Origin of the sequence: Paraburkholderia unamae (assembly GCF_003268775.1) — a bacterium.
Classification (GTDB): domain Bacteria; phylum Pseudomonadota; class Gammaproteobacteria; order Burkholderiales; family Burkholderiaceae; genus Paraburkholderia; species Paraburkholderia unamae.
The window spans coordinates 1-56,215 of sequence record NZ_QLSU01000047.1 but is presented as its reverse complement, the minus strand read 5'-3'; the positions used below and the strand labels follow the sequence as shown (position 1 = coordinate 56,215).

Below are 56,215 nucleotides of genomic sequence, written 5' to 3'. Positions count from 1 at the left end.
CGACGCACGTCGGCGGAAAAATCGGCGCCGCGCTCGGCGATCACGACTTCATGCGCGCCGTTCTCGCGGATGATGGCCGCCTTGGCGGGCGACGACGTGGTGGCCACGACGAAGGCGCCCGCCGCGCGCAGCAGTTGCAGCGCGTGCAGGCCGAGGCCGCCCGCCGCGCCGGTCACGAGCACGCGCTCGCCGGGCGCGACGCGCGCGACGTCGCGTACGGCGTTCAGCGAGGTGCCGACGCAGCACGCGGCAATCGCCGCCTCGGCGAGCGGCACGTGCTCCGGCACGGGCGCCACGTTGCGCTGATCGACCGAGACGAACTCCGCATAGCCGCCGTTGAGCCCCCAGTCGCCGAGGAAAACGCGCTCGCCGCACAGCGTTTCCCAGCCGCCCCGGCAAAACCGGCAGGCGCCGCAGATGTAGCGCCGCTGCGTGGTGGCCACGCGATCGCCTGGCTTGAAGCCGCGCACGGCCGGCCCGGCGGCCTCCACGATGCCCGCGACTTCATGACCCGGAATCAGCGGCAACTGCACGCCTTTGTGCAGCACGCCGGCGCGCACCGCGATGTCGTGCGCACAGACGCCGCTGGCGGCCACGCGGATCAGCACATCGGAGGGGCCGACTTCGGGGCGCGGGAGAGTTTCGAGCTTGAGGGCGTCCACGCCGCCGGTTTCGCGTACGACGATGGCTCTCATGCGTTCACCCTTTCGAAGCGCACGAGCGCGGCGTGCTCGCCGAGCGGGTCGAGGACGGCGCGCACGCGCTCGCCCGGCGCGGGCAGCGCGTGCGGTTCGTCGACCAGATTGGCGTAGAGCAGCGGCCCTTCCTCCAGACGCACGACGATCACGGTATAGGGCAGCGCATCGGCGAACTCGGCGAAGTACGGCCGATGAAACCGGCACGCGCTGACGATCTCGCCGCGCCCGGACAGCGCGCGCAATTCGGCTTGCGCCGAGCGGCATGTGGGGCAGCGCAGCGCGGTGGGATAGCGCACGGCGCCGCACTGGCCGCAGGCCTCGCCGACGAATTCGCCGGCGCGCAGCGCCTGCCAGAAGCGGGCGTCGCGCTCTCGCACGGGCGGCATGGGCCGCGTTTCGATGGTCATGCTTCACCTCCATAGATGAGTACGGAACTTTGGGGCGCGGCGCACGCATAGACGATCGTTGCGGCGCCCGGAATCTGCCGGGCGAGCGCTTCGCCGCGAATCTGCCGCACGGCTTCGACGTTGAGCGCCCAGCCCTGCATGTAGCTTTCGGAGAGATGGCCGCCGCTCGGATTCGCGGGATGCGCGCCTTGCAGGCCGAGCGCGCCGTCGAGCACGAGGCGGTCGGCGCGGCCGGCTTCGGCGAGGCCGAGGCCTTCCAGTTCGAACAGGACGGCGGGCGTGAAGTTGTCGTAGAGCATCAGCGCGTCGGCGTCGGCGGCCCCGCGCCCGGCCATCGCGCGGGCCGACTCGTGCGCGCTCGCGAGCGCGCCGCGCCAGTGGTCGGCGGGGGGGAAGCTGGCGCCTGCAAAGTCCGCGCATTGCCCGTGTCCGGCGAGATAGACCGGGGGTTTCGCGAGACCTCGTGCCTCTTGCGCGGCGCTCATGATCATCGCGACGCCGCCGTCGTTGATGAGGCAGTAATCGAGCAGGCGCAGCGGTTCGGCGATATATCGGGATGCGAAGTAATCGTCGCGCGTGAGCGGCTTTTGCATGACCGCGAGCGGGTTGAGCGCCGCATGGCGGCGGAACGTGAGCGAGATCTCGGCGAGCGCGGCCGGATCGCTGCGATGCTCATGCGCGTAGCGGGCGTACATGAGCGCGTGAAACGCGCCCGGCGACGTCATGCCGTAGGGCGCCCAGAAGCTCATGCCGCCGCCGTAGGCGTCGCCCGCGCCGCCATACGTGGCCCCTGCGGAGCGCCCGTCGTTGCCGTAGACGAGCGCGACGCGGCGCGCCTGGCCGCTTTCGATCAGCATGGCCGCGTACGCGATGGCGATGCCGCAGATGCGCCCGGCGGCGGGCCACGTGGAGGAGACGTTGGGCGCGAGCCCGGCGAGTTCGGCGAAACGCTGGTTGTCGGGGATGCGGGCGACGACCAGGCCGTCGATGTCCGCGGCCTCCAGACCCGCGTCGTCAAGGGCCGCCTGGAGCGCTTCGACGCCCAGGTCGAAGCTGGTTCGATCCGGCAGCCGGCCGAATCCGGTCGTGCCTACGCCGACCACGGCAACAGAAGACTTCATTTGCACTCCTGAGATGATTGCGTGAATGACTGGGTGAACGATTGCGTGACAAAGGGCTGGGCGAGGCCCGGCGTCGTAACCCGCACGGCGAACACAGCGCCCGCGCCGGGCTCGTCGTGCAGGGTCGCTTCGCCAAGGCCCATGCGCGCCGTGGTGATGAAGAGGGTGCGCCGGTCGGCGTCGCCGAAAGCGCAGCTCGTCGGTTTGCTGACCGGCAGGCGGATCGACTCCGCGACGCGCCCCGACGGGTCGATGCGGTCGATCCGGCCGCCGCCCGCCATCGCCACCCAGAGGCAACCGGCTTCGTCGATGGCGCAACCGTCCGGATGGCCCGGGCCTTCAGTCCTCGCGTGCAGGGTGCGCGGTCCGACCAGCCCTTCCTCGCGCGCCCACGGATAGCGCCAGACCGTACTGCGGTAGGTGTCCACGAAGTACTGGGTGCGTGCGTCCGGGCTCCATGCCAGGCCGTTGCCCAGCACGAAGCCCGCGTCGAACGCGGCGGGCACGCCGCCCTCGAAGCGGAACAGGCTGCCGAGCGGCGCCTGCACGCGCCGGTCCATGCCGCCTACCCAGAGCGCGCCCGCGGGGTCGACACCCGCATCGTTGAAGCGCTGGTCGCCGAGAAAGACGTCGTCGCGCCACAGGTCGGCGAATGCGTTTTCCTCCGGGTCGTAGCTGCGAATCTGGTTGCGCTGGACGCAGACGAGCGCTTTGGGAGAGAGCGCCAACGCCCCGATGGGGCGCTCGATGGGAATCGAATGATGGCGGCCGTCGAGCGTCATGCGCCAGATGGCGGGCGCGGTGACATCGATTCCCCATAGACATGAGCGGCGCTCGTCCCAGATGGGCGACTCGCCCAGGTCGCAACGAAGCTCGCCGAGCGGCTCGGCGTATCCGGTTCCTGGCATTGAAAGTCCTTATTGAACAGAGTGTACAAAAGAGGAATTTTTTCTTTTCGAGTCTACATACAGCGTGTTCAAAATTCAAATGGTTTGTAGATCCGAGCTGGGTGGGACGCGGAAAATGCCCTTATTGTGGACGATACAGCCAATCAGTGCGTGGCTCCGGAGTGTGGGTGCAAAGAGGTGTCGGCCTGGAAATATCCGTTAAATCCCTTAGTTGATCGATTTTAAACACGATGTACAATCAAAAAACAGACACCAGGGAGGGGCAAATGAGCGAAGGCGGAGAATGGCGTAACAACCTGCATCACTACATTGACGGCCGGTGGATCGAAGCGGGCGCGGGCGGCACGCTGGAGATCGTCGATCCGGCTGAGGAATCCGGCTGCGGCACGCTTGCGCTGGGCGGCGAGGCGGATGTCGATGACGCGGTGCGCGCGGCGCGCGCCGCCTTCGAAACGTTCGGCTGCTCGACGCTGGCGGCGCGCAAGCAACTGCTGGAGCGGATCATCGAGTGTTACTCGGCGCGCCGCGCCGAACTCGCCGACGCCGTGCGCCGCGAGATGGGCGCGCCCGCGTGGCTGGCCGCCGGTCTCCAGGTCGATCTCGGGCTCGCCCATTTGCGCTCGGCGCGCGAGGTGCTCGATCGTTATGCGTTCGAGCACGACGCGGGGCGCTCGCGCATTGTTTCCGAGCCGATCGGCGTGTGCGCGCTGATCACGCCGTGGAACTGGCCGCTCAACCAGATCGCGTGCAAGGTTGCGCCCGCGCTCGCCACCGGCTGCACGATGGTGCTCAAGCCCTCCGAGCTGGCGCCCTTTTCGGCCACCTTGTTCGCTGAAATCCTCGACGAGGCGCAGACGCCCGCCGGCGTCTTCAATCTGGTGCATGGCGATGGCGCGACGGTTGGCTCGGTGTTGAGCCGCCATCCGGACGTCGACATGGTGTCGTTCACGGGCTCGACGCGCGCGGGCGTGCAGGTCGCGCTGAACGCGGCGCCTACCGTCAAGCGCGTGAGCCAGGAACTGGGTGGCAAGTCCGCCAACCTCATCTTGCGCAGCGCGGACCTCGAAGCGGCCGTGGTCGACGGCGTGCGCACGATCATGCTGAACTCGGGGCAGTCATGCAACGCGCCTTCGCGCATGCTGGTGCCGCGCGAGCGTCTCGCGCAGGCGAGCGACTATGCGCGGCGCGCGGCGCAAGCGATCGCGGCCGGGCCAGGCGCACCAGGCACGCAAATCACCATCGGACCGGTGGCCTCGCGCGCGCAGTTCGAAAAGATCCAGGGCCTGATTCGCCGCGGCATGGAGGAGGGCGCCACGCTCGTGGCGGGCGGCCCGGGGCGGCCCGATGGCGTCGAACGCGGCTTTTACGTGCGGCCCACGGTGTTCGCGGATGTGCACAACGACATGACGATCGCACGTGAGGAGATCTTCGGGCCGGTGCTCGTGATGATCGGCTACGACAGCGAGGAGGACGCGATCGCGATCGCCAACGACACGCCTTATGGACTCGCCGCCTACGTACAGGGCGAGCCCGGCGAGGCACGGCGCGTTGCGGCACGCTTGCGCGCGGGGCAGGTGGTGCTCAACGGCGCAAGCCTCGACACCGACGCGCCGTTCGGCGGCTACAAGCAATCGGGCAACGGCCGCGAGTGGGGCGAGCACGCGTTCGCCGAATATCTGGAAACCAAGGCGATCGTGGGCGCATGAGGCCACCGCGCAACGACATGACAGACCTTGAAAAAAACCCCGCCATGACCGGCTCGATGCAACATTGGCCGTTGCTGATCTGGAAGCTCATCGATCACGCGGCGCTCAATCACCCGGCCACGGAAATCGTGACGCGCACGGTGGAAGGCCCGCTGCACCGAAGCACGTGGGCGCAGGCGCACACGCGGGCCAAACGTGTGGCCGGCGCGCTGCGCGCGCTCGGCGTGCAGGCAGGCGACCGGGTGGGCACGCTCGCCTGGAACACCGTTCGCCATCTGGAGTGCTGGTACGGCATCTCGGGCATGGGTGCGGTCGCGCATACGATCAATCCGCGTCTTTTCGTCGATCAGATCGTCTATATCGTGAATCATGCGCGCGACCGCGTCCTGTTCTTCGATCTCAGCTTCGTCGATCTGGTCAGGCAGATTGCGCCACGCCTCGAAACTGTTGAACACTTCGTCATCCTGACCGATGGCGAGCACATGCCGCCGCAGGAGGCTGCGCGGCTGCTCTGCTACGAGGACCTGCTGGCCAGGCAGAACGGCGACGAGCCGTGGGCCGAACTCGACGAGAACAGTCCCGCCGGGCTTTGCTACACCTCGGGCACGACCGGCAATCCCAAGGGCGTGCTCTACACGCATCGATCCACGGTCCTGCACGCGTGGTCCGTTTGCCAGCCGGACCTGCTCGGCATGTCCGCGCGCACGAGTGCGCTGCCCGTCGTGCCGATGTTCCACGCCAACGCCTGGGGCATTCCGCATGCGGCGGCCGCTGTCGGCGCGAAGCTCGTCATGCCGGGCCCGGATCTCGCCGCGCCGGCGTTGCAGCGCCTCATCGTGGACGAGCGCGTGACGCTCACCGCCGCCGTACCGACCGTGTGGCTCGCCGTGCTGGCGCACCTGGAGCGCGAGGGCGGCGATCTTGGCGTGCTGGAGCGGCTCATCATCGGCGGCGCGGCGGCGCCGCCTTCGATGATCGAAGCATTCGAGCAGCGCTACGGCGTGAGCGTCGCGCACATGTGGGGCGCGACGGAACTGTCGCCCGTGGGGTCGTCCGGCATGCTCTGCGCGAGCGCGGCCGCGCTGTCGCCAGCGCGGCAGCTCGAACTCAAATGCACGCAGGGCCGCGCGCCGTTCGGCGTCGAAATGGTGCTGCGCGACGACGAGGGGCGCACGCTGCCGCGCGACGGCGTGCAGCGAGGCCGCCTTGCCGTGCGCGGACCGTGGGTGGTGGACCGCTATTTCGACAGCGAAGGCGGCCACGCGCGTGACCGGCGCGACGCCGATGACTGGTTCGACACCGGCGACATTGCGACCATCGACGAGCGCGGCTACATGCGCATCGTCGATCGCGCGAAGGACGTCATCAAGTCGGGCGGCGAGTGGATCAGCTCCATCGAACTGGAAAACGCCGCAATGGGCTGCCCGGGTGTTGCCGAAGTCGCCGTGATCGGCGTGGACGATCCGAAGTGGGGCGAGCGTCCCGCCATGCTCCTCACACGCGAGGCGGGCGCCGCAGTCGCGCAAGCCGACGTCAAGGCCTGGCTGCGCGAGCGGGTGGCGAAGTGGTGGATGCCGGAGCACGTGATCTTCATCGAATCGATGCCGCACACCGCGACCGGCAAGATCATGAAAACGGCGTTGCGCGAGCAGTTTGGCGCAGCGAGTTCCAAACCGGAGAAAGGAGGCGTCAAGCCGTGACCGAGACCGAAGTCAAAGCCGAAATCCAGGCGATCCAACCCGAACCGTTCGACAAGATCGGACGCCCGCTGCGCCGCGACGACTGGCGCACCCTGGGCGAATCGACCGAGCGCCTGCTTTGCGAAGCCATCGACGCAGGCGACGCGGAGCGCGCGAAAGCGCTGGTGCGCTACGCGCTGAACGAGCGCAAGCCCGTACACGACCTCAGCGCCGACTGGGTGTGGGACTCGCTCACGCGCATTGCGCAACGCTGGGGCGAGGACGCGGTGGGCGAGATGCTGCGTGACGTCCAGTCGACGTGGATGCTACGGCGCACGTGGAAGGCGTTCCTGAAAATGACGGTGGAGGAGCGCGCGCAGCTTTGCGCGGAAATGATGCGCTCGCATGCCTTCACGGCAGAGCCGGGCGCCAATGGCGTCACGGTCGAGGAGGACGACGAGAAGTACACGATCCGGCTCGACCCTTGCGGGTCCGGCGGCCGCATGCGGCGGGGCGATCCGGCCGACGGCTCGCCATCGCGCCTCGGGCCGCCCTACGAGTTCGGCGTGACCGCGCAGGCGCACGACTGGTCGTGGGGCCAGGAAAACGTGCCGTACTACTGCGCGCATTGCGCGGTCAACGAAATCCTGCCGATGGAATGGGGCGGCCATCCGCTCTGGGTCACCGCGTTCGACCCCGACGCCTCGCGGCCCTGCGCGTGGCTGCTCTACAAGAAGGCCGAAGCGATCCCGGTGCACTTCTATGAACGCGTGGGCCGCCAGAAGCCGCCCGCAGGCGAAGGCCAGTACTGAATCCGCCGGCGTCACCCGGCATCGACACGACACACTGGAGGAGAGACGACATGGCAGGACCACTGGAGGGGCTGCGCATCATCGAGATGGTCGGCATCGGGCCTTGCCCGTTCGCGGCGATGATGCTGGCCGACATGGGGGCGGAGGTGATCCGCATCGACCGGCCGCCCGTGCCGGGCGCGCCCAATCCGTATCCCATGCTCGGCACGCGCTTCGACGTGATGGCGCGCGGCCGCCGTTCGCTGACGCTCGATCTGAAGCACCCCGAAGCGCGGGACGTCATGCTGCATCTGTGCGAAAAGGCCGACGCCATCATCGAAGGATTTCGGCCCGGCGTGATGGAGCGGTTAGGCATTGGTCCCGACGATTGCCAGGGGCGCAATCCGAAGCTCGTGTACGGACGTGTGACCGGCTGGGGGCAGACCGGGCCGCTCGCCCAGGCCGCCGGGCACGACATCAACTACCTCGCCTTGACGGGCCTGCTCCACGAGATGGGCCCGGCCGACGTGCCGCCCACGCCGCCGCTGAACCTCGTCGGCGACTTTGGCGGCGGCGGCATGATGCTCGCGTTCGGCGTGCTGTCTGCGCTGTTCGAGGCGCGCCGGTCGGGTCGCGGCCAGATCGTCGACTCCGCGATGCTCGACGGCTCGAACCTGCTCGGCGCGATGATTCACGGTTTTCTCGCGCACGGTTCCTGGCGCGACGGACGCGAGACCAATATCGTCGCGGGTGGCTCGCACTTCTACGGCACCTACGCCTGCGCGGACGGCAAGTATATTTGCGTGGGCGCGATCGAGCCGCATTTCTACGCACTCCTGCTCGAACGCTGCGGCGTGACGGACGACGCCTTTCGCGATCAGATGAACGAAGCGCACTGGCCTGCGCTCAAGGCGAAGACCGTCGAACTCTTCAAGACCCGCACCCGCGACGAATGGAGCGCGCTGCTCGCCGGCACGGACGCGTGCTTCGCGCCCGTCCTCGATCTACATGAGGCGCCTCGCCATGAGCAGAACGTCGCGCGCGACAATTTCATCGAGGTGGACGGCGTGATCCAGCCAGCCCCGGCGCCGCGCTTCAGTCGCACGCAGGCGGGCGTGCACAGCGGTCCCGCGACGCCTGGGCAGCATAACCGCGAGATCCTCGAAGGCTGGGACGTGCCCGCTGCATTGATCGAGCGCGTTGATGGCGCGAGTCCCGCCAGTCGCGCCGCATAGCGTGCGATGCCGCGCATGCCGAAAACGATAAGCAGTCCGATGGATAGTGCGGGAACGGACGCTTGCGGCCTGCGCGTCGAGACGCGCGGCCGCGTGCGATGGCTGCGCATCGAGCGCCCGGCGCGGCTCAACGCGCTGGACAGATCGCTGGTGCACACGTTGGGGCTCGCCTTGCGCGAGGCCCAGCGCGATGACCGCGTGAGCGTGCTGGTGCTCACCGGGGCCGGTCGCGCGTTCTGTGCGGGCGCCGATCTGCACGGGCTCAGTCAGACGCTCCAGCAAGCGCAAGCCGCGCAGGGCGACGGCGGCACGCGCCGCGCGGACCGCCTCGTCGATCAATGCGCGGCCTTGATGCGCCGCCTCGAACGCGTGAGCAAGCCCGTGCTGGCGGCCGTGAACGGGCTCGCGGTGGGCGGCGGCCTCGAAATGCTTTTGTGCTGCGATTTGATCGTCGCCGCGCGCAGCGCCCGCATTGGCGACGGCCACGCGAAGATCGGCGCGCTGCCGGGCTCCGGCGCGAGCGCGCGCTTGCCACGCCGCTTGCCGCCCGCGCACGCGAAGTTTCTGCTGTTCACCGGTGACATGCTCCCCGCCGACGATCCGCTATTGGCGGCGCTGATTCATCGTGTGGTGGACGACGCCTCGCTCGAATCCGTAACCGCAGCGCTCGCCGACACGCTGGCCGCGAACAGCCCGCTCATGCTGGCGCGCCTGAAGCGCCTGCTCGCGAGCGGAGCGGACGCCACGCTCGGCGACGCGCTGCGGCTCGAACGCCAGGCGCGGCTTCGTCATGCCTCCAGCTTCGATTGCCGCGAGGGCGTGGATGCCTTCCGCGAAAAGCGCGCACCGGATTTTCAGGGCCGCTAGCGCGCCGTCGCCGGTCACCTTCACAACCCGCCTTCCTCTCCCGCTGCGCCGGCGCCCGTGCCATTGCCGGGATGCTAATATATACACGCTGTGCAAAAAACGGCGCCAGGTGCGTGCGGCAACGCGATATTTCGAATGCCCGCGCATTTGTCCATTCGAAATGACCATGCGCCGGCATGCGCAATATCCGGCGAATCAGGGAGATGGCTTGTCAATGCAGACGGATGATAAGGACGTTCAGGCGGACGCGCCCGATCGTATCGATTACTCGCAGGAGGCGCCTACCCGCATCCTGACCGCCGCCGCGCGCCTGATCCGGCGCAACGGCGTGCGCGCGGTCTCGTTCGAAGGTATCGCGAAAGCGGCCGGCGTCACGCGCGGCGCGATCTATTACAACTTCAAGGGGCGCGACGACCTGTTCCTGAGCCTGCTCGAGCACCTGATGGACCGGCGCATGGCCGGGCTGCGCAAGCTGTTGCAGGCGAGCGAGCCCGCCGCGCGGGTGAACAAGGTAGCGGCCCTGCTTGCCGAGGACATTCTGGAATGGCGCAGCTGGACCACGCTGTTCGCGGAAACCTGGCTGGACGCGCTCGGTTCCGAAGCCCTCATGGAGCGGCTGGCGAAGTTGAGGACGGGCTTCTATCACCAGATAGCCGGCGTCTTGAAGGAGGCCTTTCCGCACAGCCAGCCGGAGGCTCAGGAAGAGTTCGCGGTCATTTTGCTCGGCGTCGTGGCCGGGCTCGCGATTGAAGGTTCGATCAGCGGCCTGTCGCTGGGCGCGCCCCAACTGGAACGCTTTCTCGTCGACGCGATGATGGCGCGTTTCGGCGCCTGAACGCCGCACTGCGAATATCCCGCTTTCCATTCACGGCGGCGCTTGCGCGCCGCGCGTCGATTCCCGTTTTCCACCCCCTCCGGTTCCGCGGCGCGGCGTCTTCACCAGGCGCAGGGTAAATACGTATACTTATAAAAAACGTCGAGTTTATACAATGTGTTTAAAATGAATCGCAAGACAAAGCCATTGATCTGAAAACATCTGGAGAGAGACACATGAACAAGCCTGAAAGCCGGACGCTCGCTGCGCTAGTCGAGGAGCTGGCCGTGCGCTTTCCCGAGCGTCCCGCAGCCAGTTTCGAAGGGCGCACGGTCACCTTCGCGCAGTTTCGCGATCTGGCGATCGAGTTCGCGAAGGCCTTGCAGGCCGAGGGCGTCATGCCCGGCGACAAGGTGGGCATCCTGATGGGCAACCGGATCGAATGGCTGGTCGTGAACTTCGCCATCCAGTACCTGGGCGCGACCATGGTGGCGCTCAACACGTGGTACACCGCGCGGGAACTGGCCTATGTGCTCGATCATGCGGACATTTCCGTGCTCGTGACCGTGGATCGCTATCTGAACGCCGACTATGTGGAAATGCTCGACGGGCTCGCGCCGCTGTCCGAGACATTTCCGCGACTCAAGCGCGTGGTCATGCTCGGAGACCGCACGGCCGCGCAGGCGATTGGCTACGAGGCGTTCGTCGCGCGCGGCGCGGCCGTGGCCGACACGGTCATCCACACGCGGCTCTCCGCCGTGCAGCCGAGCGACATTGCTTACCTGCTCTATACGTCGGGCTCCACTTCGCATCCGAAGGGCGTGCTGTTGCAGCACGACAGCCTGATCGAGAATACCTGGAATATCGGCGCGCGCCTGCATCTGGATAGCGACGACGCATTGTTTCTGCCCGTTTCTCTGTTCTGGGGAATGGGTTGCGAGAACCTCCTGCTGACGAGCTGGACACATGGCGTGCATATCGTCATGCAGCAGCAGTTCGACGCAACGGAGGCGCTTCACCTCATCTCCCGTTACCGTTGCACGGCGCTTGGCGCGACGCCGAATATCGTGCACGCGATCTTCGAGCACCCGCAACGCGGCGAATACGATCTTTCCGGTCTGCGAAAGGGCGTGGCGTCCGGTTCGCCCGAGGTGTCGCGCAAGCTGATCGCAACGGCCATGCCGCTGCTGTGCCACTGCTACGGGCTGACCGAATGTTATGGCTTCGCGACGGTGAACGATGCGAGCGATCCTGTGGCCAGGCGCGCGGAAACCGAAGGACGCGTGTTGCCGGGGACGGAGGTGCGCATCGTGTGTCCGGAAACCGGGCGTACCCTGCCGGCCGGCGAAGCGGGCGAGGTGTGTCTGCGCGGGCACGTGATGCGCGGCTACTTCAAGAATCCGGAAGCGACGGCGGCGAGCTTTGACGCCGACGGTTTTTTCCACACGGGCGACCTGGGCGTGCTCGACGCGGAGGGTTTCCTGCACTTCAAGGGGCGCATCAAGGAGATGCTGAAGACAGGCGGCATCAACGTGGCGCCGATCGAAGTGGAAGAGGTGCTGCGCACCCATCCGGCCATTGAAGAAGCGTTCGTTACCGGACTGCCTGACCCTGTGCGCGACGAAGTGGTGGCGGCCGTGATCGTGCTGGCGCGCGGCGCGACGCTAGACAAGGCGGCGGTGCTTGAATACTGCCGGGCTTCACTGGCCGCGTATAAGGTGCCGCGCGAAGTGGTGTTCGTGCCCATGCACGAGATTCCGCAGACCAGTACGCGCAAGGTCCACAGAATGCGGCTGGCGGAACTGTTCAGCAAGGCCTAGGCGCACCGCGCCAACAGGCAGCGAGCCCGGATCTTTCCGGGCTTTTTTGTTTTCGCCGGGTTTCGCGGGTTTTCGTCGATTCGCATCACGTTGATCTGTCGCCATAGGATTGATCTATGGCGGTCAGAACTAATCGATAGTTGTGGACAAGCGCGATTCAGCATGTAATCGGCTGCGTTTAGCAGCATGTCCATGCATCATTGGGAGACGAAATTGAAGGTTCTTGTAGCAGTGAAACGCGTGGTGGATTACAACGTGAAGGTTCGCGTGAAGTCGGACGGCACGGGCGTGGATATCGCCAACGTGAAGTTCTCGATGAATCCGTTCGATGAAATTGCTGTTGAAGAAGCGGTGCGGTTGAAGGAAGCGGGTGTCGCCACCGAGGTGATCGCCGTTTCGTGCGGTCCTTCGCAGTCGCAGGAAACGCTGCGCACGGCGCTCGCGATTGGTGCCGATCGCGCGGTGCTGGTGGAGTCGAATGAAGACCTGCAACCGCTGGCCGTGGCGAAGCTTTTGAAGGCGCTGGTCGACAAGGAACAGCCATCGCTCATCATCCTCGGCAAGCAGGCGATTGACGACGACTCGAACCAGACCGGGCAGATGCTCGCCGCCCTGGCAAACCTGCCGCAAGCCACGTTTGCCTCGAAGGTTGTCGTGGCCGATGGCAAGGCTACGGTTTCGCGCGAAGTAGATGGCGGCGCGGAAACGCTCGCGCTCACGTTGCCCGCAGTGGTCACGACGGACCTGCGCCTGAACGAACCGCGTTACGTCACGCTGCCGAACATCATGAAGGCGAAGAAGAAGCCGCTTGAAACGGTCAAGCCGGAAGACCTGGGCGTTGACGTTACGCCGCGTTTGAAAACGCTGAAGGTCGCGGAGCCGGCCAAGCGTAGCGCAGGCGTGAAGGTGCCCGACGTTGCGGCGCTGATCGACAAGCTGAAAACCGAAGCCAAGGTGCTGTAAGGGAGCGATTTGAAAATGACGATTCTGGTTATTGCCGAACACGACAACGCGAGCGTCAAGGCCGCGACGCTGAACACCGTGGCTGCCGCGCAGAAGATTGGCGGTGATGTGCACGTACTGGTTGCTGGCCACAACGCGCAGGCCGAAGCCGATGCCGCTGCGAAGATCGCAGGCGTTGCGAAGGTGCTGCTGGCCGACGCGCCGCAACTCGAACAGGGTCTCGCTGAAAACGTCGAAGCGACGGTCATGAGCATTGCGAAGAATTATTCGCACATCCTCGCGGCGACCACGGCGGCGGGCAAGAACGTCACGCCGCGCATTGCCGCGAAACTCGACGTTGCGCAGATCAGCGACATCACGGCAGTGGTCGAGGCCGACACGTTCGAACGTCCGATCTACGCTGGCAATGCAATTGCAACGGTCCAGTCCAACGATCCGGTCAAGGTCATCACGGTCCGCACGACCGCATTCGACGCAGCCTCAGCCGAAGGCGGCAGCGCCGCAATCGAAAAGCTCGAAGCCGCAGCGGACAGCGGCCTTGCGCAGTTCGTGAGCCGCGAAGTCACGAAGCTCGATCGCCCGGAACTCACGAGCGCGTCGATCATCGTCTCCGGTGGTCGCGGTCTTGGCAGCGGCGAGAACTACACCAAGGTTCTGGAACCGCTCGCGGACAAGCTCAACGCAGCCCTGGGCGCGTCACGCGCCGCCGTGGACGCGGGCTACGTGCCCAACGACTACCAGGTCGGCCAAACCGGCAAGATCGTTGCGCCGGGGCTTTACGTTGCCGTGGGCATCTCCGGCGCGATCCAGCATCTGGCCGGCATGAAAGACTCGAAGGTCATCGTCGCGATCAACAAGGACGAAGAAGCGCCGATCTTCAGCGTGGCCGACTACGGCCTCGTAGGCGATCTCTTTGCAGTCGTACCGGAGCTCGCCAATGTCCTCTAACCCTAACGCAGAAAGGCCCGTTCACGCTCATCGCGATGAAATCGGGACTGCGAAATTTTCCGCGCAGTCCATGCTGTTCGTGCCGGGCAGTCGTCCCGAGCGCTTCGAGCGTGCGCTGGAAAGCGGCGCCGACGCGGTCATCATCGACCTGGAGGACGCCGTCGAGCCCGCGGCGAAGGACGCCGCGCGCGAGCACATCGCCAACTGGGTGTCGCGCAAGCGCCCGGTGCTGGTTCGCATCAACGGGCGGGGCACTCCGTGGTTCGAGCGCGACGCGAAGCTCGGCGCGCTGGACGGCGTGGCCGGCATCGTGCTTCCGAAGGCGGAGCACGCCGCCGATGTCGCTGCGACGGTCGCGCTCGCGCGCCGCCGCATACCGGTCTTCCCGCTGGTCGAGAGCGCGCTCGGCATGTGGAACGCGATGGAGATTGCGAAGGCGCCGTTCGTGAAGCGCCTGCTGTTCGGCACGCTCGACTTCATCGCGGAGATGGGCATGGATGACGACGGCGAGCCGCTCAATCACCATCGCGCGCAACTCGCGCTGGTATCGCGCGTGGCGGGTATCGAAACGCCGGTGGACGGCGTCACGCCCGATATCCACGATGAAGGCCGGCTTGAACGCGATGCGGAAAACGGCAAGAAGCTAGGATTCGGCGCGAAGCTCTGCATCCATCCGAAGCAGATCGAAGCGGTACATCGCTGCTATCGCCCGAATGCGCGCGACCTCGATTGGGCGGCGCGCGTCGTCGAAGCGTCGGACAAGACGCAGACGGGCGCGATTGCGCTGGACGGCAAGATGATCGACCGGCCGGTGCTGCTGCGCGCCCAGCAGTTGCTCGCGCTGGACGCCGCCGTGCGCCGCAAGGCCGATCGTTTTGTGGAAGCGGTACGGTAAAGGGTGCGGAAACCTGGCGCGGCAAGCCGCGCCAGGTTTCGCTTGCCGCTCACACCGCGCCGGTTTGGCGCAACGTCTCGATGCGATCTTCGCGGTAGCCCAGTTCCCGCAAGATCGCGTCGGTGTGTTCGCCGAGCGCGGGGACCGGGTCCATGCGCGGCGCGTCGTCCTGCCCCACGCCCGGCGGATAAAGCGCGTCGACGGCGCCTGCTGGCGTCGCGATGCGGGTCCAGCGCTGTCTCGCCGCGAGTTGCTCGTGCGTCCACACGGCGTGCATGTCGTTCATCTGGGCGCTGGCGATTTTCGCTTCCTCCAGGCGCTCGATGACCTGGCGCGCCGTGAGTGCTCCGAATGCGGCTTCAATGACCCGCCCGAGTTCCGCACGGTTCTCCACACGCCGGCTGTTCGCAGAGAAGCGTCCATCCTCCGCGAGGTCGGGCTGCTGGATAACGGTCTCGCAGAAGCGCTTCCATTCGCGTTCGTTCTGAAGGCCGAGCATCACGGTCTTGCCGTCGCCCGCCTTGAACGGCCCGTACGGGTAAATGGTCGCGTGCGAGGCGCCCGTGCGCTGCGGCGGCGTTTGTCCGTCGATTGCGTAGTACAACGGATAACCCATCCATTCCACCATGCTTTCGAGCATCGAAATGTCGATGTGCCGCCCGCGCCCGGTTTTGCCGCGCTCGATGAGCGCCGCGAGAATGTTCGTATAGGCGTACATGCCCGCGGCGATGTCGGCGATGGAGCAACCGGCCTTGGCGGGCTCGTCCTGCGATCCCGTGATGCTGAGAAAGCCCGACTCGCTCTGGATCAGCAGGTCGTAGGCCTTCTTGTCGCGATAGGGACCGTCGAGCCCGTAGCCCGAGATGTCGCAGACGATGAGCTTCGGGTAGCGCGCGTGCAGGCTCGCATGGTCCAGCCCCAGGCGCTGGGTCGCGCCCGGTGCGAGGTTCTGCACGAACACATCGGCATCGGCGAGAAGGCCGTGCACGATCTCCAGGGCGTCCTGTTGCTTGACGTCCAGGGTGATGCTTTCTTTCGAGCGGTTGGTCCAGACGAAGTGCGAGGCGAGTCCGTGCACGCGTTCGTCATAATTGCGCGCGAAATCGCCGCTGCCCGGCCGTTCGATCTTGATGACGCGCGCGCCGAGGTCCGCGAGTTGCCGCGTGCAGAAGGGCGCCGCGATCGCGTGTTCAAACGTGATGACCTTGATGCCTTCGAGTGAGCGCATGGTTGCCATGACCTCTTTAGAACGAACGGGGCAAGCCGAGAATATGCTCGGCAACGTACGAGAGAATCAGGTTCGTCGAGATCGGCGCAACCTGGTAGAGGCGCGTCTCGCGGAATTTGCGCTCCACGTCGTACTCGCAGGCGAAGCCGAAGCCGCCGTGGAATTGCAGGCAGGCATTGGCGGCTTCCCACGAGGCGTCGGCGGCGAGCAGCTTCGCCATGTTGGCCTGGGCGCCGCACGGCTCATGGGCGTCGAAGCGACGCGCGGCTTCGAAGCGCATCAGGCTGGCCGCTTCGACGTTGACGTACGAGCGCGCAATGGGGAACTGGACGCCCTGGTTTTGTCCGATCGGGCGTCCGAACACCACGCGGTCCTTCACATACTGCGAGACCTTGTCGACGAACCAGTAACCGTCGCCGATACATTCCGCGGCGATCAGCGTGCGCTCGGCATTGAGGCCGTCGAGGATGTACTTGAAGCCCTTGCCTTCCTCGCCGATCAGGTTTTCGGCGGGAATCTCCAGATTGTCGAAGAACAGCTCATTGGTCTCGTGATTGACCATGTTCGGAATCGGGCGCACCGTCATGCCCTTGCCGATCGCTTCGTGCAGATCGACGATGAAGATGGACATGCCCTCGCTCTTCTTCGTGACGTCGGAGAGCGGGGTCGTGCGCGCAAGGAGGATCATCAGATCGGAGTGCTGAATGCGCGAGATCCACACTTTCTGGCCGTTCACGACATAGCGGTCGCCCTTGCGCACAGCCGTCGTCTTGATCTTCGTGGTGTCGGTGCCGGTGGTGGGTTCGGTCACGCCCATCGACTGAAGGCGCAACTCGCCGGAGGCGATTTTCGGCAGATAGCGCGCCTTTTGCTCGGCCGATCCATGACGCAGCAGCGTGCCCATGTTGTACATCTGGCCGTGGCAGGCGCCGGAGTTGCCGCCGTTGCGGTTGATTTCCTCCATGATCACCGAGGCTTCGGTGAGGCCGAGTCCAGATCCTCCGTACTCCTGTGGAATCAGCGCGGCAAGCCAACCTGCCTTGGTGAGCGCTTCGACAAAAGCTTCCGGATAGCCGCGCTCTTCATCGATCTTGCGAAAGTATTCGGCGGGAAACTGGTTGCACAGGTCGCGAACGGCTTCGCGAATGTCCTGAAACGGGTCGGTTGCAGTGTTCATGATGTGGCTTCAGTGGAATGAATGGCGGGTCAGGCGAGCTGTGCACGGGCCGACATGGTCAGGTAGCCTTCGTGGTCTCTGGCCCAAAGATCGATGGACTTGCCGTCCTCGGCGCGGCGGCCGCATACGGCGAACGCGTGGCCGAGGAAAGTCGGCCGCACGGCCTTGAACGCGTACTCGCGTACCACGGCATCGGGCGCGAAGCGGGCCACGCTGTCGAGCAGCAGCGTGGCGATCAGCGGGCCGTGAACGACGAGGTCCGGATAGCCTTCGACTTCGCGCGCGTATTCGCGGTCGTAGTGGATGCGGTGGCCGTTGAACGTGAGCGCGGAGTAACGGAACAGCAGCGCTTCGGTCGGCTCGATCACGCGCTCCCAGTCGGCGCCCGCCGGCGCGGGCGTGGGTGCGGGCAGCGGCTGTCCCGGCCGCGCGGGCTCGCGATAGACGATGTCCTGCTCCTCGCGGATCGCGATGCCGCCATCGATATGAATGGCGTGCTCGACCGTGACGAATGCGAGGCGGCCGCTGCGGCCTTCCTTGCTTTCAACGGAGATCGCGCGCGAAACGCGCTCCGCGCTGTTGCCTATCGTGAGCGGCGCGTCGAAGCGGATTCGTCCGCCGGCAGCCATGCGTCGCGGCAGGCCGAGGTCGGGCAGGAAGCCGCCCGTGCGCGGATGCCCGTCGGCCCCCAGATCGGCCTGCGGCGCGGGCGTCCAGAAGTAGAGCCAGTGCCAGATCGGCGGCAACGTGTCACCGCTGCGTGGCGTGTGGCGCAAGTCGAGCGTCGAGGCCAGCGCGGCGGCAGGGGCGGGGGAAATGATGTCGATGGCGCGCTGAACTTGCTGTGAAAGCGCGGGCAGGGGGGCGGTCATGGCGGCAAGTCGTCTCCAGCGCCGGTCGGCCCGGCGCTTGCGGATTGGAATGGGACGACTCTATGTGAATGCCCGGCGCGCCGGAAATATCGATTGAATGTGCCGGACATAGGCGTATCCTATGGCTCTCCGGTCATTGCGGGTCGCCATCGTGGACATACGCCAGCTTCGCTACTTCGTGAACATCGTCGATTACGGCAGCCTCGGCAAGGCGGCGGAGAAGTTGTACGTCGCGCAACCCTCGCTGAGCCAGCAGATCGCGAAGCTCGAAGACGACGTGGGCGTGCCGCTGCTCGTTCGCAGTTCGCAAGGCGTGAAGCCGACCGCCGCGGGGCAGGCCATGTACCGGCACGCGCGTCTCGTCCTGCATCAGATGGAGCAATTGCGGCAGGAGGTGCGCGAGGGTGTGGGGGCGGAGTCGGGAACGGTGGCCGTGGGGTTTCCCACCACGATGGCCTCGATTCTCGCCATGCCGGTATTCGAGCGCGTGCGGCAGCGTTACCCTGGCATCCGCCTGCAATTCTTCGAGAGCATGAGCGGCTATCTGAACGAGTTGCTCGCCAACGGGCGGCTCGATCTGGCCATCCTGTTTCGCGACACGAATACGGCGGGCATCAGCGCGCTGCCGGTGCTCGACGAAGAATTGCACGTGATGGGGGAGCCCGGCGGCGCGGTGACGGGGCGCGCCCGCACATGCACGCTGCGCGCGCTGGCCGACGTTCCGCTGGTGGCGCCGGGTGCGTCCAACGGGCTGCGGCTGTTGCTCGAACGCACCTTCGCGCGCGAACAGGTGCCGCTGAACATCATCGCGGACGTGGATTCGCTACCCATGCTGCTTTCCATCGCGCAGTCCGGCGCGGCGAGCACGATATTGCCCGCGTCGGCGCTGGCGTTGCGCGCCCCGGCCGACCGGCCAAGGACGCGCCGGCTCGTCGATCCGCTCATCCGCCGGCCGGCAAGTCTTTGCTGGCCCAACGCGTTGCCCGTCAGTTCGGCCTCGCTCGCGGTGCGCCAGACGATCTGCGAACTCATCGCGGAGTTGCGCGCGAGCGGCGTGTGGACCGGGATCGAATTGCGCGAGGGCGTGGCGCCCTGACGTCGCGCACGAGCAGCGCGAACCCACTGGCAAGCGCTTATTCCCCGGCGCCTTCGGGGCCGATCGTCGAACCGGAGGCCAACAGCTGCAACGCCTCCGGCTTCCTGACGAAAATTCTCTGACGCTCCTTCACGATGATCTCGCGGCGGGACAGCAGGCCAAGCACACGCGTAACGGTTTCACGGCTTACCTGCGCCACCGAAGCGAGGGACGAATGCGTTGGCAACTCGACCGGCGAATCCTGCTTCGATCCCGCTTCGCGGAACATGGCGTAAAGGATCGCGCAAACGCGGGCCGTCGATTTCGCGCTACCCGTGGTGTTCTGTTCGGTAATCACGCCTTGAATGAGGCTCGCGAACATCGCGTTGAGCTCGCGGGTGACGGTGGGCGCCGAGAACAGCCGGCGCGCGTCGGCGCGATTGATGAGCGCGACGACACTGGGTTTGACCGCGACGACGTTTTTCGTGCTCGGTATGCCCTGGATAATGGACACCGCACCGGTCGCGTCGCCCGCGTGGAGCATATGCAGTGGAAGCTCGCGGCCGTCCTCGGTCAGCACGCAGGTGCGAAGCTGGCCCGTGAGCAAGAGCACCAGGGGCGAAGTCTTGTCGCCTTGAATGACAAGATAATCTTCCGCCTTCACTTTCTCGACACGAGCCATTGTGCGGGCAAGCTCGATGGTGTCGTTATCACTGGATTTAAGAAGGAATTGCGCTCTCAGGTATTCCTTCAGATTGAAATCTTCCCTCATTTTTTATCTGATGTACGACGCTTGAGGCGCGGTCCAACGCCCGGGTTACTCTGGAGTCCCCAAAATTACCTACCTCTTGATATATCCCGCTTTCACGTCCTTTACCCCGCGCAATCCATACATATGATTAATCATGTATCGATTCGCAGTGAGTATAAGTGGGAAGGCGCATTTAGAATGCCTGAAAACGCGCGCAGGCGTGCGAGGCCGAACGAAGTGCGGCCGAAGCCAGGCGAAGCAAACGATTGCGCCTCAGAACAGGTACCTGGCCCCGCCGTTCACGAGCCATCCCCGGAATCCCGCATTGCCGATTTGCTGCTGATACGAGACGCGTCCGTAAAGTGAAAGCTTCGGCGTATAGGAGCCGCTGATCCCCAGCGAGTATTGCAGCGCGTCGCCCATCTTGCCGCTCACGAACTGCACGTCGCTGACCTGAACGTTCGTGCCATTCGTGAAGGAATGCAGCACGTCGATGGCGGCGTAAGGCGTGAGCCGTCCGGTGCTCACGTCGATGGGACGCGTCACGCGCACACCCAGACGACCTGTGAGCTGGTTCTGCGAGCCGATGTTGACATCGAGATCGTCCACGTCGGTCGAATTGTGGAAGCCCAGATGCTGGCCGATGAGCTGGATTTGCGGCTCCACGTTGATGCGATACGGCAGCGCGAACGGATAGCCGGCTTCCACGGAGGCGGCGTACGAACTGCCTTGAAGCTTCATGGCCTGGCCGCGCGCGCCCGTCGTGACATCGCCGTTGAACCAGCCGAGGGAAAGAATGCCGTCGAAGTACCAGCCCTGGCGGCTCTGGTAGGTGCCGTACCCTGAGAGTCGATAGATGTTCGAGCGGCTGCTGCTCGGGCCGTCGACGGCATCGGGCTCGAAATGCAGCCATCCCACGCTACCCGCGAGACCGAAGCGCCAGATGCCGTTGTCGTTGCGCAGCTTGAGCGCGTTCGCGCCGAACTGGATCGCGCTGTAATCGCCGGACATGTCGTAGCCGAACTGCTGAAAGCCGATGTTCGACGCGTAGTTGAAGTCGCCGCCATAGGCGCGGAAGGACATTTCGGCGGGGCCGCCGTCGCGGCCCAGATCGCCGTCGTCGCGTATCTCGCCCAGGCGCCGGTGCAGCGTGTCCATGTCGAGCATGCCCGCGTAGAGGAACGCGGCCGGTGCGCTCAGATAGGCGGCCACCTGGGGCGCGACGGCCGGGCGTGCGTCGGGCGGAATCGGATAGTCGAGTTCGCCGCCCGGCCCAGGAATGGGTTCGGGATTCGGTTCGGGATTCGGTTCGGGATGGGGTTCGGGCTGCGGCTCGGGGCCGGGCTGCACGCCGGGCTCATCGGGATCGACCGGGCCTTCCGGCGTGACGTACGCGCTTTGCAGCCGGTAGTCCCAGAAGCCGTTGCCGCTGCCGGACACCACGCGCTGTGCCGCATCGGCGGTGCCGTGCACGGAGCCGGGTCCGTATGCGTACAGGCGGTATTCATACGGCGAGTCGGGGGCGACGGCGTAGCCGCCGGGCAGCGCGAACGCGCCCGCGCTCGATGCGCCCGCAACCTGCACGATCGAGATGCCGTCGGAGTGCGTGATCTGTCCCGTGAGCGAGGTGACGCCGCCGGGACTGCCGGCCACGGGCTTGACGTCGACGAGCGTGGTGCCCGACGCATTGCCCGCCACGAGCAGGCGGTCGGTGAATTGCGCGCCGAGCGCGCCGCCTTTATCGAGCCAGGTGTTCACGCCGAGCGTGCCCTGCGCGCCGGTATAGTCGCCCGTCACGTTCACGGCGCGATACGACGATGCCGTGGTCGGCGTCTGCACCTGGCCCGGCGCGGCCAGGATGTCGATCACGCTGTTCGCGTTGACCAGCGTGGTCAGGGTGGAGTCGCCGCCCACGTTCCAGCGGCTTGCGTTGGTGAGGCTCAGTGCCGTCGTGCTGTCCGCGTCGGTCAGCACCGCGCCGTTGAGCGTCGAGCCGGAAGCATTGACCGTGAGCGTGGAGGGTGTCGAACCCGTCGTCGTGGCCTGCAAGGCCGCGGTGGCGCCCGTTATCGTGGAGCCTGTGAGCGCGACGTTGGCGATGCCGCCCGCGGCAGTAATGCCCGCGGCGTTGTCGGACTGCACCGTCGTGTCGTTCAGCGTGACGGTTTCCACTGGCCCGGCGGCGTGCACGACAGCCGCGGCGACGCGGGCTGCCGCCGCCTCCACGGGCGCTGCGACAGCGGTGGGCACTGGCGTCGTGTCGGCCCCCGGCGTGTCGCCGACCGCCGGGTCGGCGGGGCTCGCGGCCGCGGCCGTCGTTGCCGTGCCGACGAGAGAGAGGCCGTTGCCGTTCGCACCTCGCGCGTGCAGCGACGCGCCCGTGGCCGTGAAGGTGCCGCCATTGGAGACGCGCACCGCGTTGCCGTTCGCACCGGCCGCCGTCACGCTCATGCCCGCGCCGTTGGCGTCGCGATCGAGTGTGGCGCTAGACAACCCGTCGACGACGATGCCCGCCGCGTTCGCGCCGCTCGTGCTCACGCTGCCGCCATAGGCATGCAGGAGGCCGGTGGTCCAGACGTAGTAGCCCGCCGCGCCGCCGCCCGTGGTGTTCACCGTGACATCCGTGGCCGTTGCGCTTGCAGCGGAGCCGCCGACGAGCAGGCCATAGGCGTTGCCGCCCGTCGTGGAGATCGTCGTGCCCGCCAGCGTGCCGTTGGCCGCGCCCGAGAGCCAGACGGCGTAGGCGTTCGCGCCGTTCGTCGCGACGCTGCCGCCTTGCATGGCGAGGGCCGCGCTCGACGTGCCGTACACGCCATAGGCGGTGTCGCCCGATGTCGAAACGCGGTCGTCGGTCAGCGGCGCGTTCGTGCCGTCGCCGTTGACGTAGACGCCGCGAGCCGCTGCGCCGCTCGTGGAAATGGTTGCGTCCGCAATCGTGCCGCTGCTTGCGCTCGCGAGCCACACGGCATGCGCGGTGTTGCCCGTTGTCGAAACGCCGCCGCCGCTCATGTCGAGGGTCGAGGCCGTGCCGGCATAGATGCCATAGGCGGTCGCACCCAGTGTAGAGACGCTGGTGTCCTGCAACTTCACGGCGACGTTGGTGACCGCGTACACGCCGTAGCCGTTGTCGGCGAGGGTCGAGATCCGGTCGCCGGCCAGCGACGCCGTCGTGCCCGCGCCGTTCACGTAGACGCCGCGCGCCGAAGCGCCGCGCGTTTCGATGTTCATGTCGCTTATGCTGGCGCTCGCGCCGCCTGTGAGCCACACGCCGTGCGCGCCCGAGCCGGTCGTCGTAATGGCGCCGCCATCGGCCGAAAGCGTGGCGCCCGTGCTGTAAATGCCGTGCGCGTTGGCGCCGGTCGTGGAGAATTGCGCGTTCGTGAGCGTGGCGCTGGAGCCGCCCGATTCATACAGCCCGATGCCCGAGGTGCCGCTCGTGTTGATGGCGGTGCCGTTCACCGTGAGCTTCGAGCCGCTGTAGACATACATCGCGTAGGCGCTCGGCGCGACGGTGGTGACCGAACCGTTGGTGAGGTTGATCGTCGACGCCGACGACACGATGCCGTACGTCGACGTGCCCAGCGCGCTCACGGCCGTGTCGATCAGGTTGATGGTGGGCCCCGCCCAGGCATAGATGCCGTACGCCGAGGTAAAGCCGCTCGCGGTGGTGATGGAAGAGTCGCGTAGCGTGATGACGGGCGCGCCCATCGACGTGCCATAGGCGCGAATGCCGATCGCGCCATTGCCCGCCGTGGTGACGTAAAGGTTGGTGGCATCCAGCGTGGTCGCTACGGCTTGCGAGGACGAGAATGGCGCGTAGATGCCATAGACATCCTGACCGTCGGTGCTCACGTAGGTACCGTAGCCGTGAACGCTGCCGCTTATTGTCAGTGAACCGCTCGACACATAAAGCCCGTCGTTGGGCGCGCCGCTTCGATAGTGCGAGTAAATGTTGATGTTGCCCGGCGTGCTTCCCGCATCGGGCTGAATAATTGCCGATCCGCCGATTTCCACCGAGACCCCCGGGCCACCCAGGTTGGCGGGATAGGGCGGCGTGGGATCGATCGTCGTCGAGCCGACGATCTGACCGCTTTTCTGGTTGAACTTCTGCGAATAATTGTAGAACCCCGGGCCAATCACAATATCGTATTGCGCCTGGGCCGGGACGGCGCACAGCGCGAGCCACGCGCTAATTGACGCGGGTATGACGCGCAAGCGCGAACGGCGATGCGGCCGGGAAGCGTGATGGAGCGCGCAACCATTTCGCATGGCGCGGCTAAGCGGATTGAACGAGACAGCAAACTGCATGGGCGGATTGCGTCTATTCGTCAATTCGTCCTCCATTTGCACCGTTTCGAGTTCGAACGGATTTGGCGTGGTCGTTGCTATTTTTTGATGCTCGTGAATAGCCGGATTGAAACGGCACACTCACTGCGCATAATCAAGTACGGAAACGACGCTCAAAAAGACGTTAGCAAATCTGCACTGCGAATTAATGAGGTAATAATAAGTAAGTTTTTTTGAAGTTACCACGCAAATACGTACTGTGATTTTTGGGTGTCGAAATCGATGATGACAGCCGCGAGAGGGCGGTGCAGGCGCGCGCCGGCCAATGGTTGCGCGCGCCCCGGTTTTCCGGCGCCTACCTTCCATTACCCTCGTAATTCATGCTGGTCATAGGCCAGTTGCGCCTGCTCGATATCGCGCAAGTGTTCGAGCGACCATGCATAAACCGCGCCGAACGGAATTTGCAGGGTGCGCCCGAGTTCCGTGATCGAGTATTCCACGGCCACCGGCGAGGTATTGAGCACCCGCCGCGCGATCAGGCCATTGCGTTCGAGACGCCTCAGGGCCTGCGTAAGCGCCTTGTGCGTGACACCTTCCAGCCGGCGCTTGATTTCATTGAAGCGCGTTGGTTTCGCCGTGAGCAGCGTGAGTATCATCACCGACCATTTGTTCGCCACCTGGTCGAAAAACGAACGTGCGGCGCAGTCCGCAAAGAAGACTTCATCAACCTCGCAAGCCATCCCGGTATCCTCCTGTATATCTGCGCACCTTAAGGTGCGTAATTGACCTTAGATATCCAACGTATAACATAACCCCAGGTCATCTGCTTCGCGCGCCGCGCGAAGTGGTCAAACCCGGTGGCCAAACCCAATGTGCAGTGGATTCAAGTGAAATTAATAAGGATATCGAATGGAAATCATGGAAAGCGAACTTTCCCGCCGAGGCGTGCTGAAGGCCGCCGGCGCGGCGGTCGTGGCCGGCGTGCTGGGCGAGCGCCCGGCACTGGCGGCGTCCGGGTCGCCCGCAACGCTGTTCGCGACGCAGCGCGGCAAAGGCCGCAACGTGATGTTTCTCCACGGCTGGACTTGCGATTCCCATGACTGGAGCTGGCAACTGCCGTACTTCGAAACGCGTTACCGGGTCGTTGCCGTCGATCTGCGGGGGCATGGCCGGTCGGAGGTCGAGCCGCAAGGCGGCTACACGCCCGCCGACTATGTTTCGGATGTCGAGGCGCTGATCGAGAGCCGGTATCCCGGCGAGCCGTTCGTGATCGTGGGGCATTCGATGGGCGGGCAGATCGCCGCCCGGCTCGCCGCGAAGCGGCCGGACCTGGTGAGCGCCGTGGTATCCGTGGACGGCGCCCTGGGCTTTTCGGAAGCCGTTGGCGAGGGCTTTGCAAAAACCAGCCACGATCTGGACATAGGCGACCCCGGCGTAGTGGTTCCCGCGCTGTTCGAGCTTGTCTATGACCGCAGCACCGATCCGGCCTACAAGCGCTGGCACACAAGGCGCGTCCAGGGCATGCCCGCGCATGTCGTGCGCGAGTCCTTCGCGCCCCTGTTCTTCGGCGCGGATCAGGTCGGCATTGGCGAGGCCAGCGCCACGTTTTGCAAGCGCCTCACGGTTCCCGTCAGGCATTTGTGCCGCGACCCCGAGCAGGCCGCGCGCATGCGGACCTGGTTTGCGCATCCGAAATCGAAAGTCGACGTGTGGGACAACACGGGCCACTGGATCATGCAGGACCGCAGCGACGACGTGAACGTCGCGGTGAGCGCCTGGATCGACGCGCTCTAACCGGCGCGGCGCGATGGATGAGCAGGGAGTCAGCGGCAAGCCATTGCTCCAGACTGGCGCAGGTGCTGTTCGCGTGAGTTGCGACAATATGCGACACCTGCGCCGATCCGCGTATTCGTCAGCGCATTCGCCTCCCGGGGCGGCGAGGCTTTCGTCTGATCGATGCCCGGCCGCCCTCATGCCGCTTTTCCGTCCTCCGCCGATGCGCTCGGGCCCGTCGCTTCATCGTTTGATCAAGTCCGGGCGGCCCATTGCGGGCCGTATTCGCTCATTTCATCGATTCCTTCGCCTGGCTAACAGGGGCTTGCACTGGCTGTGCATGCCGTCTCGCCAAGGCCGCCGGTCCGTCTGCGCGTGGGCGGGCCTGCATGGCATGTCCATTGCATGACATGGCGTGGAGCCGGCGGTTCGATCAAAACGCCAGATGGCCAGGCGGTTCACTGGCCGGCAAGCGGATCGACGCCCTGTGCGCCGCGAAGTGGTGATGCCAATCAGAGACGCTGGATGCGGGAGACATGATGAACAGTACGCCGGGACCCGAAGAACTCAACGCGCTGTGCACGCAGCTGTTCGACTCGTTTTGCGAGCACCGGAGCGTGCTGCCGCTTGCGTACCTCATGCATGCGTGGCCGCTCGTCGAGGGCAGCGAGCACGGGCTGCGCACGTTGCGGCAAAGCCTGCTCGACCTGGATCGATGGCACGCGGCCGAGATCGACGCCACCGAATGCCTCCTGATCTCGCAGATCCTCTCCAGGCTGGCGATCGCGGGTCAAGTGACGGCCGACGAACCGGAACGTGGCGTCGCGTGGGCGCTGGAGACGTATCTGCCGGGCACGCGGCACTGAAGCATTGAGGCACTGAAGCGCCGAGGCGAGGCGCGGTGACAGTCAGCGAGGCAATCGTGGGAACAGTGGGATTGGCGGGAAGGGAGACGATGATGTACGGGAAACCAGGGTCATTGCGAGCCATGGCCGAGAAATGGCTCGCCTTGCATCCCGACATGCAGGTGAGCATCACGCGGCATGCTCAGGGTCCGAAGCGCAGGCGGTCGTGTGTCTATGTCAGTACGGTCTGTGCCATGGGTGAAGTCGGTATGTTCTTTTTCCGTCACGACGACGGCGGCTGGTACATCTTCCCGCCGGGAGAAACCCGGCTCTCCATGGGGCGGTTGTCCATCGCAGGTTGAGCGTGGCTTGAGCGCGGCGCTCGCGTGACACAGGCAGGCGAAGGCCCGCATGCTCACACACGCAAGCCGCGACTCTTCAGACGATAGACAAGCTGCGCCCGCGTAATGCCCAGCGCGCGGGCCGCCGCGGAGAGGTTGCCGCCGGCCTGGCGCACCGCGCTCTTGAGCAGCGCCGTTTCGATATCGTCCAGCGACGTGGGTTCGGCATCGCCCGCGAGCCCCATGAGCAGACTGTTCACCTTGCGGCTGATGCGGTCGGTTTCCGTTCCCGCGCGGTTCTCCATCTGCGCGAGCAGCGAGCCGGTTGGGGAGAGCGCGCCGCTCGCGTCCAGTCCGAACAGGGTCGTTTCGATCGTCTCGCCGCTGATGAAGAGATGGCCGATGTCGATCGACCCGCCTTCGGGCGCGAGGATCACGCCGCGCTCGACGATATTTTCCATTTCGCGGATGTTGCCCGGCCAGCCATAGCTGAGCAGGGCGTCGATGGCGCGGCTCGTAAAGCCCGTGACCTCGCGCGCGTGGCGTTCGCGGTATTTGTGGAGCACGTGGTTGAGCAGGACCGGAAGATCCTCGCGCCGCTCGCGCAACGAAGGCACGCGAATCGGAAAGACGTTGAGCCGGAAGTAGAGGTCCTCGCGAAAGCGGCCTGCGCGGATCTCGTCCTTGAGGTCGAGATTCGTCGCGGCGACCACCCGCACGTCCACGCGGCGGGTCTGGGTATCGCCCACCCGCTCGATCTCGCCCTCCTGGAGGGCGCGCAGCAGCTTGCCTTGCGCGGTCGGACTCAGGATGCCGATTTCGTCGAGAAAGAGCGTGCCGCCGCTCGCGCGTTCGAAGCGGCCCGGACGGCTTTGGGTGGCGTCGGTGAAGCCGCCCTTTTCCACGCCGAACAGTTCGGACTCCACCAGCGCCTCGGGAATGGCGGCGCAGTTGACGGCGACGAACGGCCCGTCCTTGCGTCGGCTGATGCGATGCAGGGTCCGGGCGCACACTTCCTTGCCCACGCCGCTCTCGCCGAGAAAGAGCACCGTGGCGTCGGTGCCGGCCACGCGGCGGATCATGTGGCAGACCGCATTGAAGCCGGGCGACGCGCCCACCATGTTGCTGTCGCCGAAAGCCGTGGGCGTGGGGCGCTGACCCAGGCCCGGGACTGCGCCGCGCTGCGCGCTGGCCGCCGAAAGACCCTGGGTGAACGATTGCGCTTGCAGGAAGCGGATATCGTTGGCGGCTTCCTCGCCCCATTCCTCGATTGGTTTGCCGATGATCCGGCAATGCGGCTGCCCGAGCCCCCGGCATTCCACTTCGCGATAGAGGATGGGGCGGCCCATGAATACGCTCGTGTAGCCGCAGGCGTAGCCGATCTGCGTCCAGCAGACAGGCTCGACGCCAATGCCATAAATGCGCACGTGCTCTTCGTCTTCGGAGCAGTTCTTCCAGATGAATTCGCCGTGGTACACGCCCTTTTCGACGTCGATTTCCACGTGAACGGCCTCGACGGCGGTCACGCCTTCGAGCATATGCAACTGCGGGCCGACCGCGAACATGTCCATGATGCTGTTGTCGGGCCGCACGCGCCGCGCCAGTTCGGCGTCGCGCGCGCCCGAGTTGTAGCCCATTCTCGTGAGCAGTCCGCGCGCGGTGTCGATGCCGAGGCTGTCGATCAGTTCGCGCCTCAAGGAGCCCATCGACTCGGCATGAAGCAGCAGCATGCGCTGTTCGTCGAGCCAGATGCGGCCGTCTTCGGGCGCGAAGCGCAAGCGCGACATCAGGTCGGCGATGTCGGGATAGCGCACGCTGTCCACGCGCGCGCCCTTTGGGGTGACGAGCGTCATCTGTGCGCCGGCAGAATGGGTCCCGTTGTCCGTGCTCACGATGGCGCCTCCGGCATGCAGTCGTTGTCACTCAAGGCAGGGCCTGGAAACCGCGTGTGGCGGCGCCTGCGATACAAGCCATAGTGCACAGCGCCGGCGCGGCATTGTCTTTTCGGGTATTCCCCCAAAGACCGCGATTGCCTGCTGTCAGGCTTGCCGGATTCAGCGTCCGTCCCGCCCGCTCAGGAGTTCGACGAGCACGACATCGGTGTCGGCATGCGCGTTCAGCACGACGGTTCGCTCGTCGCGGATCGCGGCGCCGTCGCGCGGCGCGAGCCGCGCACCGCCTAGCTCGAGCCCGCCATGATCGGCGACGAGGTACGCTGTGCCGGGCGCGGGCAACGCCCAGCACAGCGTGTCGCCTTCGCGCAGCGTGGCCACGCGCACGCGCGCATCGGCGTGTATGGGCAGCGCGCCCGCGTCGATCTCGCACGGGTCGCCGCTCGCGATCGTCACGAAGCGGCCTTCGCGGCTTTCGGGCGAGCAAGCGAGCATCGCCCAGCGCGGCTTGCCGCCCGGCGTGCGAGGATCCAGCCAGATCTGAAAGAGGCGCGTGGGCAGCGCCTCCTCGTTGCGCTCGGCGTGATGCATGCCCGCGCCCGCGCTCATCACCTGCGCAGAACCCGCCACGACGCGCGCACGATTGCCCGAGTCGTCTTCGTGCGTGATGGCGCCCGAGCGCACCCACGTGACGATCTCCACGTCGCGATGCGCATGCATGCCGAAGCCCGAACGCGGCGCGAACTCGTCGTCGTTCCAGACGTGCAGCGCGCCGAGCGGCGCATGCTGCGCGCGCCCGGCGTCGCCGAAGCGAACGTGCAGCCGCGACTTGAGCCAGTCGCGCGAGATGCAGCCAAGAGAAAGATAAGGACGATGTTCGATCACGATGCCGATGCCCCGCGCGCATGAAATGGCGAATACCGGGCGCGATCCGTCCGCGCCCCGCATGCACCGTGGAATGTCGTGAAGCTCAGATCTGCTGCTGGCCGCCGTCGACGAACAGCTCGGCGCCGTTCACGAAGCTCGCGTCGTCCGAGGCGAGGAACAGCGCGGCGCTCGCGATTTCATCGGGTTCGCCCAGTCGTGCGAGCGGAATCTGCGCGGCGAGGTAGTCGGCGAGACCTTGTTGCTGGGCGGCGTCCGGGCCGGCGAGATCGAGCAGGCCGGGCGTGCGCGTCGCGCCGGGGCTCACCGTGTTGACGCGGATGCCGCGGTCCTTCAGGTCGAGAATCCAGCTGCGGGCGAAGGCGCGCACGGCGGCCTTCGACGCCGAATACACGCTGAACGCCGCCGTGCCCGCGCTGCCCGCGGTCGACCCCGCGAGGATCACCGATGCGCCCTTCGAAAGCAGCGGCAGCGCCTTTTGCACCGTGAAGAGGACACCCTTGACGTTGCGGTTGAAGGTGTCGTCGAAGTGCTCCTCGGTGATGCTGCCGAGCGGCAGCATCGAGCCGCCGCCGGCGTTGGCGAACAGCACGTCGAGGCGGCCCTTTTCCTCGCCGATCTGCGCATAGAGCGCGTCGAGTTCGGTGGGCTTCGACGAGTCGACGCGTACGCCGGTCGCGTTGTCTGCGATCGACTTCACCGCCGCTTCGAGCTCCGCCTGGCGGCGGCCGGTGATGTAGACGTGCGCGCCTTCTGCGGCGAAACGACGGGCGGTGGCGAGGCCGATGCCGCTGGTTGCGCCGGTGACGAGTGCGATCTTGCCTTCGAGCTTGCGTGCCATGGTGTTTCTCCTTCTTCGCTTGATGAGTGGTGGGGTGTTGCGTGCTGCGATGTGAGGAGAATATCGACGCGCCGATCTTTCCGAAATAGAATTGATCGCAAACAAACGTTGCAAAAATGGAATGATGAAGATGCCCGATTTCGAAGGACTGGCGATGTTTGCCAAGGTCGCTGAAGAAGGCTCGTTTGCGGCGGCGGCCCGCGCGATGGGGGTGTCGGTCACGATCGTCTCGCGCGGCGTGGCGCGGCTCGACGAGCGGCTGGGCGCGCGGCTGTTCAACCGCACGTCACGGCGGCTCGCGCTCACGGAGTTCGGCCGCACGACCTGAGAGAAGGCGGGGGAGATTGACCGGCAGGCCGAAGAAGCCGAGAGCGCCGCGCGCGAGATGTCGGTCCAGCCGCGCGGGCGCGGCTTGCCCGGCACAGGCGCTTTGGCTCTTGCCGGACCGGGCCTGTGTGTTACTGCGCCGGGGTATCCGGCACCGTGCGTACGCTGCCGGAGTAGTCCGGCGAATTCGCGTTCTGTGGCGCGCTCGGCGGCGTGTGTGGCTTCGCGCCCGCAGGCGTGAGGATTGGCGGGCCATAGCCGCCCGTATCGACCCCGGTGCCCGTGTAGGCGTCCGCGCTTGTACCCATGTCGGTGGCCGTGCCCGTATCGGCTACGCCGGGCGGGCTGGTGTTGTGGGTAACCGGGGCCGGGCGCGGGACAGTGTTGGTTTGCGTGACGCCCGGCGGGCTGTAGCTGCTCGTGACCGGCGCTGGCGCTGGTGGCGCGGCGACGTTCGTGGCGGGTACGCTCGGCGGGCTATACGCGTTCACAACCGGCGCAGCCGGATGGGGGACTGTCACGGTGTTTGCGGGAGCCCCGCCGGGAGGTCCGTAGTTGGCCGGAGGATGGGGCGGAGGGGGCCGGGGAGGCGGCACGGCGCTCATGACGCGTTCCGCGGCCGGCGCGCTTTGGGGGCCGTCGTCGCTCATATCGGCCGGGGTGGCGGGTCTTACCGCGATTGCGCTCATGCCGATCGCTTCGCCCGCTGGGGCGTGGCCCATCGGCCCTCCAGGGCCGCCGGCGCCCGCGTTGCCTCCACCGGAATTGCCTGCACTGCTGGAGCCGGAGCTGCCGGAGCCTACGCTGCCTGCACCGGAGCTGCCTGAGCTGCCTGAGCTGCCCGAGCTGCCTGAGCTTCCCGAGCTCCCTGAGCTACCCGAGCTGCCCGAGCTGCCTGAGCTTCCCGAGCTCCCTGAGCTACCCGAGCTGCCTGAGCTTCCCGAGCTGCCTGAGCTTCCCGAGCTCCCTGAGCTACCCGAGCTGCCTGAGCTGCCCGAGCTGCCTGAGCTTCCCGAGCTGCCTGAGCTTCCCGAGCTGCCTGAGCTTCCCGAGCTGCCTGAGCTGCCCGAGCTGCCTGAGCTTCCCGAGCTGCCTGAGCTTCCCGAGCTGCCTGAGCTTCCCGAGCTGCCTGAGCTTCCTGAGCTTCCCGAGCTTCCCGAGCTTCCCGAGCTTCCCGAGCTTCCCGAGCTTCCCGAGCTTCCCGAGCTACCCGAGCTACCCGAGCTACCTGAGCTTCCCGAACTGCCCGCGCCAGAACTACCCGCACCGGAACTACCTGCGCCAGAATTTCCACCCTTTCCGCCGCCATTCCCACCACCGTTTCCGCCGCCATTTCCACCACCATTGCCGCCGCCGTTCCCGCCGCCGTTCCCGCCGCCGTTCCCGCCGCCGTTCCCACCGCCATTACCACCGCCGTTTCCGCCACCAGCACCATAAGCCGCACCCGAAAGCGCCAGAGCCAGCACCCATACCACTGTCTGCTTCATCGATCGGTTCATCGTCTCCCCCTTTTTGCACAAACCGCTTCAAAAGCGGGCCCGACCCGCGTAAAGGCGCGTTGCCTGAACGCCAACAACTTCGACGCGCAAGCGATGTGCCGCAACGCGAACCAGGGAATGACATGGCTATTCTTGGGCAGAACCGAAATAAATGCGATACCGGATGTATTCGCCGGAACGCAACGCCCGGTCGCTTCAGGATGCAGTGGTCAGGGAGGAACGTCGATTGTGATTTATTTCGTCATGCAAATTAATGAGTTTGCATTCAACGCGTAGTTTCCCGAATGCGCTGGTTCTCATACTTGCTTGCGCGTTCTGGCTGGACATCTGGCGGTCGTCCGCCCGATCCTTGGGACGCGCTTCGGCACACGAACCGAATGACGATCCGTGACTTGCGATTCGATGCGTCGACGAATTCATCCAGGAGATGGATCACCTGCGTGTTCGGCCAGACGGAAGAAGCAACAAGTTCGTTGCAATGACAACCGGTTGAGAAAAGGTTGCCGGAGCCAGGCGCGAGAAAATCTCGACAGCTTGCCCGCTCCGGCGGCCATCAACCGTCCGTCGATACCGTGAGAGCCTCCCATGCACCGATTTCATCCGCCAGCGCGGCCAGTTTTTCCCGCACGAGTCCGAGTGCGTCGCTGCCAAGCAGGAGATGCGCTGGCGGGTGCTCCGCAGCCATGGCGGCGAGCATGGCGCGCGCCGCTTTCCTCGGGTCTCCCAATTGCTTGCCGCTCTTTTCCTCTCGCGCTTTGCGAATGGGGTCGAAGACAGCGTCGTAATCCGCAATCGAGCGCGGCGTGCGCGTCATCGAGCGGCCCGCCCAGTCCGTGCGAAACGAACCCGGCGCCACGGCAGTCACTGCAATGCCGAACGATTTGACCTCTTTGCCAAGCGCTTCGGAAATGCCTTCCAGCGCGAATTTGCTCCCGCAGTAGTAGGCAATGCCAGGCATCGTGATATGGCCGCCCATCGACGTGATATTCAGGATGTGGCCGCGGCGGCGCTTACGCATGAAGGGCAGGACGGCTTTCATCATCGCCACCGCACCGAATACATTCACATCGAACTGTTGGCGCATTGCCGCCAAAGGCGATTCTTCCATGATGCCCTCGTGACCATAGCCCGCATTGTTCACGAGGACATCGACAGGCCCCACGCTCGTTTCGATTTCCGACACGACGCCGTCGATGGCGTCGAAGTCGGTCACGTCGAGTATGCGTCCCAGCGCGGCGTGCGCGGACAACGATTCGAAATCGCGCTTGGCCTGCGCACTGCGCACGGTGCCGACCACGGTGTGGCCCTCAGCCAACGCTTCTTGTGCCAGCGCGCGGCCAAAGCCGCTGCTCACTCCCGTGATGAGCAAGATTTTTCCGGATGCCATCGATGCTTCTCCTGAATGTCGATTTGGTAGTGCATACTAGTCTGATGCAGACGGCCGAATAAGCCACATTTCGCTATTTATATTGCACAAAACTATGAGCATGAAGCGTGCGGCGTTGCCGCCAGCGGACCTTTCCACGCGAAGTCAGAAGCGCATGGTCACGTTGTTGCGCGCGTTGGCGCCCGAGGAAGGCTATAACCTCACGGCGCTGCCGAGCGTGCGCATCCTGCGCTCGAACCGCCCGCTGTCGCGCACGCCGGTTCTGTACGATCCCGGCATCGTGATCGTTTGCCAGGGCCGCAAGCGAGGCTACTTCGGCGATCAGCTGTATCTCTACGACGAGCGACATTACCTGGCCGTGTCCGTGCCCGTGCCGTTCAGCATGGAGACCGACGCCACGCGCGAGCGCCCGCTGCTCGCCCTGTATCTCCACCTCGATTTCGTGATGGCCGCCGAACTCGCGGCGCAGATCGACCGCGCAGGCGCGATGGAGTCTGTGCAAGCGCCGCAGAGCATGTTGTCGACGCCCATGGACGACGCGATGCAAGCGTCGGTGCTGCGCTTGCTCGAGGCAATGCAGCGTCCGCTCGAAGCCGCCGTGTTGGGCCACGGCCTGCTGCGCGAGTTGTATTTCCGTGTGCTCACGGGCGCCCAGGGAAGCTCGATGCGCGAGGCGCTGGCCATGCGAGGACAGTTCGGCCGGGTGGGCCGGTCATTGCGCCTCATCCATGCGCGCTACGCGCAGCCGCTCGACGTCACGCAACTGGCCGAGGAAGCGGGCATGAGCGTGCCGAGTTTCCATAGCCACTTCAAGGCGGTCACGCAGGTGTCGCCGATGCAGTATGTGAAATCCACGCGTCTGCATCAGGCCAGGCTACTGATGGTGCGCGAGGCGTTGACCGCGGAGGTGGCGGCACACGCCGTGGGCTACACGAGCCCGTCGCAGTTCAGCAGGGAATTCAAGCGCTTGTTCGGCTTGACGCCGGCGGCGGAGGCGAGGCGCATGCGCGAGAGTTTCGCGATTCCCGCAGCGTTTGCCGACGCGATCTACGTGTCGTCGCACTGAGACGGGCTCGCTGCCACTCGCCTCACGTGATCCGCGCGACCCATTCGACCCATTGGCTTCGCCATGCCGGAGCGTCGAACGGATCGCAGAAGTACTGGGTCTCGTGCACGACCTGGGTGCCCCTGAACTCCATGATGCTGACCGTACAGGTGGCGCGCCCCTTGTATGAAATGATGTATTCGGTCACCCAAAGCGGGCCTTCGCCCTGAATTCTTCTTACGTTGAAGCCCGATGGTTTGTCCGGGTGATGGCTGCGCAGCGCCTGCAAATTGGCTCTCCCGACAATCCGCTCGCCCGATTGGGGATAATCACAGATCGCATCGTCGGCATAGATGGCGTGCTCGGCGTCGAGATCGCCCGCTGCCGACGCGCGCCAATGCGCATCCAGTGCGTCACGTATGCTTGCTTCTGTCATGAGGTGCCTCCGGACGGCGAGTTCTTCACCAACGGTTCCATAGCGGCGTCCGGTACTTCGCCGCGTTACTTTCCGCAAAGCAGTAGCAGGCGCTCCTGGTCCGTACAAGGCCTTCCGTTGATCTTTTGCGAAGCGGTGGCCCCTTGCGGCGCGGCCGCGCCGTTGGCCGGGCTGTTGGCCGCTTGCATCGCGGCGCGATGCGCGAAACACGCCTTCAGCCGCCGCTCGACAGGCTGATAGTATTGCCACCCCTTGCCAAGACCGGGTAATTCGAGCTTCACCTGCTTCCACTTCGGGTGGCCGTGTTCCTGGAGATTGTCGAAGTTCTCGCAGAGCGAATCGGCAAAGCGCTTCAGGTTGCCGACCGTGTCGCGCAGATTGTAGTCATAGGTGACGAGAAAGGCCTTGACCGTCCATGTCGGCACGTCCTCTTTCAGCCAGTTCGGGTAGCTCGATACGTGGATCGTCGCGGGAAAGTAGGTTTGCCTGGCGCGCGCCGTTTCGGGCGCGTTCGGGTCGACGCGCAGGAAGCGGATCTGCTGTAGCAACTCGGGGTTCATGTCGGTGAAGAGTTTCGCGGGTTGCCCGGCGACGATGATCGCAACGTCGATCTTCTTCACGATCAGCGCGGCAAGCGCGTCTTCATTGCTCAGGTGCTGCGCGTTCTGCTCGGGAATCGGCTGGCCGAACATCAGGCGGTACAGCGTGCTTGCCGATTGCGCAGTGCCGCTGCCAATCAGCCCCACGCTCATCACCTTGTCCTTGATCTCGTTGATCGTCTTCATCGGCGAGTCGTTGCGCACGACGAAGTAAATTTCCTCGTCATAGAGCGGCATGATGAGGCGCAGTGGGCGAATCATCGTGCCCGCCTCTTCGTTGCCGGAATTGGCCATGTCAACATAAGCCTGATAGACGTCCGATTGCACGAGCGCGAGCTTCACGCCCGGCTCGAAACGCATGCGCTGCACGTTTTCCGCCGAACCTTTCGAGGGCAGCACTTCGAGGTCGATGCCGGCCGGTTGGGCAACCCATTTCGACAGGTCCTGACCGATCTGAATGTAGGTGCCGCGCTCGGGGCCGGTCACGATGCGGTAGTGCGCGTCTGGCGCGGCGGCCATGGAAAGTGTCGTGAAAAACAGGGCGATCAGTGCCAGCAGGGCCACCGGGGCCGCCAGAATCGTTTTCAGCATGGTCTCTCTCCCGCGTTGGAGGTGAGGTGCGGCAGACTTCGAAGTGTTATGGAGTCCTGCTCAATGTGCGGTGCCGGTTGGGGTGGATGGTTTCCAGCCGTTTTGCAGGATCGCGCGCTCCTGAGCATCGACGCCGTGGTCGTTGCTCGCTGCATTCGCGGCGCCTGCGTTCGCGGACGGGTTAGCCGTGGCTGTCGTGGTTGCTTGCGGGGCGCCATTCGCAGGATTAGCGGGATTGGGCGCCTTCGTCGAACCCGTCGAACTCGTTGAATTCGGCGACCCGAGCGGCTTCCAGGCCGTTGCGACGATGGCGCGCTCCAGCAACGATTGCGCGTGCTGGCTGCTCGAATCGATTGCCAGGGCCTCCGACGCCTGTTGCTGGGCGCAGGCCCAGGTATGCTGCGCCGCGCATCGCTCCGCGCCCTGCAATGCGTTGTCGCGCCGCTGCTCGCGCGCCGCGATGTCACGCTGGATCGTGCGCGCGTCCTCGTTGTCCGGGTCGCGCGCGAGTGCGGCGCTGTTCGCGGCCTTCGCGTCGAACAGGTTGTTTTCCGCGAGGCTCCTGCGGGCGACGCGCAAGCTGTCGGCCACATCCGTGTATTGCGGCGTCGCACGGGGCGGCGGCGAGGCAGCGGGCGCCCCCGTGTCGGCAGCAGGGGACAGCGTAGCGTTCGTTGTTTCCCGGGACGCAGAGGTCGAGACCGAGCCGCCCGACGAGTGCGTGCTCTGATCTTCGTTCGCGCTTTCCTGCTTGCGATTGTCGCCAAGCAGCAGATAGGTGGCGTAGCCGAACATGAGAACGAGCCAGAAAAGGAAGAGGCCCTTCGTCAGGATCCATCGTTTCGTGAGCCCGAACGGCAACGCATGGCCGGGCAACTGGTGCGGATCGCCGGGCTGCGCCGACGGGTGGTCGGATGCCAGCGCGGCGGCCGGTGAGAGCTTCGCGGCCGCAGGCACGGGCGGCGCGGCCGCCGTGGGACCGAGCGCTTCCAGCGTGGCTTTCGGATGCGTGCCCAGCGTAACGGTGTCGAGCGGTCGATCCGTGCCGCAGTAAGGGCAGAAGTCGACGTGCTGATAGATCAACCCACCGCAGCGCTTGCACGCAAAGGGGTAACTCGGGTCGTGAGTAATCTGAGCGGACATGCGTGCGTCCCACCGTTATGGCGATGCCATTTCGGCATGCTCAGAATCGTTGTTGAAGCGATCGGCAAGGCCTCGCGGAACCCACGATCTGCATGCACAGGAAAGCGGCGGCGCTGGTCCGAGCGCTACCGCTTGCAGGAAAATATGGTTGATTTCCCACAGCGCGTCAATGTCCGCTGTTGCCTACCGCACATAGCGTATTCCCTCGCATGCGCGCGACCGATCGGATCGCGGGATTTCTTGCGGTTCATGCAAGCTTTTTATGCGCGCCGTTTTTATTCATAAGAATAGCTAAATGATCGGATGGATTCGTTGTGCGGGTGTGCAAATAAGACCCCAATTTGGCGTCGTGGCTCGCAGGCATTCCCCGGGGCACCAATGCACGCCCACTCACGCCACAATCCAAAATCCACCTTGCGGCGGTGCAAAATACTGTATAAATTAACAGTATGTGTTTACGTCCAGTAGGAGCGTGGCATGGAATCGCTGATCCGCATCGTGAATGATGAAGACCGTCAGGCGTTGGAATGGTTGGTCGCCAACGTGGGCGCGCAGCGCGTCGGGGCCGCGGCGCAACGGCTGGCTGCCGGAGGAAAGCGGCCGTTCGTTTCCGCGCTGTGCCGGTACCTGGGCGCGTGGCCGCCCGCTGCGCGCCGGGGGCGCTCGGTTGCACCCGTTCATACGGCGGTGGGCGACCTGCACCTCGCGCGCATCCGTGAGGTGCTCGCACAGGCAACACGGTGAAGGCTCGCGCGCATTGATGTTCGGGGCATTCCCGAGCTTCCCGGCGGTGTTCCCGCCGCCGGGAAGCCCGCAGGATCAGCGCTGCGCGCCAAAGCGGCGATAGAGCTGCCGCGCCACATGGTCGAGCAGGAAGCCCAGCGCGCCAATCACGAGCACGACCGCCATCAGCTCCGAATACGCGAGCCGGTCGCGCGTATCGAGAATCAGGTAACCGAGTCCCGAACTCACGCCCAGCATTTCGGCGGGCACGAGCACGATCCACAACACGCCGATGGCGAGGCGCACGCCCGTGAGCACATGCGCGGCAATGCCCGGCACGTAGATGTGCCAGAGCATTTCGGCGCGCGTCGCGGCGAGGCTTTCGCCAAGCTGCACCCAGCGCGCGTCGATATGCTGGACGCCCGACGCCGTGCTCATCACGATCGGCCACACCGCCGCGAAGGCGAGCAGGAAGTACACGGGCGGGTCGCCCACGCCGAGCGACATCACGGCGATCGGCATCCACGAAAGCGGCGAGATCATGCGCAGGAATTGCAGCGCGGGCGACAGCGCCGTTTCGAGCACCTTCACGCGGCCGATCAGAAAGCCGAGCGGCACGCCTATCGCCATCGCGAACGCGAGACCGACGCCAATGCGCCGCAGACTCGCGCCGATATGCGCGAACAACCGGTCGTCGGTGACGAGCGCTGGGAAGGTTTGCAGCGCCGCGAGCGGGCCGAACTGCGCGGCGAGCGCGTTGTGGCGCGCGAGCACCGCCACGCCTGCTGCCCAGAACGCGAGGATCGCCACGAGGCCGAGCACGCCGAGCGAAGCGCGCGCCAGAACGCCGCGCGCACGTTCCCGGTGCGCGCCTTCGCCCGGCGGCGCGGCGCCTCGCGCGGCGCCGGAGTGGGCGGGCAGGCTAGACAACGATCGTCTCCGTGCGCGCATACGAAGCGGGCAGGCCAAATGTCTTCATGCCGCCGACAGCCTCGATGCTCTTTTTCACGAAGCGGTCGTCAACGAGATCGCGCGCCACGAAGGCCGGGTCCAGCGCCTTGATGAACTGCCCGTTGCCTTCGACCTGCGTCGCCTTGAGCCGCCGCACGAGTTCCTCGGTGTACGCGGGGTAAGGATAGGGCTGGAAGTCGATGCGCTTCTCGTGCCAGTCGCCGTGAATGATGGCGCGGTCGCCCAGATAGCGCGCTTCGTCGGCGGGCGTGGGCGCGAGCACGCTTTGCAGCAGGCCGGCCGCGTGTGGCGTGTAGTGATTCGCGCCGCTCTTCGAGAGCAGTTGCGCGGCTTCTTGCGGATGCGCGCGCGTCCACACCTGGGCCTGCACGATCGCATCGACGACCTTTTGCGACCACGCGGGCCGCCCGGTCAGGTCGCGTTCGTGCATGAACACCACGCAGCACGCGTGATCGCGCCAGACGTCGCCCGTGAAGCGCAGGATCTTGCCGACCTTGAGCGCCTCCGCTGCCGCGTTGAACGGCTCCGCCACGATAAAGCCCGCGATCTGCTTCGCGGCGAGCGCGGGCGGCATGTCGGAAGGCGCCATCACGACGAGGCGCACTTCGTTGGACTTGAGCGCACCGTCCTTCGCGAGCACCGGCGTGAGGCCTTGCGCGCGAAGCATGTCTTGCAGCACGACGTTGTGAATGGAGTACCAGAACGGCACGGCAAAGGTCTTGCCGCCCAGATCCGCGAGTTTGTCGATCTCGGGCGCGACCGTGAGCGCCGAGCCGTTCACGTGATTCCACGCCACGACCTTGGCGCTCGCCTGGCTGCCGTAGCGCGCCCAGATCGTCATCGGCGAGAGCAGGTGGACGACGTTGACCTGACCGGAGAGGAAGGCCTCGACGAGCTGTGCCCAGCTGCGCAGCAGCGTGGGTTTTTCGACCTGCAAGCCCGCTTGCGCGAAATAGCCGTTGTTGTGCGCGACGAGCAGGGGCGCCGCGTCGGTAATGGGCAGATAGCCGATGCGCAGCGGCGCGTCCGGTTCGCTCGCGGCACGCGCGTCGAGCGCGCTGAGCAGCGGCGCGGCGCCCGCGACCGTGAAAAGCGATGCGAGCTTGAGCCACTCGCGGCGGGTCATCGGAAACTGGCACATGCGGTGGTCGTCCTCGTGGGTTGCGGGTTTTACAGGTGGGGCGCGGCGGTGCGCGCCATGGAGTCGTGCAGCGCGCTCACGAGCCGCACGCGCAGCGCGCCGAGCGCTTCGACGTGCGAGTGGCGCGGCGCGGGCACGTCGACGGTGAGATCGAGCGCGATGCCGCCCTGCCCGAGCACGCACACGCGGTCGGAAACGAGCAGCGCCTCGTCGATGTCGTGGGTGACGAGCAGCGTCGCGGCCTGCGTGTTGCGCACGACCTGCACGAGCAGGCGCTGCATGTCGGCGCGCGTGACTTCGTCGAGCGCGCCGAACGGTTCGTCGAGCAGCAGCGTGCGCGGCTCGCGTGCGAGTGCACGGGCGAGCGCGGCGCGCTGTGCCATGCCGCCCGAAAGCTGGCGCGGCGCGAGATGCGCGGCATGCGCGAGGCCCACGGCCTGCAATGCCGTTGCCACGCGCGCCTGGCGCACGCTGCGCGCGAGTGCGGGCTGGCGGCGGAAGTTCAGGCCAAACGCCACGTTGCGCTCGACCGAAAGCCAGGGCAGCAGGCACGGGTCCTGAAACGCGAGCGCGACGTCGGGGCGCGTGCCGTCGAGCCGCGCGCCGTCCACGCGCACTTCGCCCGCGGCCGGCGCGATCAGCCCGGCGGCGATGCGCAGCAGCGTGGACTTGCCCGCGCCGCTCGCCCCGAGGATCGACACGAGTTCGCCCGCGTGCACGTCGAGATCGACGCCGTCGAGCACGTTGCGCTGCTGCCAGCCCATGCGGATGCCGCGCAACGCGATACGCGGCGCGGGCGCTGCGTGCGCGCCGCCGCTCATGCGGCCTCGCTGCGGCGATGCTGCGCGAGCTGGGTTTTCAACTGCACGAGCGTGGGCGTGACGATGGGCACGAAGGCGGCTTCGCGGCTGCGGCGCGCGGTGTCGTTCGTCATGCTTGTGGCGTTTGTGGTTTGCGCCGCGCCCTGCGCGCGCAAATAGCCGCGGCCGCCCGCTGCCTGCACGTCGAGACGCGCGGCGGCCGCGACCACATCGGCCAGGCCGATGCGCACTTCGAATTGCGCGGCAGGCTGCGCGACGAAGGCGCCGCTTGCCACGCCTTCGTAGAGGCGCGCGGTAAGCGTGTCGAGTTCGGCGCGCAGCGCGGCGGCGTCATCGGCGAGCGCCGCGCGCACGGCGGGGCTGCTCGCATCGACGGATTCGAGCGCGCGGCGCGCAAGGCCAATCGACATGCCGCATTGCAGGCCGAGGAACGCGGGGCGGGCGCGCGAGAGGAAGGCAGGCGTGTCGGCGGCGATCAGCCAGCTTGCGTCGAGCTCGGTGTGCGCGAGCGTGAGCGCGGCCGTGTTGCTGCCGCGCAGGGCGATCAGGTCGAGGTCGTCGCTGCGCGTGACGCCCGGCGCGTCGTGCGGTACGGCGAAGAGGGCGGGCGGCGCGCCGTCGTGGCGGTCGAACGCGGCGGCGACCACGAAGCCTTCGGGGCGCAGATTCGTGATCCAGGGCAACGCGCCGTCGAGCGCGAAGCGTGTGGCGCCGGCGTCGAGCGGCGTGGCGCGCATCTGCAATGGCTCGATCGCGCAGAGGTATTTCATCGCGTTCGAGAGTCCCGTCGCGCCCGCGTGCTCGCCCGAAAGGAGCACGGGCAGCCAGCGCGCGCGCAGGGCGTCGTTATCGCTTTGCAGCAGGTATTCGATGAACGTGCGCTGGCCCCAGAACACGAACGCGCTCGCAAGCGAATGGCGCGCGACGGCGGCGATCGCCTCGATGGCGTCGACGGTCGTGCCGCCCGCTCCGCCCAGCGCAGCGGCCACGCCCACGCGAAAGAGGCCCGCGCGCGCGAGTCGCGGCACGATCTCGCTTGCGTGATTGTCGCCGCGCGAGTGGGCGTCGATGGCCTCGGCGTGCGCGTCGAGCCAGGCCGCGAGATCGGCCGGCAGCGTGTGAAGCCGCGCGCTCGTCATGCCGCGCGCACGCCCGCTTCCCAGCGATAGGCGGCCAGTTGAGGATTGAGCTCGTTTTGCGCGAGGTTGTTCGCGAAGTTGCACAGCGTTGCGAGGCTCACGCCGAGCACGACTTCGAGCGCGTTCGCGTCGCTGAAACCGGCTTCGCGAAACGCGGCGAGCGCGGCGTCGGGCACCGCGCCGCGCGTGGCGATCACCTCGCGCGCGAACGTGGCGACGGCGTCGAGCCGCGCATCGCCGCTCGCACGCCCGTCGCGCAGCGCGCCAACCACGGCTTCGGGCAACTGCGCCTTTTTGAGCGCGACGGCGGTGTGGCCCGCCACGCAGAAGCCGCAGCCGTGAATCGCGGCGGCGGTGATCTGCACGGCTTCGCGCTCGGCAAGCGTGAGGCCGCTGCGCGCGTTGATCTCGCCGACGGTCAAATACGTTTCGAGCGCGACGGGTGCGTTGGCGAGCGAGGCGACGAGATTGGGCAGAAAGCCGTTCGCGGCCTGCGAGCGCTCCAGGAACGGGCGGCTCGCTTCAGGCGCGCTTTCGATGGTGTGCAGCGGCAGACGGCTCATGACGGTTCCTCGCAGATTCGGTGAAAGTGGTGCGATTATGTTGTCGCGCGCAACGGCGAACAATGCGCGCGCGTCTGCGATTCATGCGGATTTGTCTTGCGTGCGGTTTTCGCGCGATTTCCCTACATCGTCCATACGTGGCACTCAATGGAGCGCGACGTGCGCGAGCGATTCGGCATCCTTAGCGGTGCGCCGCCACGCGCCGGGCTGCACGCCGGTCACGCGCTTGAACGCCTGTGCGAACGCCGATTCCGATTGATAGCCCACTTGCTCCGCCGCATCGGGCGTGCTGGCCCCCGTGCTCAGCATGGACGCCGCGAGCTTCATGCGCACGAGCGTGACGAATTGCGCGGGCGGCTGCCCCGACAACTCCGCGAACAGTTTGCAAAAGCGCGCGCGCGACATATGGCTGAATTCGGCCATGCTCGCCGTGGTCCATGACTTGCCGGGTTCGGCGACGATGGCCGCGACGAGCGGCGCGAACGCGGGCCGGCGCATGAGCGACCAGAAGCAGGGCGCGAGTTCGTCGTTGCCGTCGAGCGCGCGCAGCGCGTAGACGAACAGCAGGCCAGTTAGACGCGCAATGAGTGGCGAAGGCGTGTGCGGATCGAGCAGCGCCTCGGCCCGGATCAACTCGAAAATCTGGCGCGCGCCATGCAGCGCTGACTGATCGTGACGCGCGATCACGTGATCGGGCAGCAGGCCGAGCATGAGATCGTCGAGGCCCGCTTTGAACTCGAAGAAGCCGCAGGCAAGACCTAGGCTGCCGGGCGCTTCGCGACCGTCTGGGTCGAGCGGCGTCATCGTGCCTGCGCGCGCTGTTTCGCGACCGCGCTCGGGCGCGAGCGGATCGGGCGAAAGACAGTGGGGCGAATCGGCGAGCAGGAACACGGCGTCGCCCGCGGCGAGCGGCACGCTGCGCGCGGGACGTTGCGCTCGCGCCGGCACATGGAGCCAGCACCGGCCGTGCAGCACCACATGAAAGCTCGCACGCCGATGGCCGCTTGTCGAAGCCTGCCACGCGCCGCAATACTGGCCTACGTGAAAGAGCGTGCTCGTCGGTTCAAGACCTTCGAGCAGCCAGGCGGAGAAAGCATCGACATGAGAGGGCATACGTTCCAGCTTGCGGATAGCGCGGACAGACCCGACGCAGGATCTCCCACCATAATCCGTTCTGGCGTCGATGCAACCAAGATATCGTCAGATGCTTATCTACGGTTTCGCATAGGTCCGCGCCGCTTCGCCAAGCGTTGCGGCTTGATGGCTGCTTCCTGGCCTGCTGGCCGGCTAGCCGCCATCGTCGTCAGCGAGGCCGCTGGCGGGCGGATCGGCAACGAACTGCGCGGTGAAGGCGGCCAGCAAATCGTCCGAGTCGTCGACGAACTCGCCAAGCATGAGCGTCGCGGCGCGCGCGAGCAGGTCCGACTGTAGCGTGGCGTAGGTTTTGCGCGACCGGAGCAGCGCGCGCACCGCCGCGCGGGTTGCGGGGCGCGCGACGTCCCGGGCGTTGCGCCCGAGCAGCCCTGCGGCGGCGATCTCGGCCTTGAACTCGCTGGCTTCGAGCAGGTCCATGGCCTCGTCGTACACCCGGTCGGTGTTGCCCGCGAAGAAGAACTTACGGAGTACGAACAGGATGTCCGAGGCGTCGGTGGATGTCGACGTGCGCCGGTCTTGCCACGCCATGAGCTTGAGCAGCACGAAAGCGGGAATCGTCACGACCGGAACGACCTGTCCTTCGCCGATGTCGATCTGCTCGGCGGTGTCCACCGCCTCCTGAAAGCCCAGCACGGTCATGACGATGTCGCCGTCGGGCGGCCAGGCAATCGTGCCGGGCTGCGCCTCGACCGGACCGAAGGGAACGAGGTCGAGTTGCACGCCAAATGCGTCGGTCTCGCGCTGAAAGATGAGCTTTTGCTGGGCTTTTGCGTCGCGCGTGAAGTGGCCGCTCGCGAGCAACCGGTCGATCAGCGTCTGATGAAACTCCCAACTGAGCGCGCACACCGCCACGTCGACGTCGCGGGTGGCGATCGGCGACTTGATGCCCCGGAGGTGCCAGAACTGGATGTCGCGCGCGGTTGCGCCCGCCAGCACGAAGTGCGCGCCAAGTTGCCCGCAGGCGTCTTTTACGGCGGACAGCAGCGCGATGGTGAGCGCGGGGACCGGCCGGTCAGCCGGCACCTTGACTACCGGTGTTTGCGAGGAAGCGGTCATAGACGGTCTGTGCAACGGCGTGGTGCCGGCTGTCGCCCGTGGCGATCAGGTCGGCGTAGACGAGCAGCGGATGGACGACGCCCGGCGGGACGTCCCAGTTGCGCTCGGCAGTTTCGGGCCAAAACGACTCGAGTATTTCGACTTCGCCTTGCGGGTCGGCGCGCAGGCGCGCGGTTTTCTTGAGCGCGAGCGTCGCGGCTGTGCGCGCATAGACCGTGACCGACGCGGGCTTGATCTCGTGCGTGAGGAGATCGGCGGCGCACTCGCCGCCCAGGCGCGCTTCGAGCCCCGAAAGATGTGCGCCTTGCCACCAGTCGACGCCCACGCCGCTCGTGAAGCGCTGCGCCATGAGTTTTGGCCGCAAGCGGGCAGGGTACAGGCTCGCCCACTCGTCAATCATGCGGCGCGGGTTGGCGAGCGCGCGCCGGTTGCCCTTGTGAACGACGAGCCCTCGTGCGATCAGGTCGTCGACGGCGAGGTTGACGGTGTTCAGCGCCACGCCCGACGCTTGCGCAATCGTGCGGTACGGCTGTTGCACGAGGCCCGGTTGAGTCGCAAGCGCGAATGTTACGCGCAAGCCCTTTGGGGTTGTCGAGCGCGAACGTGTGTCGCTTTGCGCGAGCGCAGGTTTGCTGCGCCCCACGATCATGATCGTGGCCTCGGGCTCGTCGAGCCAGGCGTTGCCGGCGGTGTCCAGAAACGGAATGCCCTTCGCGATAAGGCTTTGCGCGAGCCTGGCCGTGACATGCTGGGTGACCAGCATGACCGGCCGGCCGGACTTCGGCCCGGCTGCGGCGCTCGCGAGACGAATGCCGGCGCTCGAGGCGCTGGCGGGGTTCGTTGCGATCACCACGGGCATTTCGAACTGCTTGCCGGAAACCGAAAAGCGCACCGATGCGTCGACCCTGGGCGGGCGTGAGGGGGGGCTGAAGCCCGGTTCGGCGTGGTAGCGATGCGTGGCGTCCGAGAAGGCTTCGCATGCCAGGCTAAGCGCCATCTGCTCCGAGGCGGAAAGGCGGTGAGTGGCAGCCATCAAGGACACTCCTGTATGTTATTTTCCAGTGTACGTTAAAAAAGAACACTGTGCAAATAACGTACAAGATGTCTACTCGATTGAATTTTATGGGAAAATTATCGAGATGTGGCTTTTTTGTACGCTTAATCGACATGTACGCTAATTGAGGACGAAGAAAATAAAACGTACAGACACTGCCTGAAACGTGGACCGGATCGGGACTTCGCGTTTGCCGGCGCCGTATAAACCGTTCGCTATCGCACATTTTCCCGGACCTTCACGGTCCTTCCACAGGCAACGAACGGGATAATGAGAGGCGGTGTCCGGCAGAGGCAAGGCGCGACTGGCGCGCCGCTAACCGGCCGGGAAGTTCTTTCCGGAAACGATGCATCCAGCATCGTTTGCTGACTCAGCGTGGGGAACAGTGATCACCCGTCGCAGGTTCATCGGCGCGTTGCCGGTCTTGCCGTCACTCTTTGCGTCCGCGACAAGCCGGGCGGGCTCCGATGCGGCCTCCAGGGTCGCGCTCGTCATCGGCAACAGCCACTATCCGCACATGGCGCTGCGTAATCCGGGAAACGATGCGCAGGCAATGGCGGGTTTGCTCAGCAAGGCGGGTTTTCACGTCGACACACAACTCGATGCGAATCGCGATACCTGTCTGTCCGCCATCCAGCAATTCGGCCAGAGCCTTTCGAATGCCGATGTCAAGCTGGCGATTTTTTATTACGCGGGGCACGGCGCGCAACTCGACTGGCACAACTATCTGATTCCGGTGGACGCGCACGTGAGCACCGGCGACGAACTCCGATCGCGCTGTGTCGATCTCGGCGCGTTGCTCGACGCGTTTGCGAAGGCGAAGGGAAAGACATACGTCGTCATTCTCGATGCGTGTCGCAATGATCCGTTCAACGGCACATACCGGCCCGCGCAAGCGGGGCTCAGCCAGTTCGACGCACCCGTGGGCAGTCTGCTGGCCTATGCCACATCGCCGGGCAGCGTTGCATACGACGGCGACGCGAACAACGGCCTGTACACCGGGAGCCTGGTGCGCGAACTGTCGCGCACGGCCACGCGGATCGAGGACGCGTTCAAGCGCGTGCGCCTGAACGTGCAGCTCATGTCGAACGGCGGGCAGATTCCGTGGGAATCGACGTCGCTCGAGAACGACGTGTACATCTTCGAAAACGACGCGAAGCCGCTCACCGACGCGGAGATCGAAGTCATCACGCGGGACGATCTCGACACCTGGATGCGGATCAAGTCGTCACGCAATCCCGACGACTGGGTTGCCTACTTGCGCAAGTTTCCGGATGGCCGCTTCGCCGAGATCGCGCAAATGCGTCTGACGCGCTTGCTCGCGGCGTCCCGTGGTCATCAAGCCGCGACGGCGGCGGCTTCGATGGCGGTCACGCCCGCTCCGGCGAGTTCCGCACTCGTGTCGAGCGACGCGGACGAGGAGGGCGCCACGACAATTGAAGTCGCGTCGGGCGATACGTTGGCCAATCTGAACCGGCCATCGGCCAATCCGTTTTCCGCCGGGCGTTATCCGCTCGGCCGCCACTTCACGGTCGACGACGAAGCGATATTTCTGGTGAGCGATCTCCTGACGGGGCTGCCTAAACGGCGCTATCGCGTTCGCATTACGAAAGTCGATCTGGATGCGGACCGCGTTGAAGGAAACGACGGACGCTGGGTATGGGACTCGATGGGCAATGTGATCGCCTCGCCGCATGGCGGCGTGAACGACGTACCGGCGCAACTCGCTCCCACCGAAATTCAGATCGGCAAGCAATGGACCGCCGCATGGCACGCGGATCATCCTGAATACGGACAGCAATTCATTTCACTCGACCTGAAGATCGTCGCCCGAGAGCCCATCACGGCGGCGCAGCAGACCTTCAACGCGTTTCGGATCGAAGGCAGTGGCTGGATTGAAATCTACGAGGGCGTGGGGCGTCGTTCGGTGAGCGCGGAGCGCAAATACTGGATCGTGCCCGGCATCAACTTCCCGCTCAGGATCGAACTGGTCAATCGCCCCACCGGCCGCTCCAGAAGCTATCGTGCAGGAGGCGGCGGGCATCGCAGGGAAAGACAGGATCTCGTGATGCTTCGGCAACACGCGGTGGACGTGACCGAGGGAGCATGATGTCCGGCGGGCGAGGTCCGTGCCTGGCCTTTGCCGGATCAGGGGTGCGAATACGGGTCCTGAAGCGGCGACTGGCGCGTTGTATGGTGCCGGTGGTGCTGCTTGTGCTTTGACTTCGGTTTGGACTTCGCCTGCAGTTGGGGTTGCGCCTGGCCGGGCGGCGGCGGCGCGGAATTCGCGTGAGCGCGTTGCGGCGAGCTCTCGCCTTCGCCAAAGTGAAACGTCTGCGAGGTTTGCGCGTGAGCGGTCGTGGACAGCGCCACGGCGACCAGCAACAGGTAATTCGAAAACTTCATGGGCGCTCCTTTTTGAACATGCGTGGGGGACACATTGCCCGCTGCGGGGCATGCGCCGATATTCAGGCGTTCGCAGCCGGATCGCGCTGCACGGCCACGCACTTGATCTCCACCAGCAAGCCGGGATGCGCGAGTTCGGATACGCCGATCGACGTCCATGCGCACGTGCCGCGCGGAAAGACCCGATTCTTCACTTCGCGGAAAACGGGCATGTGCGTGCTCATCTGCACGTGGTACGTCGTCATATCGACGACATCTTCAAAGCCGCATCCGGCCGCCTCCAGCACGACACGCAGATTTTCCCAGCACGCCAGAAATTGCGCTTCCGGGTCGGCGATCACTTCGAGATCGGCGGTGCGTCCGACCTGGCCGGCGCAGAAAACGGTGGCGCCGACTTTCACGGCCGGTACATATCCGGCGCGTTCAACGATACGTTGCATCGCGGGCGGGACGATCAATTCGCGGTCTGTCATGGTAATTCGTGGCAAGGTTGATGCGGTGATGCACCGTTGGCGGGGGCATCGAGCGGATCGCATGCGATGCGGCGTTGAGCAGGCTGCTAGCGCGCAAGAGGTCCTCACGCATGGCGTCTACGCCGTGGCTGAAAAAGCGGCTGGGCCCCGTGAGAGATGAAAAACCCCGCGCAGCGGGGTTTCATGGCTCGCGACCAAGGGCACATTCAAGGCCACACGGCGCGCGTCACGCCGCCAGCTTGAGCGCTTGCGAGAAGTCCGCGATCAGGTCGTCGATATCCTCGATGCCCGCGGAAAGCCGCAGCATGCCGTCGGAGATGCCCATTTCCTTGCGCGTTGCCGCCCCCGCTTCGAAAAAGATCGTCGGCGCAACAGGAATGATGAGCGTGCGCGTGTCGCCGAGGCCGGTCGCCTTGATCGGCAGTTGCAGCGCATTGACGACGTCGATCATGCGATCCGCGTTGAGCAACTCGAACGCGAGCAGCCACGAAGCGCCCTTGAACAGCTTCTGCGCGATCTCGTATTGAGGATGGCTTTTCAGGCCGGGATAGAACACCTTGCCGATAGCGTCGTGTCCTTCGAGAAACTGCGCGAGCGCGAGCGCATTGTCGCTGCTTTGCTTCACGCGCAAGGCGAGCGTTTCCGCGCCCATGGCGATGGAGTGCGCCTGTTCCGACGACAGCGCCGCGCCCATGTCGCGCAGGCCTTTCTTGCGGATCTGCAAGAGCCCCTGGTCCTTCGGCGCCGAACGGCGGTAGTCGTCGGCGATATTCGGATACGCGCTCCAGTCGAACAGGCCCGTGTCGGTCACCGCGCCGCCGAGCGCGGCGCCGTGGCCCGCGATGGTCTTCGTCAGCGAGTTGATGACGAGGCTCGCGCCAACCGCCTTCGGCTTGAACAAGGCGGGCGAGGTGATCGTGTTGTCGACGACGTACGCGAGACCGCGCTCGCGGCACACGTTGCCGATGCTTTCCAGGTCGGGAATCTGCGTGCCCGGATTCGCGATGGTTTCGACGAACACCATGCGCGTGTTCGGGCGAATGGCGTTCTTCACGTTCTCGACGTCGCAGGCGTCGACGGTCGTGACTTCGACGCCGAGCGTGCGCAGCGTGCCGAACAGGCTGTTGGTGTTGCCGAACACGTAGCGGCTCGACACGAGATGGTCGCCCGCGCGCAGGAGCGTGAGGAACGTCGCCGTGATCGCGGCCATGCCGGTGCTGAAGCAGATCGTGCCGACGCCTTCTTCGAGGCTCGTGATCTTGCGCTCGAGCGAGGCGGTCGTGGGAGTGCCTTGCCGCGCGTAGTTGAAGCCGCCCTTTTTCGTGCCCTGGAACACGCCGATCAGATCCTCGACGCGTTCGAAACCATATTGCACGGACGTGTGAATCGGCTGGCGCACGCCGCCGTGCTCGGTGCCCGCGATTCTGTCGCCGTGAACGATGCCCGTGGTAAAGCCTTGCTTGCTCATTCCTTCTCCGTCTCTCAAGTCGATTTCTGTCTGGCAGATTATCGCCTGGGTTACGGTGTCGCAGCGCTCCGCGCCCCGCGCGGCGGGTCAACCCGGGTCAACCGCTCGCATGCCGCCGCCGATGCAGCGGGCCGAGCGCGCTCGACAGGGCGGCGCAGGGCAGCAGGACCGCGACGAGCGCGAACATCGTCGTCCTGAATGCATGCGCATAGTCGGCGGCGGCCGGCGTTGCGCCGAGCAACGAGAAGAACAGCCCGCCCAGCGTTGCCGCGCCCACGGCCGCGCCGATCTGCAACGTCGCCGAGACCATGCCGGAGGCCACGCCCGCGCGCTCGGGCTCCACTTCGGCAAGCACGATCCGCACGACGGAGGGCAGGACGAAGCCCTGGCCGAGCCCAATCGCCGCAAGCCCGACGTAAAAGCCGCTTCCGGGCGCGCCCGCGCCGGCCAGCGCGGCCGCGATCGCAAGGCCGGTCCCGAGCAGCAGGAAGCCGAGCGTCAGGACGCGATACCCGCCGAAACGGTGCACGAGGCGCGGCATCAGCAGCGGGCTGGAGAGGAAGCCAAGACCGAAGGGCAGGATCGCGAGTCCCGACGCAAGCGGCGACCAGTGCAGGCCGCCCTGCAAATAAATGCCGTAGCTCAGGAAAAACGCGCTCGTCATATAGAACACGAACGCGAGCACGAGGCCCAGCGCGACGACGGGATTGCGAAAGAGCCGCACGTCGAGCAGCGGGTCGCGGCCGTTGGCGAGACTGCGCCACTCCACGCGCAACAGCAAGCCGAGCATGGGCAGCGAGCCGATCAGGCAGGCGACCATCCACAGCGGCCAGCCGGACTCGCGCCCGCGCGTGAGCGGATAGACCAGCATCAGCAGGAACAGCGAAAGCAGGATGGTGCCCGGCACGTCGATGCGGCGGCCGCTCGGCGGGCGGCTTTCCGGTATGTAGCGCCAGCTGCCGATGAGCGCGAGCACGCCGATCGGCAGATTGACGAGGAAGATCGCGCGCCAGCCAAGGCCAAACGGATGCAGGCTGATCAGCGCGCCGCCGCCGAGCTGTCCGATGACCGCGGCGACGCCGAACACGAACCCATAGAGCCCCATCACGCGCACCTGCTCGTGCGGCGTGAATACGCTGCGGATCGTGGCGAGCACCTGGGGCGCGAGGATCGCGGCGAACAGGCCCTGGAATATGCGCGCGGCGACGAGCATCGCGCCACTGGTGGCGAGGCCGCAGAACGTGGAGGCGACGACGAAACCCGCCATGCCCGCCATGAAGACGCGTTTGCGGCCGTACAGGTCGCCCAGCCGTCCGCCGGTGATCTGCATGACGGCGTTCGCGCACGCGTACGCCGAGACCACGAGTTGCAGCTCGGTTGCCTGCGCGCCCAGCCCGTCGCGGATCGCGGGCAGCGCCAGGTTCACGATGAAGTAGTCGAGCGGGGGGAGGATCGCGCCGACCAGCAGGACGACCAGCGCCCAGCCGTGATGGCCGTGCGCGGCCTCGGCGGAATCGCTTGCGGCGACGCGGGATGTCGTCGCTCGCGCGGCGAAGGTGTTGTCGGACATAGGTGTGCTCAGTGATAAAGGGGCGGATGCAATTGCAGGTGCGCCGCCGTTGTGGGCACGCAGCCCATCATGGAACCGCTATTCTCTGCGCGTCTCATGGTCCGGAAAAGCGGGAATTAATGCTATGATCCATCGCGTTATTCGATGGATGCGGAACGCCATGCGCGGCTTTGAATTCGACCAGTTGAAGACGTTCGCAACCGTGGCGAACACGGGCAGCCTTTCGGCGGCGGCGCCGCTCCTGCATCTTTCGCAATCCACGATCAGCGAGCAGGTGCGCAAGCTCGAAGTGCGCGCGGGCATGCCGCTCTTCACGCGCAGCAAGCGCGGCGTCGAGCTGACGGCGGCGGGCACCCGGCTGCTCGATCATGCGCGGCGGCTCGTGGCGCTCAATGAAGCCGCCTACGACGAATTGCGCGGGCAGGCGATCAAGGGCGAGTTGCGCGTGGCGATCACGGAGTATTTCCGCACCCATGAGGTCGCCGGTTTGCTGGTCCGGTTGCGCGAATGCTATCCGCACCTGAGCCTGCATGTGAGCGCAATGAAGAGCGCCGATATCGAAGTCGCCTATGCGCGGGGGCAGATCGATCTGGGCGTGGTCATGCACATGTCGACGGGGCCGTTCCGGCCCGCGGATATCGACGCCGACGCGCGCTGGGAGTTGCGCCGCGAGCCGCTTTCCTGGGTCGCCTCGCCGTCGCTGGCCGAGCAGTTGCCGGAGCCGTTGCCGCTCGTGTTGCTGCCGGGCGACTGCATGATGCATCAGGTCGCGGTGCGCGCTCTCGAAGCAAACGACATGACCTACGAACTCGTACATAGCGCGTCCGGCGTGGGCGGACTGCAATCCATGCTGGCCGCTGGTCTGGGCGTGGGCTGCCTGTGCACATCGGCAATTGGCGAGGGCCTCGTGCGGCTCGGTGCGAAGCATCGCTTGCCGGTCTTGCCCGAAGCCGTTTTCTCGCTGATGCCGCCGCATCCCGGCGAACAGGAAACGGTGACGCAGGCGAGAGAAGTGCTGGCGCGGCAACTGCTCGTGTGATTGCACGCGCAATCGATTTCGGGCGTAGATAAATTCACGAAATCGACCGCTTTCTGTGCATGCATGGCGGGTTAATTAGATATCCGGAATAAATGTATTGCGTGCCCGCGACGGCCGCGGTCGAGCTGGTGCGTTACGCGGTGAAGCCGTAGCGCGCAGCAGCGGGATCAGCGATAGAAGGCAGACGGTGCGATCCCAAAGTGGCGCTTGAACATGGCGGCGAACGCACTCTGGCTCGTGTAGCCGTGATCGAGTGCGACCGTGAGGATCTTCTCGCCGTGCGCGAGGCGTTCGAGCGCGAGAAAGAGCCGCGCGTGCTGGCGCCAGCGTCCGAGCGTCATGCCCGTTTCGCGCTGGAACGCGCGATGCAACGTGCGTTCCACCATGCCGAGTTCGCAGGCCCAATGTGCGGCTTCGTGCGGCGCTCCCGGGGCGGCCACGATCGCGTCGCAAAGCCTGCGCAAACGCGCGTCGGCAGGCCACGGCAGATACAGTGGCAGACGCGGAATCATGGCGATCTCGGCCAGCAACAAACGCATCAACAACTCATGACGGCTGCCCGGCGCGTAATCCAGCGGCGCTTGCACGGCCGCGAGAATTAGCTCGCGCAGCAAGGGCGGTACATCCACGACGCAGCTTCCCTGCGGCAAATCGACGGCGGCGCCCGGCTCGACGAACACGGTGCGCATGCGTACGTTGCCGCTCATGCGCACCGTGTGCTCGAGCCCCGCGTCGAGCCAGACCGCCCGCGTGGGCGGCACGACCCAGCGGCCCGTCCGGGCCTCGACCAGCATCACCCCTTCGACCGCATAGAGGAGCTGCGCGCGGCGATGGCTGTGCGTGTCGATAAACGCACCGTGTGGATAGTCCGCGGCGAGCGCGGCCACCGGCATCGGCGTGTCTTCGAATGGAACGTGGATGTCGTGTGGAGGGAGCGCGATCATCGGCGGGCGCGGTGCGATGTCAATTTTGCGATAACAAAGGACATTCTAGCGTGAGACGGACCGCGTTCGCGGCGGGCACCATCGAGGCTCTCCCGACCCACTTCGTCAACATCAGGATGCCCGCAATGCCTGCCTTTTCCGCGCTCTTTCCACTCGTCGCGATTCTGCTGTGGTCCGGCAACGTGATGGTGTCGCGCTTGTCCGCGCACACCATCGACCCCTATGCCATCACGTTCTGGCGCCTCGCGCTGGCCGTCGCGCTGATGAGCCTCTTCGTGCCCGCCGCGGCGTGGCGCAACCGCGCTGCGATCGTTGCCCAGTTGCCCAGACTCGCCTTTCTTGGCTTTCTCGCGATGGCGTTGTTTCAGTGCCTCTCGTACGAAGCCGCGAAGACAACCACGGCCACGAATATGGCGATCATGACTGCGCTCGTGCCGTTGCTCACGCTGCTGCTCTCCGTCGCGCTGCTCGGCGAAACACCGACGGCCGGCATGGCCTGCGGCGCGGTGCTTTCGTTCGCCGGACTCGTCTGGCTCATCACGGCGGGCAACCCGGCGGCGCTGCTGGCGGGCGGTGTCCATGCGGGCGACCTTCTGATGCTGGCCGCTGGCGGTGCATATGCACTCTACGGCGTGCTGTTGAGGCGCTGGCACGTGGGCTTGCCGTCATGGCAATCGACATACGTCCAGGCGATTGCGGCGCTGCTGTTCATGCTCGTGCCGCTCCTGCGCCTGCCGCTCGTCGACGCGCTGCCGAATCGCGCGAGCCTGCCACTCATTGCCTACGCGGGATCGCTGGCGTCCGTCGTGCTGCCGTTCTTCTGGATGCAGGGCGTGAAACACCTCGGGCCGAACCGGTGCAGCATGTACATGAACCTGCTGCCGGTGTTCACGGCTGCGCTCGCCGTGGGCGCGTTCGGCGAACAGTTGCACGCGTATCACCTTCTCGGCGGCGCCGTGGCGCTCGCGGGGGTGCTCCTCGCGCAGACGTGGCGCGCGCCGCTCGTCGGTCGTCGTGAGCAAACAGGTGCCGCGGCCGAGTGATCTGAGTGATGCAACTAACTGTCGGTGCGCGCCGCGTCCTGTGTTCCGCCGGTTCCCGGCGCAATCCATCTGCCGGCAAGGGAGAGGGTGCTTTCCAGCTCGACGGGCGATCGATGCGATGCCGCTGCGATCTCCGGTTACGGCGGCCGGCTTTTTCATCGCGGCTTACTGACGCGGCAGAAAGGGCTGCGTAACGGCCGCGGTATACTTCCGCGCTTCTTTTGCCCCTGCCGTATCAAGGATTAGACATGAGCGCATTGCCACCCTGCCCTAAATGCAATTCCGAGTTCACGTACGAAGACGGCGGCGTCTATATCTGCCCGGAGTGCGCACACGAGTGGTCGGGCCAGGCAACGGCTGCGACTGAGGCGGCGGGCAGGGTTTATCGCGATTCGGCCGGCAATGTGCTCCAGGACGGCGACACCGTTACGGTCATCAAGGACTTGAAGCTGAAGGGCTCGGGCGGCGTGATCAAGATGGGCACCAAGGTCAAGAACATCCGGCTGGTGGACAGTGATCACGATATCGATTGCAAGATCGATGGCTTCGGCGCCATGAGCCTGAAAACGGAATTCGTCAGAAAGGCCTGATCAGCGCATCGTGCATGAACGGCAGCCGGTGTCTGGATGCGGCCGCTTGAGGACTGCTTGAGGACTTTGTCTCGGCCGAAGCGGGGTTGGCGTATTGGCCCCTCGTTCCCTGAAAACCGGCCCCAGAAATTATTTTTCGATAATCGCTTGACGGGTGATTCAGCGACCTGCATAATTCGCCTCCTTCGCTGATCGCTGCGAACGAAAACGCA

52 protein-coding genes and 1 pseudogene (1 of these 53 cut by a window edge) are annotated in these 56,215 nt (G+C 65.7%); 22 read left to right on the top strand and 31 right to left on the bottom strand.

What is annotated here, in order from left to right:
- The 4 genes in view from C7401_RS41710 to C7401_RS41695 are tightly spaced (each overlapping or abutting the next) and all read right to left on the bottom strand, a layout consistent with a single transcriptional unit that may run on beyond the window.
- Window positions 1-695: the 5' portion of a quinone oxidoreductase family protein gene (locus C7401_RS41710; protein WP_112177899.1), read on the bottom strand. Its footprint begins 364 nt before the window's first position; only the first 695 of its 1,059 coding nucleotides appear in the window; the start codon lies at window positions 693-695; its stop codon lies off the left edge, out of view.
- On the bottom strand, window positions 692-1,105 hold the full coding sequence (locus tag C7401_RS41705) for a Zn-ribbon domain-containing OB-fold protein (protein ID WP_112177898.1): 414 nt from the start codon (window positions 1,103-1,105) through the stop codon (window positions 692-694). Before C7401_RS41705 ends, C7401_RS41710 begins: the two co-directional genes overlap by 4 nt.
- The gene (locus tag C7401_RS41700; protein WP_112177897.1) at window positions 1,102-2,226 is read right to left on the bottom strand and encodes a thiolase family protein; all 1,125 of its coding nucleotides are present in this window, start codon (window positions 2,224-2,226) and stop codon (window positions 1,102-1,104) included. The genes C7401_RS41705 and C7401_RS41700 overlap by 4 nt, the downstream gene beginning before the upstream one ends.
- Entirely contained in the window at window positions 2,223-3,134 is a 912-nt protein-coding gene (locus C7401_RS41695) for an SMP-30/gluconolactonase/LRE family protein (protein WP_112177896.1), read from the bottom strand. Before C7401_RS41695 ends, C7401_RS41700 begins: the two co-directional genes overlap by 4 nt.
- Before the next feature lie 266 nt (window positions 3,135-3,400).
- On the opposite strand from C7401_RS41695, the gene C7401_RS41690 reads away from it, so the two are divergent.
- The 10 genes from C7401_RS41690 to C7401_RS41645 all read left to right on the top strand — a co-directional run bounded on the left by C7401_RS41690 (window position 3,401) and on the right by C7401_RS41645 (window position 14,852).
- Window positions 3,401-4,840 carry an aldehyde dehydrogenase family protein gene (locus C7401_RS41690; protein WP_112177895.1) on the top strand — a complete coding sequence of 480 codons (1,440 nt, stop codon included), beginning with the start codon at window positions 3,401-3,403 and terminating at the stop codon, window positions 4,838-4,840.
- Between the two features lie 17 nt (window positions 4,841-4,857).
- The gene (locus C7401_RS41685; protein WP_309252027.1) at window positions 4,858-6,540 is read left to right on the top strand and encodes a long-chain fatty acid--CoA ligase; all 1,683 of its coding nucleotides are present in this window, start codon (window positions 4,858-4,860) and stop codon (window positions 6,538-6,540) included.
- On the top strand, window positions 6,537-7,331 hold the full coding sequence (locus tag C7401_RS41680) for a hypothetical protein (protein ID WP_112177893.1): 795 nt from the start codon (window positions 6,537-6,539) through the stop codon (window positions 7,329-7,331). Before C7401_RS41685 ends, C7401_RS41680 begins: the two co-directional genes overlap by 4 nt.
- Window positions 7,332-7,381: 50 nt before the next feature.
- Window positions 7,382-8,545, top strand: a complete 1,164-nt coding sequence (locus C7401_RS41675; RefSeq protein WP_112177892.1) for a CaiB/BaiF CoA transferase family protein — start codon at window positions 7,382-7,384, stop codon at window positions 8,543-8,545.
- Between the two features lie 39 nt (window positions 8,546-8,584).
- The gene (locus C7401_RS41670; RefSeq protein WP_112177891.1) at window positions 8,585-9,412 is read left to right on the top strand and encodes an enoyl-CoA hydratase/isomerase family protein; all 828 of its coding nucleotides are present in this window, start codon (window positions 8,585-8,587) and stop codon (window positions 9,410-9,412) included.
- Between the two features lie 166 nt (window positions 9,413-9,578).
- Entirely contained in the window at window positions 9,579-10,247 is a 669-nt protein-coding gene (locus C7401_RS46045) for a TetR/AcrR family transcriptional regulator (RefSeq protein ID WP_279635610.1), read from the top strand.
- A gap of 215 nt (window positions 10,248-10,462) precedes the next feature.
- Window positions 10,463-12,046 carry a class I adenylate-forming enzyme family protein gene (locus C7401_RS41660; RefSeq protein WP_112177889.1) on the top strand — a complete coding sequence of 528 codons (1,584 nt, stop codon included), beginning with the start codon at window positions 10,463-10,465 and terminating at the stop codon, window positions 12,044-12,046.
- Window positions 12,047-12,259: 213 nt separating this feature from the next.
- On the top strand, window positions 12,260-13,009 hold the full coding sequence (locus C7401_RS41655) for an electron transfer flavoprotein subunit beta/FixA family protein (protein WP_112177888.1): 750 nt from the start codon (window positions 12,260-12,262) through the stop codon (window positions 13,007-13,009).
- Window positions 13,010-13,024: 15 nt separating this feature from the next.
- Window positions 13,025-13,957 carry an electron transfer flavoprotein subunit alpha/FixB family protein gene (locus tag C7401_RS41650; RefSeq protein ID WP_112177887.1) on the top strand — a complete coding sequence of 311 codons (933 nt, stop codon included), beginning with the start codon at window positions 13,025-13,027 and terminating at the stop codon, window positions 13,955-13,957.
- A gap of 70 nt (window positions 13,958-14,027) precedes the next feature.
- The gene (locus C7401_RS41645) at window positions 14,028-14,852 is read left to right on the top strand and encodes an HpcH/HpaI aldolase/citrate lyase family protein (RefSeq protein WP_244315076.1); all 825 of its coding nucleotides are present in this window, start codon (window positions 14,028-14,030) and stop codon (window positions 14,850-14,852) included.
- 49 nt (window positions 14,853-14,901) lie between these two features.
- On the opposite strand, the gene C7401_RS41640 is transcribed toward C7401_RS41645, so the two are convergent.
- The 3 genes from C7401_RS41640 to C7401_RS41630 are packed head-to-tail and all read right to left on the bottom strand — an operon-like array spanning window position 14,902 to window position 18,129.
- The gene (locus tag C7401_RS41640; protein WP_112177885.1) at window positions 14,902-16,080 is read right to left on the bottom strand and encodes a CaiB/BaiF CoA transferase family protein; all 1,179 of its coding nucleotides are present in this window, start codon (window positions 16,078-16,080) and stop codon (window positions 14,902-14,904) included.
- 16 nt (window positions 16,081-16,096) lie between these two features.
- Window positions 16,097-17,257, bottom strand: coding sequence for an acyl-CoA dehydrogenase family protein (locus tag C7401_RS41635; RefSeq protein ID WP_112177884.1), 1,161 nt, complete (start codon window positions 17,255-17,257; stop codon window positions 16,097-16,099).
- A 29-nt stretch (window positions 17,258-17,286) separates the two neighbouring features.
- Window positions 17,287-18,129: an HTD2 family dehydratase gene (locus C7401_RS41630; RefSeq protein WP_112177883.1), complete on the bottom strand. Its 843-nt coding sequence runs from the start codon at window positions 18,127-18,129 to the stop codon at window positions 17,287-17,289.
- A gap of 151 nt (window positions 18,130-18,280) precedes the next feature.
- Between C7401_RS41630 and C7401_RS41625 the strand changes: the two genes are divergently transcribed.
- Window positions 18,281-19,225: a LysR substrate-binding domain-containing protein gene (locus tag C7401_RS41625; RefSeq protein ID WP_112177911.1), complete on the top strand. Its 945-nt coding sequence runs from the start codon at window positions 18,281-18,283 to the stop codon at window positions 19,223-19,225.
- Between the two features lie 37 nt (window positions 19,226-19,262).
- On the opposite strand, the gene C7401_RS41620 is transcribed toward C7401_RS41625, so the two are convergent.
- The 3 genes from C7401_RS41620 to C7401_RS41610 form a co-directional block, all read right to left on the bottom strand.
- Window positions 19,263-19,976, bottom strand: a complete 714-nt coding sequence (locus C7401_RS41620; protein ID WP_112177882.1) for a Crp/Fnr family transcriptional regulator — start codon at window positions 19,974-19,976, stop codon at window positions 19,263-19,265.
- 252 nt (window positions 19,977-20,228) lie between these two features.
- Window positions 20,229-24,287, bottom strand: coding sequence for an autotransporter outer membrane beta-barrel domain-containing protein (locus C7401_RS41615; protein WP_181565823.1), 4,059 nt, complete (start codon window positions 24,285-24,287; stop codon window positions 20,229-20,231).
- Between the two features lie 320 nt (window positions 24,288-24,607).
- Window positions 24,608-24,982 carry a winged helix-turn-helix transcriptional regulator gene (locus C7401_RS41610; protein ID WP_112177880.1) on the bottom strand — a complete coding sequence of 125 codons (375 nt, stop codon included), beginning with the start codon at window positions 24,980-24,982 and terminating at the stop codon, window positions 24,608-24,610.
- A gap of 169 nt (window positions 24,983-25,151) precedes the next feature.
- On the opposite strand from C7401_RS41610, the gene C7401_RS41605 reads away from it, so the two are divergent.
- From C7401_RS41605 to C7401_RS41595, 3 genes are all read left to right on the top strand, one after another.
- The gene (locus C7401_RS41605) at window positions 25,152-26,036 is read left to right on the top strand and encodes an alpha/beta fold hydrolase (protein WP_112177879.1); all 885 of its coding nucleotides are present in this window, start codon (window positions 25,152-25,154) and stop codon (window positions 26,034-26,036) included.
- Between the two features lie 515 nt (window positions 26,037-26,551).
- Window positions 26,552-26,881, top strand: coding sequence for a hypothetical protein (locus C7401_RS41600; protein WP_112177878.1), 330 nt, complete (start codon window positions 26,552-26,554; stop codon window positions 26,879-26,881).
- A gap of 35 nt (window positions 26,882-26,916) precedes the next feature.
- Window positions 26,917-27,222 (top strand): hypothetical protein, encoded by a 306-nt coding sequence (locus C7401_RS41595; protein ID WP_112177877.1) that lies wholly within the window; start codon window positions 26,917-26,919, stop codon window positions 27,220-27,222.
- Window positions 27,223-27,275: 53 nt separating this feature from the next.
- On the opposite strand, the gene C7401_RS41590 is transcribed toward C7401_RS41595, so the two are convergent.
- From C7401_RS41590 to C7401_RS41580, 3 genes are all read right to left on the bottom strand, one after another.
- The gene (locus tag C7401_RS41590) at window positions 27,276-29,054 is read right to left on the bottom strand and encodes a sigma 54-interacting transcriptional regulator (protein ID WP_112177876.1); all 1,779 of its coding nucleotides are present in this window, start codon (window positions 29,052-29,054) and stop codon (window positions 27,276-27,278) included.
- A gap of 201 nt (window positions 29,055-29,255) precedes the next feature.
- A complete protein-coding gene (locus C7401_RS41585; RefSeq protein WP_112177910.1) occupies window positions 29,256-29,978 on the bottom strand; it encodes a pirin family protein in 723 nt (240 codons plus the stop codon).
- A gap of 85 nt (window positions 29,979-30,063) precedes the next feature.
- Window positions 30,064-30,819 (bottom strand): SDR family NAD(P)-dependent oxidoreductase, encoded by a 756-nt coding sequence (locus C7401_RS41580; RefSeq protein WP_112177875.1) that lies wholly within the window; start codon window positions 30,817-30,819, stop codon window positions 30,064-30,066.
- 121 nt (window positions 30,820-30,940) lie between these two features.
- Between C7401_RS41580 and C7401_RS41575 the strand changes: the two are divergent.
- Window positions 30,941-31,225: pseudogene (locus tag C7401_RS41575) on the top strand (LysR family transcriptional regulator); the annotation flags it as partial.
- Between the two features lie 52 nt (window positions 31,226-31,277).
- Here C7401_RS41575 and C7401_RS45415 read toward each other — a convergent pair.
- A complete protein-coding gene (locus C7401_RS45415) occupies window positions 31,278-31,667 on the bottom strand; it encodes a hypothetical protein (RefSeq protein WP_220092906.1) in 390 nt (129 codons plus the stop codon).
- A gap of 229 nt (window positions 31,668-31,896) precedes the next feature.
- On the opposite strand from C7401_RS45415, the gene C7401_RS45410 reads away from it, so the two are divergent.
- Entirely contained in the window at window positions 31,897-32,583 is a 687-nt protein-coding gene (locus C7401_RS45410) for a hypothetical protein (RefSeq protein WP_220092904.1), read from the top strand.
- Between the two features lie 615 nt (window positions 32,584-33,198).
- Here the strand turns inward: C7401_RS45410 and C7401_RS41565 are convergent.
- Complete coding sequence (locus C7401_RS41565; RefSeq protein ID WP_112177874.1) at window positions 33,199-34,032, bottom strand: oxidoreductase; 834 nt, start codon at window positions 34,030-34,032, stop codon at window positions 33,199-33,201.
- 100 nt (window positions 34,033-34,132) lie between these two features.
- Between C7401_RS41565 and C7401_RS41560 the strand changes: the two genes are divergently transcribed.
- Complete coding sequence (locus C7401_RS41560) at window positions 34,133-35,098, top strand: AraC family transcriptional regulator (protein ID WP_373864493.1); 966 nt, start codon at window positions 34,133-34,135, stop codon at window positions 35,096-35,098.
- Window positions 35,099-35,120: 22 nt separating this feature from the next.
- On the opposite strand, the gene C7401_RS41555 is transcribed toward C7401_RS41560, so the two are convergent.
- From C7401_RS41555 to C7401_RS41545, 3 genes are all read right to left on the bottom strand, one after another.
- Entirely contained in the window at window positions 35,121-35,513 is a 393-nt protein-coding gene (locus C7401_RS41555) for a nuclear transport factor 2 family protein (RefSeq protein ID WP_112177873.1), read from the bottom strand.
- Between the two features lie 65 nt (window positions 35,514-35,578).
- Window positions 35,579-36,703, bottom strand: coding sequence for a TAXI family TRAP transporter solute-binding subunit (locus tag C7401_RS41550; protein ID WP_112177872.1), 1,125 nt, complete (start codon window positions 36,701-36,703; stop codon window positions 35,579-35,581).
- A gap of 60 nt (window positions 36,704-36,763) precedes the next feature.
- Complete coding sequence (locus C7401_RS41545) at window positions 36,764-37,846, bottom strand: zinc ribbon domain-containing protein (RefSeq protein ID WP_146758084.1); 1,083 nt, start codon at window positions 37,844-37,846, stop codon at window positions 36,764-36,766.
- A 477-nt stretch (window positions 37,847-38,323) separates the two neighbouring features.
- Here C7401_RS41545 and C7401_RS41540 point away from each other — a divergent pair, with 477 nt between their 5' ends.
- Window positions 38,324-38,590, top strand: coding sequence for a CppA family protein (locus C7401_RS41540; protein WP_112177870.1), 267 nt, complete (start codon window positions 38,324-38,326; stop codon window positions 38,588-38,590).
- A gap of 75 nt (window positions 38,591-38,665) precedes the next feature.
- Here the strand turns inward: C7401_RS41540 and C7401_RS41535 are convergent, their stop codons facing one another.
- The 8 genes from C7401_RS41535 to C7401_RS41500 all read right to left on the bottom strand — a co-directional run bounded on the left by C7401_RS41535 (window position 38,666) and on the right by C7401_RS41500 (window position 46,449).
- Complete coding sequence (locus C7401_RS41535; protein WP_112177869.1) at window positions 38,666-39,520, bottom strand: ABC transporter permease; 855 nt, start codon at window positions 39,518-39,520, stop codon at window positions 38,666-38,668.
- Window positions 39,492-40,682, bottom strand: a complete 1,191-nt coding sequence (locus tag C7401_RS41530; protein ID WP_112177868.1) for an ABC transporter substrate-binding protein — start codon at window positions 40,680-40,682, stop codon at window positions 39,492-39,494. Before C7401_RS41530 ends, C7401_RS41535 begins: the two co-directional genes overlap by 29 nt.
- Window positions 40,683-40,711: 29 nt before the next feature.
- Complete coding sequence (locus tag C7401_RS41525) at window positions 40,712-41,503, bottom strand: ABC transporter ATP-binding protein (RefSeq protein WP_112177867.1); 792 nt, start codon at window positions 41,501-41,503, stop codon at window positions 40,712-40,714.
- Window positions 41,500-42,642, bottom strand: coding sequence for an acyl-CoA dehydrogenase family protein (locus C7401_RS41520; protein WP_112177866.1), 1,143 nt, complete (start codon window positions 42,640-42,642; stop codon window positions 41,500-41,502). Before C7401_RS41520 ends, C7401_RS41525 begins: the two co-directional genes overlap by 4 nt.
- On the bottom strand, window positions 42,639-43,205 hold the full coding sequence (locus C7401_RS41515) for a carboxymuconolactone decarboxylase family protein (RefSeq protein ID WP_112177865.1): 567 nt from the start codon (window positions 43,203-43,205) through the stop codon (window positions 42,639-42,641). The genes C7401_RS41520 and C7401_RS41515 overlap by 4 nt, the downstream gene beginning before the upstream one ends.
- A 144-nt stretch (window positions 43,206-43,349) precedes the next feature.
- Window positions 43,350-44,318, bottom strand: a complete 969-nt coding sequence (locus tag C7401_RS41510) for an AraC family transcriptional regulator (protein WP_112177864.1) — start codon at window positions 44,316-44,318, stop codon at window positions 43,350-43,352.
- Window positions 44,319-44,492: 174 nt separating this feature from the next.
- On the bottom strand, window positions 44,493-45,416 hold the full coding sequence (locus C7401_RS41505) for a nucleotidyl transferase AbiEii/AbiGii toxin family protein (protein WP_112177863.1): 924 nt from the start codon (window positions 45,414-45,416) through the stop codon (window positions 44,493-44,495).
- Complete coding sequence (locus tag C7401_RS41500; RefSeq protein WP_112177862.1) at window positions 45,373-46,449, bottom strand: type IV toxin-antitoxin system AbiEi family antitoxin; 1,077 nt, start codon at window positions 46,447-46,449, stop codon at window positions 45,373-45,375. The genes C7401_RS41505 and C7401_RS41500 overlap by 44 nt, the downstream gene beginning before the upstream one ends.
- Window positions 46,450-46,855: 406 nt before the next feature.
- Here C7401_RS41500 and C7401_RS41495 point away from each other — a divergent pair, with 406 nt between their 5' ends.
- Window positions 46,856-48,580 (top strand): caspase family protein, encoded by a 1,725-nt coding sequence (locus C7401_RS41495; protein ID WP_181565822.1) that lies wholly within the window; start codon window positions 46,856-46,858, stop codon window positions 48,578-48,580.
- Between the two features lie 38 nt (window positions 48,581-48,618).
- On the opposite strand, the gene C7401_RS41490 is transcribed toward C7401_RS41495, so the two are convergent.
- From C7401_RS41490 to C7401_RS41475, 4 genes are all read right to left on the bottom strand, one after another.
- On the bottom strand, window positions 48,619-48,876 hold the full coding sequence (locus C7401_RS41490) for a hypothetical protein (protein ID WP_112177860.1): 258 nt from the start codon (window positions 48,874-48,876) through the stop codon (window positions 48,619-48,621).
- Window positions 48,877-48,938: 62 nt separating this feature from the next.
- Entirely contained in the window at window positions 48,939-49,349 is a 411-nt protein-coding gene (locus C7401_RS41485; RefSeq protein ID WP_112177859.1) for a RidA family protein, read from the bottom strand.
- A 226-nt stretch (window positions 49,350-49,575) separates the two neighbouring features.
- A complete protein-coding gene (locus C7401_RS41480) occupies window positions 49,576-50,817 on the bottom strand; it encodes a cystathionine gamma-synthase family protein (RefSeq protein WP_112177858.1) in 1,242 nt (413 codons plus the stop codon).
- 97 nt (window positions 50,818-50,914) lie between these two features.
- Window positions 50,915-52,387: an MFS transporter gene (locus C7401_RS41475; protein ID WP_112177857.1), complete on the bottom strand. Its 1,473-nt coding sequence runs from the start codon at window positions 52,385-52,387 to the stop codon at window positions 50,915-50,917.
- A gap of 160 nt (window positions 52,388-52,547) precedes the next feature.
- Here C7401_RS41475 and C7401_RS41470 point away from each other — a divergent pair, with 160 nt between their 5' ends.
- The gene (locus C7401_RS41470) at window positions 52,548-53,426 is read left to right on the top strand and encodes a LysR family transcriptional regulator (protein ID WP_112177856.1); all 879 of its coding nucleotides are present in this window, start codon (window positions 52,548-52,550) and stop codon (window positions 53,424-53,426) included.
- Window positions 53,427-53,593: 167 nt separating this feature from the next.
- Here C7401_RS41470 and C7401_RS41465 read toward each other — a convergent pair whose 3' ends face one another.
- Window positions 53,594-54,370, bottom strand: a complete 777-nt coding sequence (locus tag C7401_RS41465) for an AraC family transcriptional regulator (protein ID WP_244315075.1) — start codon at window positions 54,368-54,370, stop codon at window positions 53,594-53,596.
- Between the two features lie 125 nt (window positions 54,371-54,495).
- Between C7401_RS41465 and C7401_RS41460 the strand changes: the two genes are divergently transcribed.
- Both C7401_RS41460 and C7401_RS41455 read left to right on the top strand, forming a co-directional pair.
- On the top strand, window positions 54,496-55,413 hold the full coding sequence (locus C7401_RS41460; protein WP_112177855.1) for a DMT family transporter: 918 nt from the start codon (window positions 54,496-54,498) through the stop codon (window positions 55,411-55,413).
- Window positions 55,414-55,661: 248 nt separating this feature from the next.
- Window positions 55,662-56,003, top strand: a complete 342-nt coding sequence (locus C7401_RS41455; RefSeq protein ID WP_112177854.1) for a zinc ribbon domain-containing protein YjdM — start codon at window positions 55,662-55,664, stop codon at window positions 56,001-56,003.
- Window positions 56,004-56,215 lie beyond the last annotated feature (212 nt).

What these genes read in the sequence shown, in the direction of transcription:
- C7401_RS41705 (WP_112177898.1), bottom strand. Translation starts at nt 1,105, where the DNA reads ATGACCATCGAAACGCGGCCCATGCCGCCCGTGCGAGAGCGCGACGCC.
- C7401_RS41700 (WP_112177897.1), bottom strand. Translation starts at nt 2,226, where the DNA reads ATGAAGTCTTCTGTTGCCGTGGTCGGCGTAGGCACGACCGGATTCGGC.
- C7401_RS41695 (WP_112177896.1), bottom strand. Translation starts at nt 3,134, where the DNA reads ATGCCAGGAACCGGATACGCCGAGCCGCTCGGCGAGCTTCGTTGCGAC.
- C7401_RS41690 (WP_112177895.1), top strand. Translation starts at nt 3,401, where the DNA reads ATGAGCGAAGGCGGAGAATGGCGTAACAACCTGCATCACTACATTGAC.
- C7401_RS41685 (WP_309252027.1), top strand. Translation starts at nt 4,858, where the DNA reads ATGACAGACCTTGAAAAAAACCCCGCCATGACCGGCTCGATGCAACAT.
- C7401_RS41675 (WP_112177892.1), top strand. Translation starts at nt 7,382, where the DNA reads ATGGCAGGACCACTGGAGGGGCTGCGCATCATCGAGATGGTCGGCATC.
- C7401_RS41670 (WP_112177891.1), top strand. Translation starts at nt 8,585, where the DNA reads ATGGATAGTGCGGGAACGGACGCTTGCGGCCTGCGCGTCGAGACGCGC.
- C7401_RS46045 (WP_279635610.1), top strand. Translation starts at nt 9,579, where the DNA reads ATGCGCCGGCATGCGCAATATCCGGCGAATCAGGGAGATGGCTTGTCA.
- C7401_RS41660 (WP_112177889.1), top strand. Translation starts at nt 10,463, where the DNA reads ATGAACAAGCCTGAAAGCCGGACGCTCGCTGCGCTAGTCGAGGAGCTG.
- C7401_RS41650 (WP_112177887.1), top strand. Translation starts at nt 13,025, where the DNA reads ATGACGATTCTGGTTATTGCCGAACACGACAACGCGAGCGTCAAGGCC.
- C7401_RS41645 (WP_244315076.1), top strand. Translation starts at nt 14,028, where the DNA reads ATGCTGTTCGTGCCGGGCAGTCGTCCCGAGCGCTTCGAGCGTGCGCTG.
- C7401_RS41640 (WP_112177885.1), bottom strand. Translation starts at nt 16,080, where the DNA reads ATGCGCTCACTCGAAGGCATCAAGGTCATCACGTTTGAACACGCGATC.
- C7401_RS41635 (WP_112177884.1), bottom strand. Translation starts at nt 17,257, where the DNA reads ATGAACACTGCAACCGACCCGTTTCAGGACATTCGCGAAGCCGTTCGC.
- C7401_RS41630 (WP_112177883.1), bottom strand. Translation starts at nt 18,129, where the DNA reads ATGACCGCCCCCCTGCCCGCGCTTTCACAGCAAGTTCAGCGCGCCATC.
- C7401_RS41620 (WP_112177882.1), bottom strand. Translation starts at nt 19,976, where the DNA reads ATGAGGGAAGATTTCAATCTGAAGGAATACCTGAGAGCGCAATTCCTT.
- C7401_RS41610 (WP_112177880.1), bottom strand. Translation starts at nt 24,982, where the DNA reads ATGGCTTGCGAGGTTGATGAAGTCTTCTTTGCGGACTGCGCCGCACGT.
- C7401_RS41605 (WP_112177879.1), top strand. Translation starts at nt 25,152, where the DNA reads ATGGAAATCATGGAAAGCGAACTTTCCCGCCGAGGCGTGCTGAAGGCC.
- C7401_RS41600 (WP_112177878.1), top strand. Translation starts at nt 26,552, where the DNA reads ATGATGAACAGTACGCCGGGACCCGAAGAACTCAACGCGCTGTGCACG.
- C7401_RS41590 (WP_112177876.1), bottom strand. Translation starts at nt 29,054, where the DNA reads ATGACGCTCGTCACCCCAAAGGGCGCGCGCGTGGACAGCGTGCGCTAT.
- C7401_RS41580 (WP_112177875.1), bottom strand. Translation starts at nt 30,819, where the DNA reads ATGGCACGCAAGCTCGAAGGCAAGATCGCACTCGTCACCGGCGCAACC.
- C7401_RS41565 (WP_112177874.1), bottom strand. Translation starts at nt 34,032, where the DNA reads ATGGCATCCGGAAAAATCTTGCTCATCACGGGAGTGAGCAGCGGCTTT.
- C7401_RS41560 (WP_373864493.1), top strand. Translation starts at nt 34,133, where the DNA reads ATGAAGCGTGCGGCGTTGCCGCCAGCGGACCTTTCCACGCGAAGTCAG.
- C7401_RS41555 (WP_112177873.1), bottom strand. Translation starts at nt 35,513, where the DNA reads ATGACAGAAGCAAGCATACGTGACGCACTGGATGCGCATTGGCGCGCG.
- C7401_RS41550 (WP_112177872.1), bottom strand. Translation starts at nt 36,703, where the DNA reads ATGCTGAAAACGATTCTGGCGGCCCCGGTGGCCCTGCTGGCACTGATC.
- C7401_RS41545 (WP_146758084.1), bottom strand. Translation starts at nt 37,846, where the DNA reads ATGTCCGCTCAGATTACTCACGACCCGAGTTACCCCTTTGCGTGCAAG.
- C7401_RS41540 (WP_112177870.1), top strand. Translation starts at nt 38,324, where the DNA reads ATGGAATCGCTGATCCGCATCGTGAATGATGAAGACCGTCAGGCGTTG.
- C7401_RS41535 (WP_112177869.1), bottom strand. Translation starts at nt 39,520, where the DNA reads ATGCGCGCACGGAGACGATCGTTGTCTAGCCTGCCCGCCCACTCCGGC.
- C7401_RS41530 (WP_112177868.1), bottom strand. Translation starts at nt 40,682, where the DNA reads ATGTGCCAGTTTCCGATGACCCGCCGCGAGTGGCTCAAGCTCGCATCG.
- C7401_RS41525 (WP_112177867.1), bottom strand. Translation starts at nt 41,503, where the DNA reads ATGAGCGGCGGCGCGCACGCAGCGCCCGCGCCGCGTATCGCGTTGCGC.
- C7401_RS41520 (WP_112177866.1), bottom strand. Translation starts at nt 42,642, where the DNA reads ATGACGAGCGCGCGGCTTCACACGCTGCCGGCCGATCTCGCGGCCTGG.
- C7401_RS41515 (WP_112177865.1), bottom strand. Translation starts at nt 43,205, where the DNA reads ATGAGCCGTCTGCCGCTGCACACCATCGAAAGCGCGCCTGAAGCGAGC.
- C7401_RS41510 (WP_112177864.1), bottom strand. Translation starts at nt 44,318, where the DNA reads ATGCCCTCTCATGTCGATGCTTTCTCCGCCTGGCTGCTCGAAGGTCTT.
- C7401_RS41505 (WP_112177863.1), bottom strand. Translation starts at nt 45,416, where the DNA reads ATGACCGCTTCCTCGCAAACACCGGTAGTCAAGGTGCCGGCTGACCGG.
- C7401_RS41500 (WP_112177862.1), bottom strand. Translation starts at nt 46,449, where the DNA reads ATGGCTGCCACTCACCGCCTTTCCGCCTCGGAGCAGATGGCGCTTAGC.
- C7401_RS41490 (WP_112177860.1), bottom strand. Translation starts at nt 48,876, where the DNA reads ATGAAGTTTTCGAATTACCTGTTGCTGGTCGCCGTGGCGCTGTCCACG.
- C7401_RS41485 (WP_112177859.1), bottom strand. Translation starts at nt 49,349, where the DNA reads ATGACAGACCGCGAATTGATCGTCCCGCCCGCGATGCAACGTATCGTT.
- C7401_RS41480 (WP_112177858.1), bottom strand. Translation starts at nt 50,817, where the DNA reads ATGAGCAAGCAAGGCTTTACCACGGGCATCGTTCACGGCGACAGAATC.
- C7401_RS41475 (WP_112177857.1), bottom strand. Translation starts at nt 52,387, where the DNA reads ATGTCCGACAACACCTTCGCCGCGCGAGCGACGACATCCCGCGTCGCC.
- C7401_RS41470 (WP_112177856.1), top strand. Translation starts at nt 52,548, where the DNA reads ATGCGCGGCTTTGAATTCGACCAGTTGAAGACGTTCGCAACCGTGGCG.
- C7401_RS41465 (WP_244315075.1), bottom strand. Translation starts at nt 54,370, where the DNA reads ATGATCGCGCTCCCTCCACACGACATCCACGTTCCATTCGAAGACACG.
- C7401_RS41460 (WP_112177855.1), top strand. Translation starts at nt 54,496, where the DNA reads ATGCCTGCCTTTTCCGCGCTCTTTCCACTCGTCGCGATTCTGCTGTGG.
- C7401_RS41455 (WP_112177854.1), top strand. Translation starts at nt 55,662, where the DNA reads ATGAGCGCATTGCCACCCTGCCCTAAATGCAATTCCGAGTTCACGTAC.